The 54,843-nt window shown below is 66.2% G+C and carries 55 protein-coding genes, 2 tRNA genes and 1 pseudogene (2 of these 58 only partly in view); 25 read left to right on the top strand and 33 right to left on the bottom strand.

The annotated features are described in order from the left end of the window. The 5 genes in view from glgB to treY are tightly spaced (at most 12 nt apart) and all read left to right on the top strand, a layout consistent with a single transcriptional unit that may run on beyond the window. Positions 1–289, top strand: the end of a protein-coding gene (glgB, locus tag JAN5088_RS09030; RefSeq protein ID WP_055682507.1) for a 1,4-alpha-glucan branching protein GlgB. The gene continues 1,889 nt to the left of window position 1, outside the view; 289 of the gene's 2,178 nt are visible here — the last part of the coding sequence; its start codon lies beyond the left edge, outside the window; the stop codon is at positions 287–289. Between the two features lie 12 nt (positions 290–301). Beyond that, positions 302–2,410 carry a glycogen debranching protein GlgX gene (gene glgX, locus JAN5088_RS09025; protein WP_055682506.1) on the top strand — a complete coding sequence of 703 codons (2,109 nt, stop codon included), beginning with the start codon at positions 302–304 and terminating at the stop codon, positions 2,408–2,410. Then, the gene (gene treZ, locus JAN5088_RS09020) at positions 2,407–4,125 is read left to right on the top strand and encodes a malto-oligosyltrehalose trehalohydrolase (protein ID WP_055682505.1); all 1,719 of its coding nucleotides are present in this window, start codon (positions 2,407–2,409) and stop codon (positions 4,123–4,125) included. The genes glgX and treZ overlap by 4 nt, the downstream gene beginning before the upstream one ends. Further along, positions 4,122–5,807, top strand: a complete 1,686-nt coding sequence (gene malQ / locus JAN5088_RS09015) for a 4-alpha-glucanotransferase (RefSeq protein ID WP_055682504.1) — start codon at positions 4,122–4,124, stop codon at positions 5,805–5,807. Before treZ ends, malQ begins: the two co-directional genes overlap by 4 nt. Continuing rightward, positions 5,804–7,966, top strand: a complete 2,163-nt coding sequence (treY, locus tag JAN5088_RS09010) for a malto-oligosyltrehalose synthase (protein ID WP_055682503.1) — start codon at positions 5,804–5,806, stop codon at positions 7,964–7,966. The genes malQ and treY overlap by 4 nt, the downstream gene beginning before the upstream one ends. Here treY and JAN5088_RS09005 read toward each other — a convergent pair. Beyond that, positions 7,955–8,194 (bottom strand): hypothetical protein, encoded by a 240-nt coding sequence (locus tag JAN5088_RS09005; RefSeq protein ID WP_055682502.1) that lies wholly within the window; start codon positions 8,192–8,194, stop codon positions 7,955–7,957. The genes treY and JAN5088_RS09005 overlap by 12 nt on opposite strands. A 95-nt stretch (positions 8,195–8,289) precedes the next feature. Further along, positions 8,290–9,305: pseudogene (locus JAN5088_RS18280) on the bottom strand (IS3 family transposase); the annotation flags it as partial. Positions 9,306–9,380: 75 nt separating this feature from the next. On the opposite strand from JAN5088_RS18280, the gene JAN5088_RS19430 reads away from it, so the two are divergent. Further along, positions 9,381–9,527 (top strand): BglII/BstYI family type II restriction endonuclease, encoded by a 147-nt coding sequence (locus JAN5088_RS19430; protein WP_244888944.1) that lies wholly within the window; start codon positions 9,381–9,383, stop codon positions 9,525–9,527. Positions 9,528–9,583: 56 nt separating this feature from the next. Continuing rightward, positions 9,584–10,255 (top strand): hypothetical protein, encoded by a 672-nt coding sequence (locus JAN5088_RS09000; RefSeq protein WP_055682501.1) that lies wholly within the window; start codon positions 9,584–9,586, stop codon positions 10,253–10,255. Between the two features lie 6 nt (positions 10,256–10,261). On the opposite strand, the gene JAN5088_RS08995 is transcribed toward JAN5088_RS09000, so the two are convergent. Next, complete coding sequence (locus JAN5088_RS08995) at positions 10,262–12,079, bottom strand: ABC-F family ATP-binding cassette domain-containing protein (protein WP_055682500.1); 1,818 nt, start codon at positions 12,077–12,079, stop codon at positions 10,262–10,264. A 36-nt stretch (positions 12,080–12,115) separates the two neighbouring features. Beyond that, the gene (locus JAN5088_RS08990) at positions 12,116–12,787 is read right to left on the bottom strand and encodes a GNAT family N-acyltransferase (protein WP_055682499.1); all 672 of its coding nucleotides are present in this window, start codon (positions 12,785–12,787) and stop codon (positions 12,116–12,118) included. 86 nt (positions 12,788–12,873) lie between these two features. Here JAN5088_RS08990 and msrB point away from each other — a divergent pair, with 86 nt between their 5' ends. Further along, the gene (gene msrB / locus JAN5088_RS08985; RefSeq protein WP_055682498.1) at positions 12,874–13,275 is read left to right on the top strand and encodes a peptide-methionine (R)-S-oxide reductase MsrB; all 402 of its coding nucleotides are present in this window, start codon (positions 12,874–12,876) and stop codon (positions 13,273–13,275) included. Positions 13,276–13,364: 89 nt separating this feature from the next. Here the strand turns inward: msrB and JAN5088_RS08980 are convergent, their stop codons facing one another. Then, a complete protein-coding gene (locus JAN5088_RS08980) occupies positions 13,365–13,817 on the bottom strand; it encodes an outer membrane protein assembly factor BamE (RefSeq protein ID WP_055682497.1) in 453 nt (150 codons plus the stop codon). A gap of 119 nt (positions 13,818–13,936) precedes the next feature. Between JAN5088_RS08980 and JAN5088_RS08975 the strand changes: the two genes are divergently transcribed. From JAN5088_RS08975 to JAN5088_RS08940, 8 genes are all read left to right on the top strand, one after another. Further along, a complete protein-coding gene (locus tag JAN5088_RS08975; RefSeq protein WP_055682496.1) occupies positions 13,937–14,482 on the top strand; it encodes a YceD family protein in 546 nt (181 codons plus the stop codon). Between the two features lie 177 nt (positions 14,483–14,659). Next, a complete protein-coding gene (rpmF, locus tag JAN5088_RS08970; protein ID WP_055682495.1) occupies positions 14,660–14,863 on the top strand; it encodes a 50S ribosomal protein L32 in 204 nt (67 codons plus the stop codon). A gap of 37 nt (positions 14,864–14,900) precedes the next feature. Further along, complete coding sequence (plsX, locus tag JAN5088_RS08965; RefSeq protein WP_055682494.1) at positions 14,901–15,983, top strand: phosphate acyltransferase PlsX; 1,083 nt, start codon at positions 14,901–14,903, stop codon at positions 15,981–15,983. Continuing rightward, positions 15,980–16,951 (top strand): beta-ketoacyl-ACP synthase III, encoded by a 972-nt coding sequence (locus tag JAN5088_RS08960; RefSeq protein WP_055682493.1) that lies wholly within the window; start codon positions 15,980–15,982, stop codon positions 16,949–16,951. Before plsX ends, JAN5088_RS08960 begins: the two co-directional genes overlap by 4 nt. Before the next feature lie 171 nt (positions 16,952–17,122). Then, a complete protein-coding gene (gene ihfA, locus JAN5088_RS08955; RefSeq protein WP_055682492.1) occupies positions 17,123–17,431 on the top strand; it encodes an integration host factor subunit alpha in 309 nt (102 codons plus the stop codon). A 2-nt stretch (positions 17,432–17,433) separates the two neighbouring features. After that, positions 17,434–18,123 (top strand): MerR family transcriptional regulator, encoded by a 690-nt coding sequence (locus JAN5088_RS18275; RefSeq protein ID WP_074962648.1) that lies wholly within the window; start codon positions 17,434–17,436, stop codon positions 18,121–18,123. Positions 18,124–18,171: 48 nt separating this feature from the next. Further along, positions 18,172–18,248 (top strand) — tRNA-Pro (locus JAN5088_RS08945). Positions 18,249–18,321: 73 nt separating this feature from the next. After that, complete coding sequence (locus tag JAN5088_RS08940; RefSeq protein WP_055682491.1) at positions 18,322–19,392, top strand: 2'-deoxycytidine 5'-triphosphate deaminase; 1,071 nt, start codon at positions 18,322–18,324, stop codon at positions 19,390–19,392. A 7-nt stretch (positions 19,393–19,399) separates the two neighbouring features. Here the strand turns inward: JAN5088_RS08940 and JAN5088_RS08935 are convergent, their stop codons facing one another. The 8 genes from JAN5088_RS08935 to JAN5088_RS08900 form a co-directional block, all read right to left on the bottom strand. Then, positions 19,400–20,788, bottom strand: coding sequence for a mechanosensitive ion channel family protein (locus tag JAN5088_RS08935; protein WP_074962649.1), 1,389 nt, complete (start codon positions 20,786–20,788; stop codon positions 19,400–19,402). Continuing rightward, a complete protein-coding gene (locus JAN5088_RS08930) occupies positions 20,788–22,278 on the bottom strand; it encodes a phosphomannomutase/phosphoglucomutase (RefSeq protein WP_055682490.1) in 1,491 nt (496 codons plus the stop codon). The genes JAN5088_RS08935 and JAN5088_RS08930 overlap by 1 nt, the downstream gene beginning before the upstream one ends. 68 nt (positions 22,279–22,346) lie before the next feature. Beyond that, positions 22,347–23,909, bottom strand: a complete 1,563-nt coding sequence (locus JAN5088_RS08925; protein ID WP_082429910.1) for a KpsE/RkpR family capsule polysaccharide export protein — start codon at positions 23,907–23,909, stop codon at positions 22,347–22,349. Continuing rightward, positions 23,902–24,555, bottom strand: a complete 654-nt coding sequence (locus JAN5088_RS08920) for an ABC transporter ATP-binding protein (protein WP_055682489.1) — start codon at positions 24,553–24,555, stop codon at positions 23,902–23,904. Before JAN5088_RS08920 ends, JAN5088_RS08925 begins: the two co-directional genes overlap by 8 nt. A gap of 165 nt (positions 24,556–24,720) precedes the next feature. Further along, on the bottom strand, positions 24,721–26,019 hold the full coding sequence (locus JAN5088_RS08915; protein WP_055682488.1) for a Na+/H+ antiporter NhaA: 1,299 nt from the start codon (positions 26,017–26,019) through the stop codon (positions 24,721–24,723). A 127-nt stretch (positions 26,020–26,146) separates the two neighbouring features. After that, positions 26,147–26,497, bottom strand: coding sequence for a PRC-barrel domain-containing protein (locus tag JAN5088_RS08910; RefSeq protein ID WP_055682487.1), 351 nt, complete (start codon positions 26,495–26,497; stop codon positions 26,147–26,149). A 164-nt stretch (positions 26,498–26,661) separates the two neighbouring features. Then, positions 26,662–28,302 carry a chaperonin GroEL gene (gene groL / locus JAN5088_RS08905; protein ID WP_055682486.1) on the bottom strand — a complete coding sequence of 547 codons (1,641 nt, stop codon included), beginning with the start codon at positions 28,300–28,302 and terminating at the stop codon, positions 26,662–26,664. A gap of 54 nt (positions 28,303–28,356) precedes the next feature. Continuing rightward, complete coding sequence (locus tag JAN5088_RS08900; RefSeq protein ID WP_055682485.1) at positions 28,357–28,644, bottom strand: co-chaperone GroES; 288 nt, start codon at positions 28,642–28,644, stop codon at positions 28,357–28,359. 177 nt (positions 28,645–28,821) lie between these two features. Here JAN5088_RS08900 and JAN5088_RS08895 point away from each other — a divergent pair, with 177 nt between their 5' ends. Both JAN5088_RS08895 and JAN5088_RS08890 read left to right on the top strand, forming a co-directional pair. Continuing rightward, on the top strand, positions 28,822–29,412 hold the full coding sequence (locus JAN5088_RS08895; RefSeq protein WP_055682484.1) for a uracil-DNA glycosylase family protein: 591 nt from the start codon (positions 28,822–28,824) through the stop codon (positions 29,410–29,412). Further along, a complete protein-coding gene (locus JAN5088_RS08890; RefSeq protein WP_055682483.1) occupies positions 29,409–30,173 on the top strand; it encodes an SseB family protein in 765 nt (254 codons plus the stop codon). Before JAN5088_RS08895 ends, JAN5088_RS08890 begins: the two co-directional genes overlap by 4 nt. Here JAN5088_RS08890 and JAN5088_RS08885 read toward each other — a convergent pair. Genes JAN5088_RS08885 through JAN5088_RS08875 form a run of 3 tightly spaced genes read right to left on the bottom strand, consistent with a single transcriptional unit; the run spans position 30,170 to position 32,627 of the window. Further along, entirely contained in the window at positions 30,170–30,937 is a 768-nt protein-coding gene (locus JAN5088_RS08885; protein ID WP_055682482.1) for a LamB/YcsF family protein, read from the bottom strand. The two genes, JAN5088_RS08890 and JAN5088_RS08885, sit on opposite strands and share 4 nt — an antisense overlap. Continuing rightward, positions 30,934–31,902 carry a 5-oxoprolinase subunit C family protein gene (locus tag JAN5088_RS08880; protein WP_055682481.1) on the bottom strand — a complete coding sequence of 323 codons (969 nt, stop codon included), beginning with the start codon at positions 31,900–31,902 and terminating at the stop codon, positions 30,934–30,936. Before JAN5088_RS08880 ends, JAN5088_RS08885 begins: the two co-directional genes overlap by 4 nt. Next, positions 31,899–32,627, bottom strand: coding sequence for a 5-oxoprolinase subunit B family protein (locus JAN5088_RS08875; RefSeq protein ID WP_055682480.1), 729 nt, complete (start codon positions 32,625–32,627; stop codon positions 31,899–31,901). The genes JAN5088_RS08880 and JAN5088_RS08875 overlap by 4 nt, the downstream gene beginning before the upstream one ends. A 71-nt stretch (positions 32,628–32,698) precedes the next feature. Here JAN5088_RS08875 and JAN5088_RS08870 point away from each other — a divergent pair, with 71 nt between their 5' ends. The 3 genes from JAN5088_RS08870 to JAN5088_RS08860 all read left to right on the top strand — a co-directional run bounded on the left by JAN5088_RS08870 (position 32,699) and on the right by JAN5088_RS08860 (position 34,723). Next, entirely contained in the window at positions 32,699–33,199 is a 501-nt protein-coding gene (locus JAN5088_RS08870) for a DUF2478 domain-containing protein (protein WP_055682479.1), read from the top strand. A 74-nt stretch (positions 33,200–33,273) separates the two neighbouring features. After that, positions 33,274–33,984 (top strand): TVP38/TMEM64 family protein, encoded by a 711-nt coding sequence (locus JAN5088_RS08865; protein WP_074962651.1) that lies wholly within the window; start codon positions 33,274–33,276, stop codon positions 33,982–33,984. 55 nt (positions 33,985–34,039) lie between these two features. After that, complete coding sequence (locus JAN5088_RS08860) at positions 34,040–34,723, top strand: TVP38/TMEM64 family protein (RefSeq protein ID WP_055682477.1); 684 nt, start codon at positions 34,040–34,042, stop codon at positions 34,721–34,723. Positions 34,724–34,827: 104 nt separating this feature from the next. On the opposite strand, the gene JAN5088_RS08855 is transcribed toward JAN5088_RS08860, so the two are convergent. From JAN5088_RS08855 to JAN5088_RS08835, 5 genes are all read right to left on the bottom strand, one after another. After that, positions 34,828–35,190: a hypothetical protein gene (locus tag JAN5088_RS08855; protein ID WP_055682476.1), complete on the bottom strand. Its 363-nt coding sequence runs from the start codon at positions 35,188–35,190 to the stop codon at positions 34,828–34,830. A 138-nt stretch (positions 35,191–35,328) separates the two neighbouring features. After that, positions 35,329–38,670, bottom strand: coding sequence for a M10 family metallopeptidase C-terminal domain-containing protein (locus tag JAN5088_RS19545; protein ID WP_055682475.1), 3,342 nt, complete (start codon positions 38,668–38,670; stop codon positions 35,329–35,331). A gap of 563 nt (positions 38,671–39,233) precedes the next feature. Then, a tRNA-Gln gene (locus JAN5088_RS08845) sits at positions 39,234–39,308 on the bottom strand. 273 nt (positions 39,309–39,581) lie between these two features. Then, complete coding sequence (gene scpA, locus JAN5088_RS08840) at positions 39,582–41,717, bottom strand: methylmalonyl-CoA mutase (protein WP_055682474.1); 2,136 nt, start codon at positions 41,715–41,717, stop codon at positions 39,582–39,584. Continuing rightward, on the bottom strand, positions 41,674–42,786 hold the full coding sequence (locus tag JAN5088_RS08835; RefSeq protein ID WP_158448474.1) for a hypothetical protein: 1,113 nt from the start codon (positions 42,784–42,786) through the stop codon (positions 41,674–41,676). The genes scpA and JAN5088_RS08835 overlap by 44 nt, the downstream gene beginning before the upstream one ends. On the opposite strand from JAN5088_RS08835, the gene JAN5088_RS08830 reads away from it, so the two are divergent. Further along, the gene (locus tag JAN5088_RS08830) at positions 42,785–43,237 is read left to right on the top strand and encodes a DUF4174 domain-containing protein (protein ID WP_055682472.1); all 453 of its coding nucleotides are present in this window, start codon (positions 42,785–42,787) and stop codon (positions 43,235–43,237) included. The two genes, JAN5088_RS08835 and JAN5088_RS08830, sit on opposite strands and share 2 nt — an antisense overlap. Before the next feature lie 82 nt (positions 43,238–43,319). Here JAN5088_RS08830 and JAN5088_RS08825 read toward each other — a convergent pair whose 3' ends face one another. The 9 genes from JAN5088_RS08825 to JAN5088_RS08790 all read right to left on the bottom strand — a co-directional run bounded on the left by JAN5088_RS08825 (position 43,320) and on the right by JAN5088_RS08790 (position 50,299). Next, positions 43,320–43,958 carry a hypothetical protein gene (locus JAN5088_RS08825; RefSeq protein ID WP_055682471.1) on the bottom strand — a complete coding sequence of 213 codons (639 nt, stop codon included), beginning with the start codon at positions 43,956–43,958 and terminating at the stop codon, positions 43,320–43,322. A 1-nt stretch (position 43,959) separates the two neighbouring features. Further along, positions 43,960–45,969: an acetyl-CoA carboxylase biotin carboxylase subunit gene (locus JAN5088_RS08820; protein WP_055682470.1), complete on the bottom strand. Its 2,010-nt coding sequence runs from the start codon at positions 45,967–45,969 to the stop codon at positions 43,960–43,962. 108 nt (positions 45,970–46,077) lie between these two features. Then, on the bottom strand, positions 46,078–46,272 hold the full coding sequence (locus tag JAN5088_RS08815) for a YMGG-like glycine zipper-containing protein (protein ID WP_055682469.1): 195 nt from the start codon (positions 46,270–46,272) through the stop codon (positions 46,078–46,080). A gap of 90 nt (positions 46,273–46,362) precedes the next feature. Then, complete coding sequence (locus JAN5088_RS08810) at positions 46,363–46,572, bottom strand: hypothetical protein (protein WP_055682468.1); 210 nt, start codon at positions 46,570–46,572, stop codon at positions 46,363–46,365. Positions 46,573–46,882: 310 nt separating this feature from the next. Beyond that, on the bottom strand, positions 46,883–47,269 hold the full coding sequence (locus JAN5088_RS08805; protein ID WP_055682467.1) for a hypothetical protein: 387 nt from the start codon (positions 47,267–47,269) through the stop codon (positions 46,883–46,885). Positions 47,270–47,755: 486 nt separating this feature from the next. Beyond that, complete coding sequence (locus tag JAN5088_RS19420; protein WP_267885374.1) at positions 47,756–47,890, bottom strand: hypothetical protein; 135 nt, start codon at positions 47,888–47,890, stop codon at positions 47,756–47,758. 118 nt (positions 47,891–48,008) lie between these two features. Further along, positions 48,009–48,395 carry a DUF6497 family protein gene (locus JAN5088_RS08800; protein ID WP_055682466.1) on the bottom strand — a complete coding sequence of 129 codons (387 nt, stop codon included), beginning with the start codon at positions 48,393–48,395 and terminating at the stop codon, positions 48,009–48,011. A 14-nt stretch (positions 48,396–48,409) separates the two neighbouring features. Next, complete coding sequence (locus JAN5088_RS08795; protein WP_055682465.1) at positions 48,410–48,673, bottom strand: DUF7218 family protein; 264 nt, start codon at positions 48,671–48,673, stop codon at positions 48,410–48,412. Positions 48,674–48,766: 93 nt separating this feature from the next. Then, positions 48,767–50,299, bottom strand: coding sequence for an acyl-CoA carboxylase subunit beta (locus JAN5088_RS08790; RefSeq protein WP_055682464.1), 1,533 nt, complete (start codon positions 50,297–50,299; stop codon positions 48,767–48,769). A gap of 138 nt (positions 50,300–50,437) precedes the next feature. Between JAN5088_RS08790 and JAN5088_RS08785 the strand changes: the two genes are divergently transcribed. Then, a complete protein-coding gene (locus JAN5088_RS08785; RefSeq protein WP_055682463.1) occupies positions 50,438–51,022 on the top strand; it encodes a nucleotidyltransferase family protein in 585 nt (194 codons plus the stop codon). A gap of 19 nt (positions 51,023–51,041) precedes the next feature. On the opposite strand, the gene lipA is transcribed toward JAN5088_RS08785, so the two are convergent. Continuing rightward, a complete protein-coding gene (lipA, locus tag JAN5088_RS08780) occupies positions 51,042–51,998 on the bottom strand; it encodes a lipoyl synthase (protein ID WP_055682462.1) in 957 nt (318 codons plus the stop codon). Positions 51,999–52,227: 229 nt separating this feature from the next. On the opposite strand from lipA, the gene JAN5088_RS08775 reads away from it, so the two are divergent. Beyond that, positions 52,228–52,776: a peroxiredoxin gene (locus JAN5088_RS08775; RefSeq protein WP_055682461.1), complete on the top strand. Its 549-nt coding sequence runs from the start codon at positions 52,228–52,230 to the stop codon at positions 52,774–52,776. Between the two features lie 20 nt (positions 52,777–52,796). On the opposite strand, the gene speB is transcribed toward JAN5088_RS08775, so the two are convergent. Then, entirely contained in the window at positions 52,797–53,777 is a 981-nt protein-coding gene (speB, locus tag JAN5088_RS08770; protein ID WP_055682460.1) for an agmatinase, read from the bottom strand. A 102-nt stretch (positions 53,778–53,879) separates the two neighbouring features. On the opposite strand from speB, the gene JAN5088_RS08765 reads away from it, so the two are divergent. Beyond that, on the top strand, positions 53,880–54,380 hold the full coding sequence (locus JAN5088_RS08765) for a flavin reductase family protein (protein ID WP_055682459.1): 501 nt from the start codon (positions 53,880–53,882) through the stop codon (positions 54,378–54,380). A gap of 6 nt (positions 54,381–54,386) precedes the next feature. Here the strand turns inward: JAN5088_RS08765 and JAN5088_RS08760 are convergent, their stop codons facing one another. After that, positions 54,387–54,843, bottom strand: partial view of a squalene/phytoene synthase family protein gene (locus tag JAN5088_RS08760; protein WP_055682458.1) — the 3' portion only. The gene runs 305 nt beyond the window's last position; 457 of the gene's 762 nt are visible here — the last part of the coding sequence; its start codon lies off the right edge, out of view — the gene reads right to left on this strand; it ends in the stop codon at positions 54,387–54,389.

The following is a 54,843-nucleotide window of genomic DNA, read 5'->3' as shown; positions in this document are numbered from 1 at the left end:
CGACGCGGAAAACAACGTCTTCAGCTTTCTGCGGCTGGCGAACGATGCGCCCCCGGTCGCGGTGATCTGCAACATGGCGCCGGTGCAGCGCGACAACTTCCGCGTGGGCCTTCCGTCGCACGGGCCCTGGCGCGAGATCTTCAATTCCGACGCCATCGAATACGGCGGAACCGGATCGGGTAACGGTGGGTTCATCACCGCGGACGGACAGGGATGGCACGGCCAGCCGGTCTCGGCCGGGTTGGCACTGCCCCCGCTTGCAACCCTGATCCTGACGCCAGACATCTGAAACGGATAGATCATGCCATTCTCGGACTACCGTCTGGAACCCGGCTCAGGCGCCCGCCTCGGTGCGACCTGGGACGGGGCCGGAACCAACTTCGCCCTGTTCTCGGCCCATGCCGAAAAGGTCGAGCTTTGCCTGTTCAACGAAACCGGACGACGTGAGATCGCCCGCATTCCCCTGCCGGAATACACCCATCAGGTCTGGCACGGATATCTGCCCGACGTCCGGCCAGGCGCGTTCTATGGCTACCGCGTACACGGCCCCTACGCGCCCGAGGCGGGCCATCGGTTCAACCCCAACAAGCTTCTCCTCGACCCCTACGCGCGTGCCCATGCCGGAGAGCTGCGCTGGCACGACAGCCTGTTCGGCTACAAGGTCGGCTCCCGCAAGGCGGACCTGAGCTTCGACCGCCGGGACAGCGCCTTCGTGATGCCCAAATGCGTCGTCACGCCCGATGCGTCTTCCTGGGGCGAGGACGTCCGGCCCCAGACGCATTGGTCCAAGACCGTCATCTACGAGGCCCATGTGGCCGGCATGACGCTGGGCGCCGACCACATCGACGAGCCGCGACGCGGCACCTTCGAGGGGCTGGCACAGCCGGGCACCATCGAACATCTGAAGCGTCTTGGCGTCACGGCGATCGAGCTTCTGCCGATCCACGCTTTCCCCGACGACCGACACCTGCTCGACCGGGGGCTGGTCAACTGGTGGGGCTACAATACGATGGGGTTCTTCGCCCCGGCGACACGCTATCTCGTCAGCCACGCGGCGCTGGACGAGTTCCGGGTCATGGTGCGGCGGCTGCACGATGCGGGGATCGAGGTGATCCTCGACGTGGTCTACAACCACACGGCGGAGGGCAACCAGATGGGGCCCACCCTGTCGTTCCGGGGAATCGACAACGCCAGCTATTACCTGCTGGGCGACGACAAGCGGTACTACTACGACACGACCGGCACCGGGAATACGCTGGACGTGGATAACCGGCGCGTCCTGCAGATGGTGATGGATTCCCTGCGCTACTGGGTCGAGAACTGCCATGTCGACGGCTTCCGTTTCGATCTCGCCTCCACCCTTGGGCGGCGGCGCGATACCTTCGACCCCCATGCACCGTTCTTCGATGCCGTCCTGCAGGACCCTGTCCTGTCGCGCGTGAAGATGATCGCGGAGCCGTGGGACACCGGCAACGACGGCTATCAGATGGGCAACTTTCCCCCAGGCTGGGCCGAATGGAACGACACCTACCGCGATACCGTCCGGGCGTTCTGGAAGGGTGACGAGGGCATGGCCCCCGCAGTCGCCGACCGCCTGATGGCCAGCGCCTCGACCTTCGAGCATCGGGGCCGCCGCCCGTGGGCCAGCATCAACTTCATCACCGCGCACGACGGGTTCACCCTGGCCGATCTGGTGGCCTACAACGACAAGCACAACGAAGCCAACGGCGAGGACAACAACGACGGCCACGATCACAACGTCAGCTGGAACCACGGCGTCGAAGGGCCGACCGACGACCCCGACATCCTGGCGCTGCGCGACCGTCAGCGACGCAACCTGATGGCGACGCTGCTGCTCAGCCAAGGCACGCCCATGATCCTGATGGGCGACGAACACGGACGCAGCCAGGGCGGCAACAACAACACCTATTGTCAGCCGGGCGAGATGAACTGGCTCGACTGGTCGCGCCTGGACGACCCCTTCGTCGCCTTCGTGGCGGACCTGATCGCCCTGCGCAACAGCCGCCCCCTGTTGACGTCGGAGCGGTTCCTGCATGCCGAAGCGCACAACCCCGAAGGACGGTTCGCCACTTGGCGGCGCCGCGATGGTAGCGCGATGGACGCGGGCAACTGGGAAGACCCCGATCGTCGCCTCATGGCCCTTTTGCTTCAGGGCGATGCGGACCGGGCGCTGTTTCTCGCCTTCAACGCCGGTGAGGAGGAAGCGAGCTATGCCCTGCCGCCCGGGCGCTGGCACCGGCTGGTCGACACCGAGACGACGGACGTAACTCCGAACCGACCGGCAGACGTCGAAGGCGAGATCACCCTGCGCTCGCGCAGCCTGATCCTGCTGGAAGCTGACACCCCCGGTCCCGTCCGCTCCGAAAAATCCGCAGGAGGGGATGAATGATCCCGCAGCATGCATGGGGCCCGGTGACGAACGGCGACCGCACGACCTTTCGCCTCTGGGCGCCGGGAGTTGACGCGCTGACCCTCGTGCTGGGTGGGCGCGACCTGGCGATGGAGGCGGCGGGCGACGGCTGGTTCACCGCCACGGCCGAAGCGGGTGACGGCGCGGCATACGCCTTTCGCTTGCCCGACGGCCTGACGGTGCCCGACCCTGCCGCGCGCGCGCAGGTGGGCGATGTCCATGGGGCCAGTCGCGTCGTGGTGTCGGATCACGACTGGCGCCACGACGCACCGGAAACGCCGTGGGAAGCGGCGGTGATCTATGAATGCCACATCGGGACCTTCACATCCGAGGGCACGTACCGCGCCGCCATCGATCGGTTGCCGCATCTGGCCCGCCTGGGCGTGACGGCGATCGAACTCCTGCCGGTCGCGCAGTTCGGCGGCGACCGGGGGTGGGGCTATGACGGCGTGCTGCCCTACGCGCCGCATCCGGCCTACGGCACCCCCGATGACCTGCGCGCGCTGGTCGATGCAGCGCATGGGCATGGCCTCAAGGTACTGCTCGACGTGGTCTACAACCACTTCGGACCGGACGGGAATTACCTGAACGCCTATGCGCCCGACTTCTTCGACCCGGATCGCCAGACCCCCTGGGGCGCCGCCATCGACTATGCCATGCCGCAGGTCCGGCGGTTCTTCATCGACAACGCCCTTTACTGGCTGGACGAGTTCCGCTTCGACGGGCTGCGCTTCGATGCCATCGACCAGATCCGCGACCCGTCGGAGCCCGAGTTGCTGGTCGAGATGGCGCATGCAATCCGCGCCCGCCACCCGGACGCCTGGCTGACGACCGAGGACAACCGAAACGTCGTCCACCTGCACAGACCCGACGCGGCGGGCCGCCGGATGGACGGCGAATGGAACGACGACATGCACAACGCGGCCCACGTCGTCCTGACAGGCGAGACGGAAGGGTACTACGACACCTATGCCGACGATCCGGTCGGCCTTCTGGCGCGCGCGCTGGCGCATGGTTTCGCCACGGGCGGCGCGGGAGGAGAAGGGGTCGACTCGTCCGACCAGCCGCCCGCCGCCTTCATCGACTTCTTGCAGAACCACGACCAGACGGGGAACCGCGCGCAGGGCGACCGGCTGACCACGCTGGCGAACGCCGATGCCCTCGCTGCAATGCAGGCGATCCTTCTGCTGTCCCCGCATATCCCGATGATCTTCATGGGCGACGAATGGGCCGAGACCAATCCGTTCCTGTTCTTCGCCGGGTTCGAGGGCGACCTGGGCCGTGCCGTCACCGAAGGCCGACGAAAGGAGTTCGCAGGTTTCGCCAGCCACTCCGGCGACGACGTGCCCGACCCGATCGACCCGGCCACCTTCCGCGCGAGCCGCATCGACTGGGCGAAACTGGACACGTCCGAAGGCCGGCAGGCGTTCGACCGGATGCGCGACCTGCTGACCCTTCGGCGGAAACGGATCGTCCCATTGCTGGCGGGGACCGGGCCGGGGTGCGGCACGATCCTCGACGCGCCCGAAGGTTGCATCGCGGTCGACTGGCGCCTGAACGGCGCGACGCTGCATCTGCGCGCCAACATGGGCGCGGCGCCCGCAACCGTTCCGGATGCGCCGGGCGACCGGCTGCATCTGACGGGCGCGCGTGTCGGCGCGCCGCGGTCTGCCGCCTTCTGGTTGTCGACATGACGCTGCGCGAACGGGCCCGGAAACACGGCATTTCCACCGCCTATGACGGGCGCACCGTGCCGGAGGCGACACTGCGTCTGATCCTGGACGGATTGGGCAGCGCAAAGCCGGTCGCGCCCGCGACGATGGAGGTGCCGGGTGACGTGGCCTGCCATTTGCCCGAGGGGCGCGGGTGGGGCATCTTTTGCCAGCTTTATGAGCTGCGGTCCGCCCGGCAATGGGGTGTCGGTGACTTTGCCGACCTTGCGGCGCTGGCGACGGTCTGCGCGAAGGCGGGGGCCGATTTCCTCGGGATCAACCCGGTCCATGCGCTGTTCACGGCCGAGCCCGACCGCGCATCCCCGTTCTCGCCGTCGAACCGGCGGTTCCTGAACCCGCTCTACATCGCACCGGACCTGCTGGGCTGCGACCGGCCGTCCCTGCCGAGTGGTGATCTGGTGGACTATGCTGCCGTCGCGTCGGCAAAGCTCCGGGCGCTGCGGCAACGGTTCGACGCCGGGGTCGATGACGGGGCGCTCGACGCCTTCGTGGCGTCCGAGGGGCGGGATCTGCACCTCCATGCCTTGTTTGAGACGATCAGACATTTGGACTTGCCCCTGCCCGACGACCCCGAGGGGGCCGCCGCCCATGCCATCGCGCGCGACCGTCCGCAGGATGTCCGCTTCCACGCATGGCTTCAGCTGGTCGCGCGGCAGCAGCTTCACGCCGCACAGAAGGCAGCCAAGGGTGCAGGTATGGGCATAGGGCTCTACCTCGACCTGGCCGTGGGCGAGGCGCAGGACGGGTCGGCCACCTGGTCCGGCGCAGCGGCTGCCCTGCCCGGCCTCGACGTCGGTGCGCCGCCGGACATGTTCTCGGAGCAAGGGCAGAACTGGCATCTGGCAGCCCCCTCGCCCACCGATCTCGCGGCGCGCGATTTCGCCCCCTTCCGCGCCATGATCGCCGCGCAGTTGCGCGATGCCGGGGCCTTGCGGGTCGATCATGCGATGGCGCTCTGGCAGCTGTTCCTGATCCCTTCCGGCCGACCCGCCGCCGAGGGCGCGCACCTGCGCTATCCCATGCGCGACATGCTGCGCGTCCTGGCCGAGGAGTCGCAGGCCCGTCAGGCGGTCATCATCGGCGAAGACCTGGGCTTCGTGCCCGAAGGCTTCCGCGATGCGATGAACGAGGCCAATGTCCTGTCGTACCGGATCGTCTATTTCGAGCAGGACGACGTCGGATTCCATCCCGCGAAGTCCTATCCCGAAAAGGCGCTCGCCTGCCTGTCGACGCACGACCTGCCGGTGCTGGCGGCCTGGTGGCGGGGCGATGACATCGACGGTCGGCAGGAACATGGCCTGGTCTCGCCCGAGGCGACGCGCCAGCACCGTGCCCATCGCCGCAAGGAGCGTCGAATGCTGATCCGGGCGCTCGACGTCACGGCCGACGCCAAGGCCGAGACCCTGCCCGATGCGGTTCTCGATGGCGCCCATGCCTTCATCGGGGCGACGCCCTGTCTCTTGGCCGGCGTGCGGCTGGCCGATCTGATCGGCCCCGAAAGGCAGACCAACCGGCCCGGAACGACGGACGAATATCCCAACTGGCGGCCGCGCGGCAGCGTGCCGGTCGACGCCATCGCCGATCACCCCGTCTTCTCCCGCATCACCGCGCTAATGCGCGCCGCGCGCCCGAGGTCCGAATGAAGCTGCCCACCGCCACCTATCGCCTTCAATTTCGTAATGGGATGGATTTTGCGCGGGCCGCGACCCTCGTGCCGTATTGGCGGGATCTGGGCATTTCGCACCTCTATGCATCCCCGGTCTTCACCGCCGCCACCGGCTCGACCCATGGTTATGACGTGATCGATCCGAACGAGGTGGAGCCGCTGCTGGGCGGGCGCGCAGGGCTGGAAGGGCTTGCCAGCGCACTTCAGGCGCAAGGCATCGGCCTGATCCTGGACATCGTGCCGAACCATCTGGCGTTTTCGCCCGAAACGCCCTGGCTGGACGACGTCCTTCGGCAGGGCGAGGACAGCGCATATGCCCGTTATTTCGACATCGACTGGTCCGCCGGCCGCCTGCGTTTGCCGTGGTTGCCCGCGCCGTTCGAGGAGATGGTGGAACAGGGCAAGATCAGCATCGCGGGCGACCGGATACAGGCCGGCGATCTGACCCTGCCCCTGCGGCCCGGCAGCGCGACGGGCGACCCCCGCACGCCCCACGACGCGCAGGCATGGCGCCTCACGCATTGGCGGACCGAGGCGGCGGCGATCACCCATCGGCGGTTCTTCACCGTGACCGGCCTGATCGGGATGCGCGTGGAGGACGAGCAGGTGTTCGAGGACATGCACCGTCTGACCTTCGACCTGATCGACGCCGGCGTGGCGCAGGGCCTGCGCGTGGATCACGTCGATGGCTTGGCCGACCCCGGCACCTATCTGAACCGCCTGCGGACGCGCCTGCCGGACACACCCATCTGGATCGAGAAGATCCTGACCGGTGACGAGCCCCTGCCAGACTGGCCGGTTCAGGGAACCACCGGCTATGAGGCCGCGGTCGCGATTGCCCGCGTCCTAACCGACGGGACCGGGGTCGAGCGGATCAAGGCCGCCACCCAGCCGGACGCCGATTTCCGCGCCGAACTGGCCGCGGCCAAGGACCAGATCGTGACGACTGAACTGATGGCGGAGCTCGACGCCCTCACCGACCTGGCGATGGCCGCGGATGCGACGACGGAATGGGGTCGGGGCCATTGGCGGGACGCCATCGTCGCCTTTATCGGGGCCTTTCCCCGCTATCGCAGCTATGCCGCCGAAGCCGTCCCCGAGGCGGACGACGCCCTGATCCGGGACACGGCGGCGCGCGCGGCGAAGGGGCTGCGCCACCCCGGCGCCCTGCCCGACCTTGCCCGCCTTCTGACCGACCCGGACCGGCCTGCCCTGCGTGTGCGGATGCAGCAGGTGACCGGCGCGGCCATCGCGAAGGCGCAGGAGGATACGGCCTTCTATCGCTTCGTCCCCCTGTTGTCCGCGAATGAGGTGGGGTCCGAACCCGACGAGCCGTCGATGGACGTTCGCGCGTTCCACGCCGCGATGCAGGACCGTGCGAGGACACAGCCTGCCGGCCTGACCCTTCTGTCGAGCCACGACACCAAGCGGTCGGCGGATGCGAGGGCACGCCTGATCGCCCTGTCCCATGACCCCGGTGCCCTGCCCGGCATTCTGGACGCCGTGCCGGCGCTGCCCGACCCCTGGTCATGGTACCTGGCGCAATCGACCTGGGCCGGGGCGCCCGACGGCGACCTGCACGACCGCCTGCCGGCCCATCTGGAAAAGGCCATGCGAGAGGCGAAGCGGGACACGACCTGGACGGACCCCGACCCCGCCTTCGAGCAGCCCATCCTGGACGCCGCCGCCCATGTCATGCCGCCCGACCTGTCGGATCTGGCACGGCGGGCCGAAGGGATCGCGCTGGCGCAGGCGGCCCTGCAACTGACCGTGCCGGGGATTCCCGACATCTATCAGGGCACCGAAATCGGGAACTATCGCCTGACCGACCCCGACAACCGCGCCGAGGTAGACTTCGATCGGCTGGCCGACGGCGCCGTGACGGGCTTCGACCGGGTGAAGTTGTCGCTGACCCGCGCGCTTCTGCGTCTGCGCAGAGACGATCGCGACGCATTTGCGACGCCGTATCGGCCGGTGGATGCAGGGCCCGGTCAACTCTCGTTCGACCGCGGTCCCATACGTGTGACCGTGTCGACCGATGGGACCCCTTTGTCCGAAGCCCCGGCGATCTGGCCCCCCGCCGATCTGGAGCCACAATCCGTTCGGATCGAAAGGGTCGAGACATCACGCGGCTGATCTGAACACCGTTTCCTCCTGCAGTTCCAATGAAGGTCGGCTCCGGGCAAGGTCATGGCGTCGGATCAGATTATCCCGCGCGAAGTCAGGACGGCAGCCCTGCCTGTCCTGAGCGCATATAGTTTCGATCGGTTTGGTGGCATGCGCCAGTGTGTCCGAGATCATGCCGTATTCGGCCAGATCCAGGTGCAGAAGGTCACGGCGGCGGTCGGAGAAGTCGATTTCCATAAAGCTTTTCATCTGATGCGAACAAGCTTGGGCGTCCAATTCCGGCAACCTACGCCATGCGGTCCCTTGAGGTGTTCCTGGTTTCGTGGACGCCTGCCTTGTTCGGTATTTTGCTGCCGTGTCTTGAATTCGACGGGCGACAGCATCCCGTTCGTGTGTTTGCGCTTGGGGTTGTCGAATGTCTCGATGTACTCGAACACGTCCTGCCGCGCGGCCTCTGGGGTCGCGCAGGCCCATGGCCGGATCCGTTCCCGCTCGAGAAGCTGGAAGAAGCTTTCCGCGACTGCGCTGTCATGACAATTTCCGCGTCGGCTCATGCCGGGTTCGAGATCGTGCTGCGACAGGAATGTTCTCCAGTCGTGGCTCCAGAACTGCCTGCCCTGAACTGGGTGAACCAAGACGGTGTCCTTGGTCTTCCTGCGGCGGACGGCCGTGAGCACCGCCTGTCAGGGCGAGCTCCGCTGTCATCCGGGGTTGCATCCAACGCCCGGCAATGGTTCGCCAGCAAACCACGAGAGGGGACCTCGAACTGGCGGTCCAGCCTGTTTTCAGCAGCGACCGCCGGCTTGCCGCCCTGGCCTTCGCCGGCAACCGATCCGGGCTGCGATCCCCGCGTGGCTCGCAAGCCGTGCCACGCGGTTCGGCGAACACGCCTCGCCTTGGATCCCGTAGATCGTCATGCAGCTTGCGGTAGCCGTAGACCTTGCCGCTGTCAGGCCAGGCATCGCGGATCAGTGAAGTCTGCCGGGCATCTTCCCTAGCCTGCCCGCCGAACTCCTCGCGATGCGCCTGAACAACGGCGTACTTCATCGGAACTCTCGCGCGAAGTACGCGCTGGGCATCGTCCTCGGACCGATGGCGAACAAGCCTCGCCCTTTTTTCCGGGTATCGCGCTCCTCGATCGCCCGCGCCAGCTCGCGCTTCAGACGCCCGATCCCGGTATGCTTCCCACCATCGCCGGGTGACGTCGTCGCGAACTTCCTTTCCAGGCGGAGGGCGAGTATGGATCTACCCCGAGCCGCCCCGACACCCCGCTGGCCGGGCAACCTCGCTCGGTGATCCGCGCGACCACATCCCGCTCGAACTCATCGCTGTCACGGCTCGTCCCAATGTCGACCTCCCGACCTCAAAGTCAGGGGGTGAAGCGTCTGCAAATCTTGGGGCACATCAAATCGACAAGGATGGTGTGGAAGGCACGGAGGATGTCTACCGGACATTCGGGGCCTCGACGACGTGGATAGGCAAGCTTCTTTATCGTCTTGATGCTGGACCCAACGGTGGCTGTCCCGTACTGGAAATCGGGATCACGTCCGAATGCGTTGCGGACCGCTGAATGTCCGCTTTCGTGACGGAACCACCTGTGACTTTCCAAACTTCGCAGATTCACCCATGCGCTCCCTGCTCCTCATCCTCGCCCTGACCGCCTGCACCCGCCCCCTTACCCCGGCGGAGACCGCGCTGGTGGCGCCGATCCACGGGCCGACCCTCGACACCGCCTCCGTCCGCATCTCGCAGACGCCCATTGTCGGCATCTTCCCGATCACCTACGACGCCCGCCCCCGGACCACGTGTCGCGAACGGATTGCGCCGCCGCAGGCCGGGCGGATCACCGCACAGACAGCGGGCATCGCGCTGTTTGAGACGCTGCTGCTCAGCCCCCGCGCCTATGCCGACGATTATGCGGCGACCGACGAAGCGGGTGGGGCGCTCGATCTGGCGGGCGCGATGTTCATCGTCCACGAGATGACGCATGTCTGGCAATGGCAGAACCGGGACGTCACCGGGTACCATCCCGTCAAGGCGTTTTCGGAGCAGTTGGCGGTCGACGACCCCTACCTGCTGGACCCGGACGATCCGCGCGGCTTCCTCGACTTCGGCTATGAGCAACAGGCCAGCCTGGTGGAGGAATACCTCTGCTGCGCGACGCTCGATCCCCGCGGCAGCCGGACGGACCGGCTGAAGCATCTGCTGCGTCAGGTGATGCCCGTGGCAGAACCCGAAGCCTTCGCCCGCGCCGTCACCGTGCCATGGGGCGATGATCTGGATGACATCTGCGACTGACCCGCATCAGGCATCGGCCCGCTCGGCCAGCGACAGCCATTCCTCCTCGGCCTTGGACAGGCGGCCATGCCGCTCGATCAGCGCATTGGTCGCCTTCTGGAACTTCACCGGCTCACGCGTGAACAGGTCGGCGTCCGAGAGCAGGTCCTCCAGCTTGGCGATCTCCGCCTCCAGTCGTGCGATCTCGGCCGGCAGCGTCTCCAGCCGATGCCGCTCGGTATAGCTGAGGCCATTGGACGCACGCACAGGTGCCGGGTCCGCGGCGGGTTTCGTCGTGCCCTTCCCCGCGGCCTTTCGGGGCGTGTCGAAGGTCGAATGGCCCCGCTGGTTGCGATAGTCCGTCCAGCCACCCGGATAGACCTGCACCCGCGCGTCGCCCTCCATCGCGACGGTCTGGGTGGCGACGCGGTCCAGGAAATCGCGGTCGTGGCTGACCAGAAGAACGGTCCCGTCATAGTCGTCGAGCACGTCCTGCAACAGGTCCAGCGTCTCGATGTCCAGATCGTTCGTCGGCTCGTCCAGCACCAGCACGTTGGACGGCAGCGCCATGATCCGCGCCAGCAGCAGACGCGCCTTCTCGCCCCCCGACAGCGACTTGACCGGCGCTTTGAACTGCTTGTCGTCGAACAGGAAATCCTTGAGGTATCCGGCGACGTGGCGTGGCGTTCCACGCACCATCACCTGATCGCTGGCCCCCGACACCCCCAGTAGCGGGTCGAGCGTCAGGCTGTCCCACAGCGTCGCTTCGGGGTCGAGCTTGGCGCGCGCCTGATCGAAGACGGCGACCTCCAGGTTGGTCCCCGCCTTGACGGTGCCCGCATCCGGCTCGATCTCGCCCAGCAGCAGCTTCAGCACCGTCGTCTTGCCGACACCGTTGGGTCCGACGAAGGCGATCCGGTCGCCGCGCAGGACGCGCAGGTCAAAGTCGCGGACGATCTCACGCCCCTCGAACGATTTGGTCAGACCCGTGGCCTCGATCACCCGCTTGCCCGAAGCCTGCCCCGAGTCGAGCTCCAGCGCCGCCGTCCCGGCGCGTCGGATCTGCGCCGACCGTTCGGCGCGCAGGTCCTGAAGCGCCCGCACGCGCCCCTGGTTGCGCTTGCGCCGCGCGGAGATCCCCTCGACCGCCCAGCGGGCCTCCGACTTGATCTTGCGGTCCAGCTTGTGGCGCTGCTGATCCTCCTCCTCCCAGGTCTTGTCGCGCCATTCCTCGAAGGATTCGAAGCCCTTCTCCTGCCGCCGCACCATCCCCCGGTCGATCCACAACGTCGCCCGCGTCAGCGACCGCAGGAACGCGCGGTCGTGCGAGATCAGGACGAAGGCGGCGCGCGTGGATTTCAGCTCCGCTTCCAGCCAGGCGATGGCGTCGATGTCGAGATGGTTCGTCGGCTCGTCCAGCAACATCAGCTCCGGCGCCTCGGCCAGCAGCTTCGCCAGGGCGGCGCGGCGCCGCTCGCCGCCCGAAGCCGCATCGGGCGCAGCCTCCAGGTTCAGCTTCAGCCCCTCGGCTACCGCCTCGACGCGCCAAGCCTCCGACGGGTCGAGACCCGATCGCGCATAGTCGCCCAACGTGGCGTGCCCGGAGAGGTCCGGCTCCTGCTCCATGTACCCGGTGGCCGTGCCCGGCGACAGGGTCCGGGTTCCGCTGTCGGCCTCGACCAAGCCCGCCATGACCTTCATCAGGGTCGATTTGCCTGACCCGTTGCGCCCGACCAGTGCGACGCGGTCGCTAGGCTGGACGTTCAGCGAAAGGTCCGAAAATACCGGATTGCCCCCGAAAGTGAGGGAGATGTCCGACAGTTGGAGAAGGGGAGCGCGTGCCATGCCGCGCCGCCTATCCCCGCGCGCCGGCAGCGTCAATCACGCCGCATCGACCAGCCCCGCTAGAAGACGCACGCGGGCAGGCGGAATTGCGGCGACGGGCAGGCCGGTGAACACCTGCATCGTGCCCAGGTCGCGGTCCACGACCGCCCGGTCCGACACCACCGCCCCGAGCGACAGCCACGACCGCAGGAGCGGTGGCAACGGCCCTGGCGTGGAGGGCAGCGTCACTGCCTCGGCCACGCGGGCCACCGGGCGCCACGCCTCCGGTGCGAGCCGCCCCGCCAGGCGGCCCAGCCCGGCACCGTTGGCCGGAAAGGATGAGCAACCGTAAAGGATACCGGTCCGTTCTTCCCGAACGACGCGCGCCAGCATGGCGAGGATCAGGCGCGGCACGTCGGGATCGGTCGCACCGGGAGCGAAACAGACGCGTCCCACCTCGATGGCATCCGGAAAATGCGCTGCGAGTGATGTGAGGTTCCAGGTGGTGGCGGTGTAACCCGACAGGATCGCATGACCGTGCTGCACCGTGATCCGGGCACAGCCGCGCAGAGCCGTCCCGTCCTCGATCAGAAGGTGCCGGGCCCCGGCATCGAAGGCGTCATCGTCGGAGGCGCCCCGTCGGAACACCTTGGCCCGAAGGTCGAGCGCCGCGGCCGCGTCCGCAAGGGGCACGATGCGTGCACGCAGGCGGCCGCCGGTCATCTCCATCGCGTCTTTCCCTTGGCGCATGGGTGTCGCGCGCCTATGTCCAGCCTTGCACCGCACCGAAGGCGGTGTCCACGGAGGAGAGCGGAATGGACAAGGTCGAGAAATCCGACGCCGACTGGAAGGCTGAGCTGAGCCCCGAAGCCTACAAGGTGATGCGCAACCACGGCACCGAACGTGCCGGTACCCACGAGGATTTTCCCAAGGGGCCGGGCATCTACGTCTGCAAGGGCTGCGGCAACCCCGTCTTCGACCAGGCGACCAAGTTCGACAGCGGTACGGGATGGCCGTCGTTCTATCAGCCCTATGACGGGGTGGAGGGCGAACATGTCGGCGAATCGCAGGACAACAGCTGGTTCATGAAACGCACCGAGGTGCACTGCAACCGCTGCGACGGCCATTTGGGCCATGTCTTCCCTGACGGTCCGAAACCCACGGGTCTGCGGTACTGCATCAACGGCGTTGCGCTGGAGTTCGAGCCCGAAGGCTGAAGTCCGGTCCCGGTGACCGGGCCGTCACGCATGGAAAGACGGTAAGGCGCCCGGTCGCGCCTACCCCGTTCACACTACTGGGGTGCCGGTCATATCCCGTCGGCCAACGTCTCGCCCACGTTCACCCTGCCGAAGTTGCGGATCAGGTTCTGGATCAGGCCAAACTCGCGGATCGACGTCGCCGTGACGCGACGCGACAGGGTGACGACACGACCCCGCTCAAGACCGAAACGCTCGATGTTGGCGACCCTGTCCCCGGCGAAGCTGACGGCGACGAGCTCCCGCTTTTCGGTCTCGGGCGCAAACGGGCCCACGGTCTTGACCCGGCTCTGGACATAGTACCAGGCATCGTCCCGCTCGACCCCGTTGGTGGAGGGGCGGCCAATGCTGGTCGCCACTTGATCGCGCGTCGTGGACCCCACGCTCAGCGATTGCAGCGCCGCCTCGTCGGGAACGTATCCGTGGTTGCGATAGATCGCGGAACAGGCGGCAAGCCCCGCCAGCAATGCACCGATCAGCAGACCCTTGAATATCGTCGTCATCGCCTGCTCCCGCAAGATCGGACCCCCGTTGCCCGGAGGTGCCTTTCGGATTATGGCTTAACCGTCCCCGCCTGCCCCATCAAGGGCGGGCATTCCCGATCCCGGATCCGAAGCCTCCGATGAAGCCCGTTCTGTCCCACCCCGTCCGCCTCGCCGACCTGCCGCAGCGCAAATCGACCCATGTCCGCCTTGTCCCCGACGCGGGGCAACTCGAATCGCTGGCCGACAGGCTTGGCGTCGATCAGTTCCGCAAGGTGCGGATGGATCTGGAGCTTTCGCCCGGCCCCGGCCGGGACTGGACCCTGACGGGCACGCTGGGTGCGACGGTGGTGCAACCCTGCCGGGTCACGACCGATCCGGTGACGACCCGCATCGACGACACCGTCACCCGCCGCTATGCCGCCGACTACGACATCCCCCGTGAGGAGGAGGTCGAGATGCCGGAGGACGACAGCATCGAGCCGCTGCCCGCCCTGCTCGATCTGGGCGATGTCCTGGAGGAGGCGTTGGCCCTTGCCATTCCCGACTTTCCCCGCGCCGAAGGGGCCGAGGACATCGACCTGACCGCAACACCGGCAGGCGCGGAACCGCTGACCGACGACGCGGTGAAACCCTTTGCCGGTCTGGCCGAGCTTCGGGCCAAGATGGAACGCGACGAAGACTGACGACGCGAAGGCGTCTACTTGCATCCCGGCGGAATCGCTGTATGACGCCGCTTCCGACCCGAAAAAGGGGCCGGAAAGCGCTGGACCCCTGCCCGGAATGGCACTAGGGACCGCTGACAAGTTTCAATGTGACTCCGGGCCGCCGCGGGCGGGCCCCGAAAGACCCGAGGTACTGACATGGCCGTTCCCCAGAACAAGGTCACCAAGTCGCGCCGCAACATGCGCCGTGCGCATGATTTCCTGGTGCCCGGCAACCCGGCCGAATGCCCGAACTGCGGCGAACTCAAGCGTCCGCATCACGTTTGTGGCGCCTGCGGCCACTATGCCGACCGCGAAGTGATCGCCGCCGATGCGGTCGACCTCGACGACGACGTCGCCTGAACCCATCGGCTCGCACAGGACAACTCAGGGGGGTTCCATGTCGGACGACACCGGCGCGGCCCCCATCGCCCATCCGGATGCCGCGGGCGTCCTTTCGATCGACGCGATGGGGGGTGACCACGGGCCGGACGCCATCGTGGCCGGACTGGCACTGGCCGTAAAGACAAACCCCGCCATGCGCTTCATCGTGCACGGGGACGAGGCTGTGTTGTCGGCCGCAATCGCCAGACGACCCGGGTTGGCGGATCATTGCACGGTGCGCCATGCGCCCGACGTCGTGGCCATGACCGATAAACCCAGTCAGGTGATGCGGACGGGCAAGAATACCTCCATGTGGTCCGCAGTCGACGCTGTTCATTCCGGCGAGGCGACGGTCTGCGTCAGCTGCGGGAACACCGGCGCGCTGATGGGCGTATCCATGGTCTGCCTGCGCAAACTGCCGGGAATCAACCGCCCTGCCATCGCGATCCTCTGGCCATCGCGCAATCCGTCCGGTTTCAACGTGATGCTCGACGTGGGCGCCGACATCCGCGCCGACCCCGACGACCTCATCCAATATGCATTGATGGGCATGTCCTATGCTCGCAACGGCCTGGGGATCGATCGCCCGCGCGTGGGCCTGCTGAATGTCGGCACCGAAGAGAACAAAGGCCGGTCCGAACTGCGCGAGGCACACGACCGGATCGAGATGCTCGCCGCCGACAACGGCTTCGAATTCGTGGGCTTCGTCGAAGGCGGCGACATCCCCGGCGACCGCGTCGATGTCATCGTGACCGATGGGTTCACCGGCAATGTCGCGCTCAAGACCGGCGAAGGCACCGCCCTGTTCGTCCGCGACATGCTGGGAGAGGCGTTTCGCGCGACCCCCCTGTCCAAGATGGCGGCCCTGCTGGCGATGAGTTCGCTCAAGCGCCTGTCGAAACGCATCGACCCGCGCCGCGTGAACGGCGGTGTCTTTCTCGGCCTGAACGGCACCGTGGTGAAATCGCACGGCTCGGCTGACGAGACCGGCGTGGCCGCTGCCGTGGGCCTCGCGTGGAACCTGTCCAAATCGGGCTTCAGCGACCGCCTGCGGGCACGCGTGGCGGCGGCGACGGCCACGCTGGGGGACACGGAATGAAGCGCGCCGTCGTCAGGGGTGTAGGCCACTATCTCCCCGACCGCATCGTGCCGAATGAATGGTTCACGACCTTTCTCGACACATCCGACGAATGGATCGTCAGCCGATCCGGCATCGAACGTCGCCATTTCGCGGCCGAGGGGCAGACGACTTCGGATCTCGCCATCCGGGCATCGCGCGCGGCGCTCGACGATGCGGGGATGGAGGCCGGGCAGATCGACGCCATCGTCCTCGCCACCTCGACCCCCGACCTGACCTTCCCCGCGACGGCGACCATCGTGCAGGACGGCTTGGGCATGACCCGCGGCTTCGCCTTCGACATTCAGGCGGTCTGCGCGGGCTTCGTCTACGCGCTGGCCAATGCAAACGCTTTGATCCTCTCGGGCCAGGCCGAGCGCGTTCTGGTTATCGGGGCGGAGACCTTCAGCCGGATCATGGACTGGGACGACCGCGCCACCTGCGTCCTTTTCGGCGATGGCGCCGGCGCGCTGGTCCTTGAGGCGGCGGAGGGTGGGGGCACCACCGACGACCGTGGTATCCTCGCCACCGACCTTCGCAGCGACGGACGGTTCCGCGACATCCTCCAGGTATCGGGCGGGGTTTCGTCAACCGGGACGACCGGTCACCTGATGATGGCCGGCAAGGAAGTGTTCCGCCATGCGGTCGAGAAGCTGGCGCAGACCACCGTCGACGTGCTGGCGAAGGCGGGCGTCGAAACCTCGCAGGTGGACCGCGTCGTGCCCCACCAGGCCAACCTCCGCATCATCGCTGGAACCGCACGCAAGCTCGGACTGCCCATGGACAAGGTCGTGGTGACCGTTCAGGACCACGGCAACACCTCCGCCGCATCGATTCCCCTCGCAATGTCGGTGGCCAAGGCCCGTGGCCAGCTCAACCCCGGCGAACTGGTCGTGACCGAGGCGATTGGTGGGGGCCTCGCCTGGGGTTCCGTCGCCCTTCGCTGGTAGGCTAAGCCACTGGCGACCATACACCTTTCACGTCCGTTCGCTTTTGGCGGCGTTCCGCATGAAGATCGGGCCGCAAGTGTCTGACGTTGACTTGTTTTCGTCTTGACGCCAAACATTTCGGCAGCCGCGCAAAAAGATGCGGTCGATGGGAGCCAACGAGGGGACGACACGATGACCAAGACCTTGACACGAATGGACCTGAGCGAAGCGGTTTTCCGCAACGTCGGGCTGTCCCGCAACGAAAGTGCAGCATTGGTGACGCAGGTGCTGCAACATGTCTCCGACGCGCTGGTCGATGGCGAACAGGTGAAGGTATCGGGCTTCGGCACCTTTTCGACCCGCGACAAGACGGCCCGCGTCGGCCGTAACCCCAAGACGGGCGAGGAAGCCCCGATCCCGCCCCGCCGCGTCCTGACGTTCCGCCCTTCGCACCTGATGAAGGACCGCGTGGCGGCTGGCAACGCTGACAGGAAAGGCTGATTTTGGCAGGTCCACCGGAAAAGTCGGACGGCGCCTTCAGAACAATCCGCGAGGTCGCGGACTGGCTTGGTGTGCCGACTCATGTCCTTCGCTTCTGGGAGTCGAAGTTCGAGCAGATCGCTCCGGTGAAGGGCGCAGGCGGCCGCCGATACTACCGCCCGGAGGACATGAGGCTCCTGGGCGGCATCAAGGTGATGCTGCACGATCAGGGGCTGACGATCCGCGGCGTCAGCCAGAAGATCGACGACGACGGTCTCGACGCCGTCACCCGCCTGTCGCCCAATCTCGATGGGGACGACCCGACATCCGGACGTACCCGTCGGGTCATCCGGCCCGACGACAGCCGTCGAAAGGCCGATGAGCGCGTGGGTCCGTTCGAGCGCGAGCCCGACGAGGACACGCTGCCGCAACCGACGGACCCCGCGTCCGAGACGATGCAGCCGGATGCACCCGCCGACACGGAGCAGCTTGGCGATGCGCCGATCGACGCACCGCAGCCGGGCGTGGACCCCGCGGACACCGCCTACCGAACTGAACCACCGCCGCCGCAACCCGACGCGCCAAAGCCTGCCCTTGCGCCGCTGGCCGTCCTGCGTCCGGGCCACGGTCGCCAGTTGCGCCGCATCGTGCGACGGCTTCGCGGCCTCATCGACGACGTCGAGGCAGAGCTTTCCAGCGGTGGAAATTCGTGACCTTTCGGACTTGCGCGCCCCGGTGAAAGCCGTATGTAGGGCGCCAGTCGGGCTATGGCGCAGCCTGGTAGCGCGTCCGTCTGGGGGACGGAAGGTCGCAGGTTCGAGTCCTGCTAGCCCGACCAAATCGCAACGCCTCTCCCCTGTCGGGGCGGGGCGTTTCGCTTGTCAGGGGCACGGCCCGCGGGGGACCATCGCATGACCTATCCCAGGGGCGTTCTGGCGAGCCAGCAGATCGAAGCGTTGTTCGCGTCGGGCGCCATCGCGGCCCCGGGTCTCGCGCCGGGCCAGGTCCAGCCGGCCAGCCTCGACCTTCGGCTCGGGTCCGTTGCCTACCGCGTGCGCGCGTCCTTCCTCCCGGGCGCGGGGCGAGCCATGCTCGACCGATTGCCGGAATTCGGCATGCACCGGGTGGACCTGACGCAGGGGGCGGTACTGGAGAAAGGCTGCGTCTACCTCGTCCCGTTGCAGGAAAGTCTGAACTTGCCCAAGGGCTTGTCCGCCGTCGCAAACGCCAAGTCCTCGACCGGGCGGCTCGACCTCCTGACCCGCGCCGTGACCGATGGCGGGACGGAGTTCGACCGCATCCCCGAAGGCTACGAGGGCCCCCTCTATGCCGAGATCTGCCCGCGCAGCTTCTCGGTTCTGGCGCGTACGGGCATGCGCCTGAACCAGATCCGGTTCCGGGCCGGGACCGCCCTGCTGTCCGACGCCGAACTTCGCGCCCTCCACGACCGAATGCCCCTGGTCGACGGCACCCCGATGATCGACGACGGTCTGGGCTTTTCGGTCGACATGAACCCGGGTCCCGACGGGCTGGTCGGCTGGCGCGCCAAACCGCACACCGGCGTCATCGACCTCGATCGCGTGGGCCATTATCCTCCGGCCGAATTCTGGGAGGCTGTGCGGACCGACCGCCGGCACGTCATCCTCGACCCTGGTGCGTTCTACATCCTCGTCTCGCGCGAGGCGGTGACGATCCCGCCTACCCATGCGGCGGAAATGGCGCCCTACCTGGCGATGGTCGGAGAGTTCCGGGTGCATTACGCCGGCTTTTTCGACCCCGGCTTCGGACACGGCACCCCCGCCCGCGGCGTGCTGGAAGTGCGCTGCCACGAGGCGCCCTTCGTGCTGGAGGATGGACAGGTCGTCGGGCGACTGCTGTACGAGGCGATGTCGGAAACCCCGGCGCAACTCTACGGCCAGGGGATCGCATCGAATTATCAGGGTCAGGGGTTGAAGCTCTCCAAGCACTTCGCAGCGCCCTGACCTTCCGTCATTCCTGCGGCGCCCCATGGCTCAGCAGGTCTTCCTCACCCTCGCTCGCCCGCTCCTGATCCGCCATCCGCTCGATCGTGCGGTCCGGCATGACCGGCTCGGGTGTGGGCTTCGGCTTCGGTGCGGGCTCCGCGTCCATCTCGGTCAGGGTGATGGCCTTTGCCCGGTTCTCCTTGTCCGGCAGGTCAACCACCGGCAAGGCGCCACCCGACAGGTTGAGGCGATAGGACGGTTCCGGCAAACCGATGCCCGCCTGCGTCAGCGCGGCCATTACGACACGCAGTGCCTCGCCCCGCGCGGGAAGGAACGCCGCCTCCCGCTGGTTGAGCCAGGCGAAGAACTCCATCGTGATGGTGCTGTCGCCTGAATCCTTGATCCAGACCTGCGGGGGCGGATCGGCGAGCACGAACGCCAACCCGGCCAGCGTCTCGATCCCGATGCGCCTGGCCTCGGCCAGATCGTCGTTCGGATCGATGCCCAGTTCGAACCCGAACCGCCGGGTCGTGTTGCGGGTATAATTGATGATCTTGGCCTTGAAGACAAAGCTGTTGGGCAAGCGGACGTGGTTGCCGTCAGGGTCTAGCAGGATCGTCGCGCGGCTGGTCAGGCGGATGACGGTCCCGACGGAGCCTTCGATGTCCACCATGTCGTTGGGCCGGAACGGCTGTCGCACCGACAGCATGATCGAGGCGATGAAGTTCTCGACCGTGTCCTGCACCGCGAAGCCGACTGCGAGACCCAAGATGCCGGCCGCGCCGAACAGGCCGGTCAGCACCGCGGTCGCGTTCAGGATATCGAGCGCCGTGACAATGCCCGCGACCACGAAGACCAGGCGCAGGATCACGCGATAGATTTCCGCGATGAACGCATTCGGCGCCAGGCTTCCCCAAGGCCGTTCCCACCGGGCCAGCAGGACGCCGACAAGCATCACCAGCCCGCCCGCCAGCATCGCCACCACGATCAGGGGAAGATAATTGACGAATTGAACGAACCGCATCTTGGTCCGCTCGACGATGGGATCGAGCCGCCGCGCCACGTCGGTGTTCTCGACCACCGTATTGCGGACCGCGACCACCCCGTCGACCCGCGATGCCAGCGCATCCAGTTCGGGGATCGTCTCGCCGTCCAGGACCTCGCCGCCGAAGGTCACGATCCCCTCGCGGACATCCACGCTGACGCCCTCATATTCGTCGAGTTCTCCAATGATGCCGTCGATCCGCCGTTCGATCGCGGCATCCTCGGTCCCGTCCTGCGCGGTGGAGATCGCGCCGGAGGGTTGCGTCGGCGTCTCCTGCGCGGCGACGGGAAGGGTGAACGCGATCGCCAACGCGAGGAACAGGCCGCGGATCAGCGACCAGAGACGATCACGTCGCGCCGTTCGCGGCATCAGAACGTCTGGTCGTAGGCGCCGACGTTGTCCTCGACCCGAATGATCGCGTCGAGATCGTCGAAGATCGCGCGAAGCTCCTCGGCCGAGGCGGGACTTTCGCAGACCACGACAAGGTTCGGCGTGTTGGACGACGCCCGCACCAGACCCCAGCCACCGTTTTCCAGCATGACGCGCGCGCCGTTGACCGTCACCACATCGACGATTTTCTGCCCGCCAAGACTGCCCTGCCCCTTCATCGGAACGATCCGGTCGACGATGCGCTGAAGCGTCTCGTATTTCTCCTCATCCGGGCAAAAGGGCGACAGCGTGGGCGTGTTCCATACTTTCGGCAGCGCGCGCCGCAGATCGGACATGGACTTGTCGGGGTTGCGGTCCATCAGCTTGCAGATCTCCACCGCCACCCGCATCCCGCAGTCGTAGCCGCGCCCGATGGGTTCGGCGAGGAAGTAGTGCCCGGACTTCTCGAACCCGGCCAGCGCGCCCAGCTCGTGCACGCGGCGCTTCATGTGACTGTGGCCCGTCTTCCAGTAATCCGCCTTGGCACCGTTTTCTTGCAGCACCGGGTCGGACGCGAACAGGCCGGTGGATTTCACGTCGGCCACGAAGGTCGCGCCGGGATGCAGGGCTGACAGGTCGCGCGCCATGATGACGCCCATGATGTCGGCGAAGATCTCCTCGCCCTCATCGTCCACCACGCCGCACCGGTCGCCGTCGCCGTCGAAGCCAAGCGCCAGGTCCGCGCCCGATTCCTTCACCGAGGCCGCCATGTCGTGCAGCATCTCCATCGCCTCGGGGTTCGGGTTGTAGTGCGGGAAGGTATAATCGAGCCGATTGTGCGACGGCACCACCTCCACCCCGATCCGTCGGAGCACTTCGGGGGCGAAGGCCGAGGCCGTGCCATTGCCCGTGGCGCAGACGACCTTCAGCTTTCGGGTCATGCGGAAATCGCCCACCAGATCGTCGAGATAGGCCTCCATCACCCCGTCGACGCGTTCCCATTTACCGCCGTCGCGGGCCTCGCCCTCGTCGTTCAGGACGATGTCGCGCAGCTCGGCCATCTCGTCGGGGCCGTGGGTCAGCGGCCGTTCGAAGCCCATCTTGACGCCGGTCCAGCCGTTCGGGTTGTGGCTGGCCGTCACCATGGCGACGGCGGGTGCGTCGAGATGGAACTGTGCGAAATAGGCCATGGGCGACAGGGCCGGACCGATGTCCTGCACGTGCACGCCGGCCTGCACCAGACCCAGGATCAGCGCGTTCTTGATGGCCACGGAGTAGTCACGGTAATCGTTGCCGACGGCGATCCGCGGCTCGACCCCGCGACGGTGGATCTGCGTTCCCAGTCCCAGCCCGAGCGCCGTCACCCCCGGCAGGTTGATCCCCTCGGGGTATTTCCAGCGGGCATCGTACTCGCGGAAGCCCGTGGGCGCGATCATTGGGTCGCGCAGGAATTCCCAGGTGTTGGGGGTGACGTCGGCAATCGGCTTCATGGCAGTCCTCGGGAGGGAAACGGGTTGCGCAACAGCTAGCCGCATGGCCCGTCTTTGCAAACCCGAACTTAGCCCGACACCTGCTCCCGCAGGATGGCCGCCGTCAGCGACACCATCAGGTAAAGCCCCGCAAAGATCAGGAATGCCAGCACCGTGTTTTCGAAGGCGCGGGGGTATGTCGGCTCGTCCGGGGCGATGGGCGGAACGGGCGTGGACAGGTAGCGCACCTGGCGGTTCGCCTCGATCCGCGCGAGCTCCAGCTGCTGCGCGGCCTGTTGCAGCAGCAGGCGCCGCGTCACCAGATCGCCCTGGGCCACCTGAAGCTCGGCCGTCACGCGGGCAAGGCTCGCATCGTCGGTCGCGCTTTCGGTCAAGCCGGAGCGCAACCGCGCAAGCTCATCCTCCAGCCGGGCGATGTTCGATCGCGCGACCTGAACCCGGGTCTCGTTCGGCCGCCGATTGGCGAGCAACTGGTCCAGCCGCAGGCGCTCGGCCCGCAGTTCGGTCTCGATGGCGCCGATCTGGGCATAGCTGTTGGACAGCTCCGCCTCGGCCGATACGACGCCCAACTGTTCCTGCAGCGCGACGACCCGGCCCTGCGCTTCCTGCATGCGGACCTCGGCGGCGGCAAAGCTGTCTTCGGCGCCCGCCATCTGGTCGGTCCGGAGGCGCGCGGTCAGTTGGTCCACCTGCTCCTCGGCATAGCCGATCAGCGCCTTGCTGAACGCTTCCGATACGGCGGGCTCGGGGGCGACAACCTCCATCTTCACCACGCCTTCGGTCGGGTCGTAGCCGATATTCACCATCCGCTGGTAGAGCTTGTAGGCCGCCTGGTCCGTCGCGCCGGGTTCGAGGCGCTGCAATGGGTCGATCCCCTCGGCCGAGAACTCTTCGGTGAAACCCAGGTCCGCGTCGAGCCGTGCCAGCGCATCGCGCGACAGAAGGTAGGATTGGACAGATATGCTGTCCTGTTGCGTGGCGAGGCCGGTACCGGAGAACAGACCACCGAGCCCCCCTGCCCCTGCGGCCCCGTCGGCCTGCTGGATGATGAACTCGGACTTGGTCGCATACATCGGGGTGGCGATAGTGTAATAATAAATCCCTGCAAGGATCGTCGGCAGCCCGACGAAGAACGCCAGCCGCACCGTCAGCAGGACGAGCCGCCGGCGCCTGCGACGGGCGATGTCGCGCTGGATGCGGACGATCTCGCTGGCCCGGGTTGCCGCGTCTATGGCGCCGGGTGCGGGTTGGGCGGGCACGGGGGCCTGCCGGCGAACGGCGGGAACCTGGTCGTCACCGCCTGCGTCGTCGCGTCTGGCCGGCATCTTTCGGCCGGGGATCAGTTGCAGCATGTTCGCCCGCTCGAACGGGTCGATGCCGCGGGACCGCAACGCGGCCACGGCCTCCTGATCCGAGGACACCTTTATGCCATGTTTCTGGGCGATCCGCCGGGCCATGCGAAGCTGCCGGCCGGTCGGCACGGAATCGAACGTGGCGTCCGGCAAGGTGTTGGCGACGGGCGCCGGCGCGGCGTCCGCGGACGGTGCCGCGCCGTCGACGGCCGGTGCCGAAGTCTCGCGCGGATGGAACCCGGCGTCTGCGCGGATGCGGAACTTGACGGCTCTAGGCATCGTATTCGTACAGCCTCCGCGCTTCTTCCAGCGTATCGAATTGGTGCAGCGCGCCATCGCGCAGGACGGCCGCCGACGTGGCAAAGCGTTCCAGGACCTGCGGCTGATGACTGACGATGACGACCGTCGCCTCGGCCAGACGGTCCTTCAGGATCGACCCGGCCTTGCGATTGAACTCCGCATCGGTGGTCGAAGGCATCCCCTCATCGATGAGGTAAATGTCGAACTCCAGCGCCAGCATCAGCGCGAAGCTGAACCGCGCCTTCATCCCCTGGCTGTAGGTGCCGACGGGCATGTCGAAATATTCCTCGATTCCGCAGAGATAACGGCAGAACGCCTCGACGTAGTCGGGGTCGAGACCGTAGAGCGTTGCGATGTAACGCGCATTCTCCGTCGCCGTATTCTTCGAGATGACGCCGCCCATGAACCCGAGCGGAAAGCTGACGCGGGAGGTGCGGTGCACTTCGCCCTCATCCGGTTTCTCCAGTCCCGCCATCATGTTGATGATGGTCGTCTTGCCCGTGCCGTTCGGGGCCAGGATCCCGACCGACCGCCCCGGCTCGACCCGGAAAGACGCGCGGTGAAGGATCACCTTGCGCTGCTTTCCCGTCCAGAAAGACTTGGAGACGTTATCGAATTCGATCATCGGACCAACGGCCCCCGGAGTGTTGCGCCTGAAGTCTGATCAGTATCGGACAGGCCTGCCGATTTCGATAGAGGCCCAATCCGGCGACAATATGGTGATACGCGCCCGCTCATATGGACCGGGCGCGAAGAACCGGGCGAATGGGCGGCATCCCGCCCGCGCGCATCATCCGTCCTGCTTCTGCACCCGTGTCAACTTGCCTGCCAGGATGCTCAGCACCGCGGCGAAGAAACTGAGCAAGGCACCCATCTTGGCGGCATCCTGTACCGGGCCCGGATCGAAGGCGACCGAGGCCACGAACAGCGACACGGTGAAGCCGATGGCCGCAACGCAACCGATCACGAACAGGTCGATCGTCCGCATCCCCTCCGGCAACCCGAGCTTGAGCGTATGCGCGCCGATGTAGCCGAACAGAAGGATCCCCAGCGGCTTGCCGATGATGAGACCGGCGAGAACCAGCCAGGTCGGCTCAGAGATAGCAGAGAAGGCCACACCGGCGTTCATCAGCCCGAACAGGAACAGGACGACCTCGACCGGGTGCTTCAGCAAATGCTCGGCGTGGTTCAGAAGATCGGTCAGGTATTGCTCCGCCTCGGCGAAGATGCCGAAGGCGCGGTCCGCATGTGGGAGGGTCGGCACGATGGGAAGCAGGCCGAGCGCGGGATGCAGCCCGGACTGGGCGAATCCGAACCACGACAGGGCCCCGGCCACCAGATAGGGCCAGAACGACAGCTTATCGCGCACCCAGGTCGAATTGGGGCGCAACTGGTTGTGACGGTCCAACCTGCGCGGCAGTCGGTTGAACAGCAGGAACACGGCGATCGCGGCCCCCGCCGACAGCAGCAGCCAGACCGGCGCAAGCTCCCCCGAAGGATAGAAGATCGCCAGGATGATGAGGCCGGCCGCATCGTCCGCGATGGCAAGCAGCAGCAGGAACCGGACGGCAGGATGCCCCGCGCCGAACACGATGCGCCCGACGAGATACGAGAACGCGATATCCGTCGCCGTCGGGATGGCCCAGCCGTTCGCCACTTCTCCGAACTTCGCCGGCCCGAGCAGAAGGGCAAGACCGAGATAGACGCCTATGGGTCCGAGCATGCCGCCCAACGTCGCGAACAGGGGCGTTGCGGCCTTGCGGCCCCGCAGGCTGCCTTGATCGAGGATGACCGCCTCCCAAACTTCCTTGCCCGCGATGGCGAAGAAGAAGGCCATGAGGATATCGTTCACGAGGTAATGCGCCGTCAGCACCTTGGCCGTCTCGGCATGGCCATAAAGCGCGGCATCCTCGCCCAGGATTTCCTCCCAATGGTGCAGGTCGGCCCCGATCCAGTCGTTGAACCAGAGCGGATAATCCACGAACATGTGGTAGCTGTGCAGGTCGGTATTCGCCCAGATCAGCGCGATCAGCGCGCCCGTTATCAGAAGGAGCGAATAATTTGCGACGAAGTTCCAGACCCGATACATGCGCTCTCCCCAGCCTTGCCTGCGGGCAGTAGCTAGCGGAGGGGGGACGGTCGGGCAAGGCGAACCATGGCATCGCATCGAATGGCGAGAGCGCCGCACGTGACGGCGCTCCCGAAATCGGCGCGCATCAGATCCAGTAGGGCGTCACTCCATAGGTCTGATAGGTCCGCGTCTCCCAGTCCCTGTCGCGATCCCAGCCTTCCTGCGCAGCAGGCGCATCGTTCAGCTGTGCCTCGGTGATCGAGGTGCGGAAGCCGCCCAGCCCGGTATCGTAGGTCAGCGTTTCCCACGGCACGGGGCGCTCGTCCCCGCCGATGCCCAGGATGCCGCCGAAGTTCATTACGGCATAGGCCACCTTGCCCGAAGTCTTGTCGATCATCACCCGGTCGATGGTCCCGACCTTCGAATCGTCCGCGCCGTAGACGGCGGTGCCGGACACTTCGTTGGCGGCCACGAGACTCTTGTCACCATGTGTCATGTCAGTCCTCCTCTGGAACGTGCGGTAACAATGCAACGTCTTTGCCCCAGGGAACCGTTCCCGAACGAGCCACGAGGAGGCACGCTGGTCCAGAACGTGACAAGGGGCCCCGAAGGGCCCCCTGCGCTGCGACTGGCGCAATCCGTTCGAAGAACGAACGTTGCTTACATCATGCCGCCCATGCCGCCCATGTCGGGCATGCCGCCACCGCTGGCGCCCTCTTTCGCGGGCTTGTCGGCGACCATGGCTTCGGTCGTGATCAGCAGGCCGGCGATCGAGGCCGCGTCCTGCAGCGCGTGACGCACCACCTTGGCCGGGTCGATGACGCCGAACTTGAACATGTCGCCATATTCCTCGGTCTGCGCGTTGAACCCGAACTTGGGATCGTCGCTCTCGCGGATCTTGCCCGCGACGACCGAACCGTCCACGCCGGAGTTTTCGGCGATCTGGCGCAGCGGCGCCTCCAGCGCCTTGCGAACGATGGTGATACCCACGTTCTGGTCGCTGTTGTCGCCGGTCAGACCTTCAAGGGTCTTGCCTGCCTGAACCAGGGCCACGCCACCGCCGACGACGATGCCTTCCTGAACGGCCGCACGGGTCGCGTTCAGCGCGTCGTCGACGCGGTCCTTGCGCTCCTTGACCTCGACTTCGGTCATGCCGCCGACGCGGATGACCGCGACGCCGCCCGCAAGCTTGGCAACCCGCTCCTGCAGCTTCTCACGGTCGTAGTCCGAGGTGGTCTCCTCGATCTGACCGCGGATCTGGCTGACACGCGCCTCGATCTCGGCCTTCTCGCCGGCCCCGTCCACGATGGTCGTCGTGTCCTTGGTGATCGACACCCGCTTAGCAGACCCCAGCATGTCCATGCCGACGTTCTCGAGCTTCATGCCCAGGTCTTCCGAGATGACCTGCCCGCCGGTCAGGATCGCGATGTCCTGCAGCATGGCCTTCCGACGGTCGCCGAAGCCCGGCGCCTTGACGGCCGAGATCTTCAGACCGCCGCGCAGCTTGTTGACGACCAGCGTGGCCAGGGCCTCGCCCTCGACGTCCTCGGCGATGATCAGCAGCGGCTTCTGCGACTGGATCACCTGCTCGAGCAGGGGAACCATCGGCTGCAGCGACGAGAGTTTCTTCTCGTGCAGCAGGATGATGCAGTCCTCCAGCTCAGCCGTCATCTTCTCGGGGTTGGTCACGAAGTAGGGCGACAGATAGCCGCGATCGAACTGCATGCCCTCGACCACATCGGTCTCGGTCTCCAGTCCCTTGTTCTCCTCGACGGTGATGACACCCTCGTTGCCGACCTTCTGCATCGCGTCCGCGATCTGACGACCGATTTCGGCTTCGCCGTTGGCCGAGATGGTGCCGACCTGGGCCACTTCGGCGCTGTCGGACACGTCGCGGGCGGCGGCCTTGATGGCTTCGACGACCTTGGCGGTCGCGAGGTCGATGCCACGCTTGAGATCCATCGGGTTCATGCCGGCGGCTACCGACTTCATGCCTTCGCGCACGATGGCCTGGGCCAGCACGGTGGCGGTGGTGGTGCCGTCGCCGGCCTCGTCATTGGTGCGCTGGGCAACTTCCTTGACCATCTGCGCGCCCATGTTCTCGAACTTGTCTTCCAGTTCGATTTCCTTGGCGACAGACACACCGTCCTTGGTGATCCGGGGGGCGCCGAACGACTTGTCCAGAACCACGTTCCGGCCCTTGGGGCCCAGCGTGACCTTGACGGCGTCGGCGAGGATGTTGACGCCCTTGAGCATCCGATTGCGGGCGTCGGTACCGAATTTCACGTCCTTGGCGGCCATGTTATTCTCCTGATATTGTAATGCGTTGAAAGGCGAACTTCAGGTGATCTTCGCTCAGGCGATGATCCCCAGGACGTCCGACTCCTTCATGATCAGCAGCTCTTCGCCGTCGATCGTGACCTCGGTGCCCGACCACTTGCCGAACAGGATCTTGTCGCCGGCCTTGACCGAAGGGGCGATCAGCTCGCCAGAGTCCTTGCGGGCCCCCTCGCCCACGGACACGATCTCGCCCTCGGCAGGCTTTTCCTTGGCGGTATCGGGGATGATCAGGCCGCCCTTGGTCTTCTCGTCGGACTCCGTGCGGCGGACCAGAACGCGGTCATGCAGCGGTTTGAAAGCCATGTGATAGCCTCTTCGCAGAAATGTTACGGTTCCATTGGCACTCACCTTCGGGGAGTGCCAACTGCGCCGCTAGCTAGGCTCGCCTCACGCGGCTGTCAACGGGGAAGAACGCCGATGGATGCGTGGCCCGTTCACACCGCCCCTTGCGCATGGCCGGCCGCTTCCTAGCTGGGCTGCATGTCCGACACCACCCCGATCCCCGACCGCATCGCTGCCTGCCGTCTCTGCGCCGACCGCTTCGCCGCAACGGAGACGGCCCATGCTCCCGCCCCCGTCGTTTGGTTCCGCCCCGGCGCCCGCGTGATTGTGGCGAGCCAGGCGCCGGGGATGCGTGCCCACAACTCCGGCAAACCCTTCGACGATCCGTCCGGCGTCCGCCTGCGCGAGTGGATGGGAGTGAACGACGAGACCTTCTGGAACCGCGACAAGGTCGCCATCGTGCCGATGGGGTTCTGCTTTCCCGGATACGACCGTGCCGGCGGCGACATCCCGCCGCCCCGCCTCTGCGCCGCGACCTGGCGCGAGGCGGCCCTGGCACATGTCGGCCCTGTCCGGGTGACGCTGCTCATCGGCGGCTACGCGCAGGACTGGCATCTGGGTCGCGGCCGCGTGACGGACCGGGTGCGCGACTGGGAAAGCCTGGCGCCCGGCATCTTCTGCTTGCCGCATCCGTCGTGGCGCAATACCGCTTGGCTGAAGAAACATCCGTGGTTCGCCACCGACACCCTGCCCGCGCTCCGCGCCGCCATCCGCGAGGCTCTGACATGACGCCTGAAACCCCGCTCGACCGCGCGCACCTCTCGGCTGAGACCCTGGGCACCGATGCCGCTCGATTGGGGTTCTTCGAACGGCTGGCCGAGGCCGAACTCCACCTCCTGCTCGAGACGGAGGACAGGGAGACCGTAACCCCTCGCCTCGTCGAGGTCGACGGAGAGCGCTATGCGCTTGCCTTCGATCTGCCCGAACGCCTGACCGCCTTCGCGGGCGCGGCACCCACTGCCACGCTTTCAGGCCGCAGGCTGGCGGCCCTGCTGATGGGCGAGGGTCTGGGCCTCGCCCTCAACCTCGAAGACGCGCCCTCCGCCCAACTGCTGGAGCCCGCATCCATCGCCTGGCTCGACCGGACCCTGGCGCATACGCCAGAGGAGACGGAAGCCCGCATTTCCGAAGTCACGCCGCCGGGCGACCTGCCCGACGCCCTGCTTACCGGGCTGGATGCCAAGCTGCGGCTCGCGTCAGGGCTGGCGCGTTGCGCCTATCTGGCGAGCGTGCGTTATGACGACGGATCGCGTGGACACATCCTGGGGTTCGTCGATCCGGTGCCCGGCGCCGAGACCGACATCGCCCGCGCGGTGTCCGAGGCGCTGGTGTTCTCGGGCCTTGAAGCCGGGCAGCTCGATGTGACCTTCCTGCGCGCGGATCAGACGCTCGCGGCGACACTTTCGCGCCACGGCCTCCGCATCGACCTGCCGCAACCCGAGGCCCCGCGTCCGGTCCGCGACCCCGACGCGCCGCCACGCCTGCGCTAGCCCCGCCGCCCCTCCATGGGCGCCAGCGACACGCCGTCCGCTTCCAGCGCCGTGCGCACTGCGCGGCCGATCGCCGCTGCCTCCGGTCCATCACCATGCAGGCAAATCGAATCGCAGGCCGCCGGAATGCGCCGCCCGCCGTTCGACAGGATCGCCCCCTCGCGCACGAAACGGACCATGCGCGCAGCCGCTTCCTCCGGGTCGTGGATCATGGCACCGGGCTGGCCGCGCGGCACGAGCGTCGCGTCGTCTGCATACCCCCGGTCGGCGAATATCTCGCCCGCCCATCGCGCGCGCAGATCGCGCGCGACCGCCTCCTGCGCCGTTCCGGCCAGGACCAGCAGGATGACCTCCGGGTCGACCCGCAGCGCCGCACCATAGGCCGCGCGCGCAAGCTCTCCATCTTCCGACGCCATGTTGGACAGCGCGCCGTGCAGTTTGAAATGTCGCACCTCAGCGCCCAACGATGCTGCCATTCCACGCGCGGCTCCTAATTGCCAGATCACAAGATTTTCAATGCTTTCCAGAGCGAAGTTCATGCGGCGGCGTCCGAACCCCTGAAGGTCGGGAAAGCCCGGATGCGCGCCGATGCCCACGGCTCGGTCACGCGCCATCGCCATGGTCCGCGCCATCACGTCCCAGTCGCCGGCGTGGGCGCCGCAGGCCACGTTGGCCGAGGTGACGACGTCGAGCAACGCAGCGTCGTCTCCCATCGTCCAGTCGCCGAAGCCTTCGCCCATGTCCGCGTTCAAATCGACCTTCATCCGTCCTCCCGTGCCGAAACGACCCCACCCACCAGTTGCAGCGACAGAAGGTCCGGCACCTCCGCCGGATCGCGCGTCAGCGGCTCGACCGTCGGCTGGCCGGGCCTTGCCGCCTGCGCCTCCGCCAGCGTGACGAAGCGGAACCGCACCTTCGCGCCCGGCACTGCCTGCAATGCGCGCGGCAAATCGGCTGCGATCACCGACCCGATCCGCGGATACCCCCCCGTCGTCTGGCATTCGGGCCCCAGGATATAGGGAACGCCGTCACCCGTCATCTGCACATCTCCAGGCAGGATGAAATCGGACAGCAGGCCTAACTGCCCCTCCGTTGCGAACTCCTGCCCGTCGCTCGTCAAACGCACGCCTTGCCGGTTGCCACGCGCGTCGCGGCGGAACATGGCGTTCTCGAACCGCTCAATCGCGTCGCGCGAAAACATGCGCGTCTGTGGCGTAGGAAGCAGTCGCAGCAGCCCGCCGCCCATTCGGTCCGCGGCCGCGACACGCCGCGCGGCGCCGGCGAAGGCTGCGCAGGGCAGACTGTCCCCCGGCGCAAGCGGCTCTCCGATCCCCGCGATCAGATGCGCGGACCGACTGCCCAGCACCTCCGGCATCGTCAGTCCGCCACCGACATGGACGTAGGAATAGACGCCCTCTCCGGTCGGCCGCAGGTCCAGCACCGTACCGGTCGGAAGCGGGTGGCAGGCGTTCCATGCCAGCGCGCGCCCGTCCGCCGCGGCTCGCATCGGCGCCCCGGTCAGCGCGACGGTCGTGTTCACGTGCAGCTTGAGGCGCAACGGCGCGCCCGGTGTCTCGATTCCCGCGCCCGCATGGCCCAGCAGGGCGCGCGCTTCCTCCAACGCGCGCCGGTCGGCCGCACCGCCCTCTGCCAGCCCATCGGCCAACCAGCCGGGCCGGCCGCCATCCTGCACCGTGACAAGCGGACCGCAGGCCAGAACCTCGATCACGTCAGATCCTCGACCGTCGCGCCGCCGTGGCGGTCCGCATCCGCCGCTGCGCGGTCTTGCATTTCAGCGGAGGTGACTGCCTCGAATACCACCTCGTCGCCGGGCGAGAGCGCGACGGGCCGCGCGCGCGAAGGGTCGAAGCAGCCGAACATTGTGCGCCCCACCTGCCGCCAGCCCGTCGGCGCCGCGGTCCCGAACAGTACAAGCTGGCGCACCGCAACCACCAGCGCGCCCTCCGGCACCTTCGGTGTCAGCCCCGACTGGCGCGGCAAGTCCCACACGTCAGGCAAGATGCCCAGATATGGCATCCCCGGCGCGAACCCCAGGGCCAGCACCCGCACCCGTGCCGAGGACAGCGCCTCCACGGCCTCTGCCTCTGACACCCCGGCCATCGCTGCGGCCTCGGTCAGCTGGGGGCCGTCGTCGCCGCCATAGCTGCAGGGAATGCGCCAGAAGCGTCGCGGCGGCAACGCGACGCGCGCCCAGTCACAGGCGGCCAGCCTTTCGCGCAGCAGATCGTCCAGATTGCCCCCATCGCCTTCGTACCGTACGAGGACCGAACCCAGCGACGAGGCCGTCTCGACAACACCCTCCGGGCGGTTCTCCTCCAGCGAGGCGCGGAAGGCGAGGCAAGTGCGGTTGGCCGCATCGTCCAGACGCGGCGCGAACCGCACCAGCAGCGCGGCTTCGCCCAGCGGCTCGATCCGGGGGAAGGTCTCGTCCATGTCCCTGCGTCGCGCGCAGCCCCCGCCGCGTCAAGGCTTGCACGCCGCCCGGCGCCGTGGAACGAAGCGGCATGCGTATCGCCTATACCATGACCGAGGGGCGCGGAGAGCTCGACCCCCTGCTCCACGATCTGGCCCAGGCCGCCATCGCGCGGGGCCTGCGGGTCGCGGGCATCGTTCAGGTCAACAGCGATCGACCCGGCTGCGCGCGGTGCGACATGGATGCGGTCGTCCTGCCCGATGGGCCCGTCATTCGCATCAGCCAGTCTCTCGGCCGCGAAGCGCGGGGCTGCCGTCTGGATGCCGAAGGGCTGGAGACCGCCGTCGCCGCGACTCAGGCGCGGCTGGCAGACGGGGTGGACCTGCTGATCGTCAACAAGTTCGGCAAGCAGGAAGCGGCGGGCCGCGGCTTCCGCCCGGTCATCGCGGCCGCGCTGGAAAGCGGTGCCGACGTGCTGCTCGGCGTCAATGGCATCAACCTCGATGCGCTGCGCGATTTCACGGGCGACGCGGCGGTCGCGCTGCCGCCCGACCCGGATGCCCTGCTGGCCTGGATGCCGGTGCGCGCCTGATTGTCACGTTCACCTGGTTACGATGTCGTGCACTCTTGCGGCCCCCCCGTGCCTCACACTAGGTGACGCCGGGTATGACATCCACTGCACCCCCCGACTCGATCAGGACTTGGCACCTGTGGCTCTGGCCCCTGCTGCTGGTGGCCATCGCATTCGCCATGTGGCTTCTGCCATGGGGCGATTGGGTGCCGATGCTGCGCGACTGGGTCGACTCGCACGGGCCGCTGGGCGTGGTGGTGTTTCTTGTCGCCTATGTCGTCGTGGTGATCCTTCCGCTGCCCGCGGCGGCCATGTCGGTCGTCGGTGGTCTGGCTTTCGGCTGGTGGGGCTTTCCGCTGTCGATGCTGGGCAGCATCCTCGGCGCCGTGCCGCCCTATCTGGTCGGCCGCTACTGGCTGCGCGACCCGATGATGCGGCGGATGGCGGGGCCCCGGATGCACGCCGCCGATCGGGCCATCGGTCAGAACGCGATGGTCTTCGTTGGGCTGCTGCGGCTGACGCCGATCCTGCCGTTCACCGCGCAGAACTGGCTTTTGGGGCTCACGTCGGTACGCCTTGCTCCCTATGTCGTGGCCTCGACGCTGGGTCTCGCACCGGGCACGCTGGCCATGGTCTGGATCGGCGAGATGGGTGGCCTCGCCACAGTCGGCACCAGCCGGGTGCAGCTTGCGCTCGCCGGGTTCGGGCTGTTGGGATTCGGCCTTCTCGTTCTCTGGCTCGCGCGTTTTGCCACGACCGAATTGCGCCGCGCGGGGTTTCATGGCGCTGCGGTCACGGACAAGTGATTCCGCGAATGGCGTCCTGTCGGGTTTGCTGGCCCGACCCGCGCAGGAGCCTTCGATGACCGAGACCCGGCCCGACTTGATCCGCTGGGCCCTGATCGCTGCGGCCATCGTCGCACTGATCGCGGCCTATGCGTTGCTTCCGGTGCAGGACTGGGCCGAGGCGTTCCGACGCTGGCTCGGCGGGCTGGGCGCGGCGGGCTGGGTCGCCTTCATCGTCATCTACGCTGTGGCGACGCTTTGCCTCGTACCGGGGTCGCTGCTGACCATCGCGGGGGGCCTCGCCTTCGGCCTGTGGGCCTTTCCGCTGGTGCTGGTCGGCGCCACGCTCGGGGCGGGGATTTCGTTCCTCGCGGGGCGCTATCTGGTACGCGATCGCGTGGCCGACCGGATCGACCGCAACGACCGCCTGCGCGCCATCGACGGTGCCATCGCCGACGACGGGTGGAAGGTGGTCGGTCTGCTGCGCCTGTCGCCCGCGATCCCCTTCTCGCTGCAGAACTGGGCGCTGGGCGCCACGCGGGTCGCGTTCTGGCCCTATCTGCTGGCCACCTTCTTCGGCATCATGCCGGGCACGCTGCTCTATGTCTGGATCGCGTCTCTTGGAGCGGGCGGTGGCGACGGAGGGCCGCTACGGTGGGTCTTCTTCGCCGTTGGCATCGCGGCCACGCTGGCCGTGACCGTGCTGGTCGGTCGCAAGGCCCGGGCCAAGCTTGCCGAAAAAGGGCTGAGTGAGGCCTGAGGAAGCGTCATTTTGCGGCAGCGTCCGCGCAAGGGGCAACCCTGCTCTACTCCTCGATCACAGTTCCCCGCGCCAGGACACGCAGCTCCCCGCGGAACCTCTCGTCAATACATGACGGTATGGAGCATGATCCGGACGGGTGCGCCCAACTCGAACACGGTGCTTCCTCGGGCGATCAGCCAGCCGTCATTGCGTTCCAGGCGCGCGACGACTTCCCTGACACCCGACACATCGGTGTCGACGGTCAGCAGGAATTCGATGGCCTTCGCGTTGCCGTCGCTGCGCAGGCGTGTGGACAAGGCATCCGGGTCCGCTGGATCGGAACTGGACGGATCGTCGAAATATACTTCGATCTCTCCTTCGGGGATGTTCATGCCGCCCTCGAATGCGACGCTACCGGGGACGACCGTCGGTTGCGTGGCACCCCTGCCGGGAATCGTGGCGAGGGCCATGACGCCGAGCGTCATAATCACCTTCCGGCGTCCGGTGGCATGCCTCATTTCAGGCTCGCTTTCGTTCTCGCGGACCGTGGCAACTCCCGATCAACGGAGGGACGGTCGCCGTGGAAGGAGGGGGCGCCCTGGGGACGCCCCCGCCGGTCGTCTCTAGATGATGATGAAGTGGTCCGCGGAGAGGTCCAGATTTGCGCTCAGGCGCGCGAATTGGATCGCCTCCATCTCTCCCGTGCCATCCTCGTCGTAGCATAGGCTTCCGCTGCCGGTGTCATAGATGATGCGGTCGTTCGCATCGAAAGCCTCACCGAACGGGGATGCATGGAATGCGTCGAACGAAAGGACACCTTCGTCCCCCAGAGCCCCAAAGACGAGATTGTCGAGCAGGATCAGATCGTCGTCGACGTCGAAATCCGTGATCCGGTCGATGTTGTCCGCCTCGAGCGCGGTGGAGAAGCGGAACGAATCCTCTCCGAACCCGCCGATGAGCTTGTCCGCTCCGAGGCCGCCGTCGAGCAGGTCGTTGCCGCGCCCACCCCGCAGGACGTCGGAGCCCGCTTCGCCGGGTTCCGCCGGCTCGGGCGGGAAGTCGACCGAGACGTGCATCTCGTAGGTCGACCCCTCCGGCACGGCATCCGTCCAGCCGCTGCCCGGCGCATCCGGCGTCCAGCTGCCCTCCACGATGTAGTAGGTTCCGGTTTCCTCGACGACGAAGGCGATGCTCGAATCCCTGTTCGTGGCAGATCCGGGATCCCCGCCGCCGTCGTCGTTCTCGGCAACGACGTTGCCTTCGCTGTCGAGAAGCCGGAGATAGCTGTCGTGGACGTCGGGGTCGGCGATGCCGTCGATGTCGATGGTGATCGACGTGCCCGCCGCCAGCTCGATGCTGTAGTACGCGCCCTCGCCGTTTCCGGTCGCGTTGACGGTCGTGTGAAGCACGGTCGTCGAGTCGAAGATGTCCGGATTTTCGTCCAGCGAGAAGTTGTCGGAGATGTCGAAGGCCGTTGCGATCGAATTGTTCGCGGCATCCTCCCCGAGTGTGGCCGTGCCCGTACCGAGCCCGGGCCGCGGCAGCGGCTCCCCCTGATAGGCGAAATCGCCCAGCAGGATATCGTCACCCCCACCCCCATGGAGCCAGTCGTCGCCGCCTTGCCCGGTCAGCACGTTCGCGGCGCCGTCGCCCCTGAGGCCGTCATCGAACCCGGTCCCGGCAAGGTTCTCGATCGAGACATAGGTATCGCCGGCAAGATCGCCGCGCCGTATGTCCGCAAGCATTCCAACCGTGCCATTCGAGTAGTCGGCGGTATCGCTGCCGGCTCCGCCGTCGAGCAGGTCGCCTCCGCCGCCGCCGGTCAGGACGTCATTTCCGGAGCCACCGTAGAGCTCGTTCGACTCCTCCGTCCCGATCAGCCGATCGTCGAAGCGCGAACCCACGACGTTCTCGAAACCGACGAGGATGTCATTGCGGATGACGGTCCCGCGTCCGACGATCTGTACCGGGCCATCGGCATCGCCACCGCTGGCCGTGCCGCCCACGAGATCGACCGTCACGCCGTCACTGCTGCCGGAATAGTCTACGGTGTCGATATCGTCGCCGCCATCGAGGTAATCCTGGCCGCTGCCGCCGATGATCGTGTCGTTTCCACCCTCGCCATAGAGGATGTCACCGTCCGCGCCACCGTCGAGGATGTCGTCCCCGTCCCGCCCGTTGAAGACGTCGCCGCCTCCCCGACCCCAGAAGTGGTTCGCATCCGCCGTCCCTATGAAGCGGTCGATGCGGTCGTCGGAGCCGACCAGGTTCTCGATGCTGTAGAAGGTGTCGCCGGATGCGGTTCCGCCGCTGGCGACGTTCGTCTCGAGGTTGACGAGAAGCTGGAACGGGCTTTCACGACTGAAGTCCGCGGTATCGACGCCATTGCCGCCCCGGAAGATGTCGATGCCGTCCTGGCCGTAGAGAACATCGTCGCCGTCGCCCCCGTCGAGCAGGTCGTTGCCCTGTCCGCCGAAGATGGTGTCGTTGCCGTCACCGCCATAGAGCGCGTCGTCGCCGTCGTCGCTTTCCGTTTGATCTTCCAGGTCGGCGACATCGATCGTGTTGTTGATGTCCCGACTGGCCAGCGAGTCGGTGCCGCCGATGATGAGGTCGTCGCCCCCCCGGCCGAAAATGGTGTTGCTGCCGGCCCCGCCGTCGATCCGTTCGTTCATGTCGTCGCCGATGATGATGCTGGTCAGCGTATTGTCACCGACGATGGGCGGGGTTCCTTCGCTAATCACGTCAGGCGGCGGCGTCGTGCGGTCGATATAGATGATGTTTTCGACGTTCTCGATCTCGCCTAGGTCGAGGTCTGCGGACAGCACGATGACGGTATCGTTTCCACCGTCCGCTTCTTCGCGCACGATGTCGTCGATGGAGTCGACATAGTAGATGTCGTCGCCGCCGTAACCGGCCATCCGGTCACCGCCACCCCGCCCGTCGAGCACATTGGCCCCGTCGTTGCCGATCAGAATATCGTCATGGGCACTGCCGATACCGTTTTCGATGTAGTATTCCGTGTCGTCGGCATTGTGCCCGGCAAAGATCGACACGTTGTTGCTATGGCCGTTCACGCTCGAAAACTGCCCCGCGCGCAGGTCGAGGATCGTGCCCGCGGTGGAGCCCGAGAAATTGATCGTGTCGCTACCCCCGGTGTCGTGGATCACGAACCCGATGTCCCGCTGCAGGCCGGTGGAGGTCAGCTCGTACCCATATTCCGTGCTGTCGAAGCCATAGACGTTGTCTCCCGTCATCAAGTCGATGGTCTCGTAGGTCCGCACCCCGTCCTCATCCACGGTCGAAAAGAAGCGGCGGATCACCGCTTCGATGTCGGCCATGAGCGGCGTCGATGCCGACCACCGCGTGTCCTCGCCCACGTCGATGCCGTCGAAATAGGACATGACGCTGTATTGCTGACGGTCGTAGATCCAGGTTGCGTTGTTCAGATAGTTGATCTGCACGCCCCCGGGGCCGCTGTAGTTGTAAAGACCGGGATGGTTGAGGCCGAACTCATGCCCGAATTCATGGACGAAGGAGTCGAACACGTAGCCGCCGATTTCCGTGAGATCGGGTTCGGTGTCGTGGAACCGCTGGCCGATGCTGACGTAGCGATTACTCGAAAACGCGCTGCCATCGCTGGGTTCCCCCAGTTCGGGGCTTACCACCCGTATCCAGTCGGTTTCGGGATCCCAGGCCGTGTCATCGACGATCTCGAATTCCAACGGCGTAACGGAGGACCACATCTGCAGGGCACCCACCGCGGCCGCCTGATAGTCGGGATGATTGCCCAGCTCCTCGACGTTGATCCTCAGCGGCTCCGCCGCGATTTCCGGCGTCAGACTGCGACGCAGCGAACCGGTATAGTCGATGAAGGCCTCGTAATCATCGCTTTTGCCGAAAGGATTGTCCGGCGTCTGGTCATTGATCCACCATGCACCAATAGTCGAAGCTGAAGACGGCATCTTCGGGGTTCCCTATACTGATTGCGATCGCCGGGCATGCCGCCTGACGATCAAGATGGTCCCGACAACTGCAATTCGTTGCCGGCGTTGATTGGCAAACCCCTTCACCGTGATCGAGGATGCGGCAGAATCTGCGACCTGTCCACAATCCAATTGAAGGTCCTCATCCCCCGTTACCCGATGGATAGAGAGCCGCATTCGATGCCCGAGCATATGTTCTCGACAATCGATGCTACCGCATAAGATCAAGTTTCAAAGGGCTTGAGCCTGAAGTAAGCGCCGCCGAACGTTAAATGACATCCGCTCGTTTTTCTTGGGACGACGAAATATTCCCTCGGTATCGAACGATGCCAAAGGGAATGACGTCACGTCAAATGATCTACGTAACGCGTTAGCCAATACCGACCGATCCTTGGTGCCGGTTACGGGCCGCGGCATTCGTTCGGATGGACCGAGTGATGACGATGGTGTGCGCGGTACCGAGCAAAGATCCGGAGGATCGACAGACCTGCGTCGATATTATCCTGCGAGGCGACAGGAAAACCGGCGTCGATCAGGAATTCTGGCTGGGGTGGTAGGATTCGAACCTACGATACACGGTACCAAAAACCGATGCCTTACCGCTTGGCTACACCCCAACGTGCGGCGGGAGATAATGGAGGCGGCTTGGGGTCGCAAGGGAAAATTTACGCCGGTCAACACGGAAACACCGGGGCAGCCAGGGGGCAGGACGACCAACAGGATCATCCTATGAAAACGGAAGGCTGGCCGTCGGCGGGCAGCGGTGGCGTCGCTCGCCGCTCCGCACGGAACGCCACCAGCGTGGCCGCCGACAGGAGGATAATGGCGCGACATTTCAGCACCGGCCAGGTGTCCGCCCTCCCGTCGACTTCGGCCGATCGACGCTGCGCTCAGGTCCGCGACTGTTTGATCAGCGAGAGAATGTCCGTCGCAGCCTTCGGAATGTTCGTGCCAGGGCCGAAAATCGCGGCAACGCCGGCTTGCCGGAGGAACTCATAATCCTGTTGCGGGATCACGCCGCCGCAGATCACGATGATTTCGCCCGCGTCGGCGTCGCGCAGCGCCTGAATCAGGCGGGGAGCCAGGGTGCGGTGGCCGGCGGCTTGGCTGCTGATGCCGACGACATGGACATCGTTGTCGACGGCATCCTGCGCGGCTTCCTCCGGGGTCTGGAACAAGGGGCCCACGTCGACGTCGAACCCGATGTCGGCGAAGGCGGTGGCGATGACCTTGGCACCGCGGTCGTGGCCGTCCTGGCCCATCTTGACGACGAGCATCCGGGGCCGGCGCCCCTCCTCGACCGCGAAATCCTCGACGTCCTTCTGGATGGCGGCGAAGCCCTCGTCGCCCTCATAGGCCGCGCCGTAGACACCGGCGAGTGTCTTCACCTCGGCCCGATGGCGACCGAAGACCTTTTCCATCGCCATGCTGATTTCCCCCACGGAGGCGCGGTGGCGCGCGGCCTCGACCGCGGCCTCCAGAAGGTTGCCACCTTGCTCCGCGCGCCGCGTCAGTTCAGCCAGCGCCGCGTCGCAGTCTGCTTGATCGCGGGTCGCGCGGATGCGCGCCAGCCGGGCCACCTGCCCTTCGCGCACCTTGTCGTTGTCGATGTTCAGGATGTCGATCTCATCCTCGGTCTCACGCCGGTACTTGTTGACTCCGACGATCACGTCTTCGCCCCGGTCGATCTTGGCCTGTCGGGTCGCGGCCGATTCCTCGATCCGCAGCTTGGGCATGCCGGAGGCAACGGCCTTTGTCATCCCGCCCATCTCCTCGACCTCCTCGATCAGCTTCCAGGCGGCTTCGGCCAGATCGTGCGTCAGCTTCTCGACATAATACGACCCCGCCAGCGGATCGACGACGTTGGTGATCCCCGTTTCCTCCTGCAGGATGAGCTGGGTGTTGCGAGCAATACGGGACGAATTCTCGGTCGGCAGCGCGATGGCCTCGTCGAAGGAGTTGGTATGCAGCGACTGCGTGCCGCCCAGCACGGCGGCCATCGCCTCATAGGCGGTACGGACGACATTGTTGTAGGGGTCCTGTTCCTGAAGGCTGACGCCGCTGGTTTGGCAATGGGTCCGAAGCATGGATGACTTGGGGTTCTTCGGCTCGAACTCGGCCATGATGCGGTGCCACAGCAGGCGTGCGGCACGCAGCTTGGCCGCCTCCATGAAAAAGTTCATCCCGATGGCGAAGAAGAACGAGAGGCGCCCGGCGAAACGGTCCACGTCCATGCCGCGTGCAATGGCCGTGCGGACGTATTCGCGTCCGTCTGCCAGGGTGAAGGCCAGTTCCTGGACCAGGTCGGCGCCGGCCTCCTGCATATGATAGCCGCTGATCGAGATCGAGTTGAACTTCGGCATCTCGTCGGCCGTATATTCGATGATGTCCGCGATGATCCGCATCGAGGGTTCGGGCGGATAGACATAGGTGTTGCGGACCATGAACTCCTTGAGGATGTCGTTCTGGATGGTGCCGGACAGGTCGGCGCGGGCCACGCCCTGCTCCTCGCCCGCAACGATGAAATTTGCGAGGATCGGAATGACGGCGCCGTTCATCGTCATGGACACGCTGACCTTTTCGAGCGGGATGCCGTCGAACAGGATCTTCATGTCCTCCACCGAATCGATGGCGACCCCGGCCTTGCCCACATCGCCCGGCACCCGGGGATGGTCGCTGTCGTATCCGCGGTGGGTGGCCAGGTCGAAGGCCACAGACACCCCTTGCTGGCCTGCCGCCAATGCGCGGCGATAGAAGGCATTGGATTCCTCCGCGGTCGAGAACCCTGCGTACTGCCGGATCGTCCAGGGTCGGCCGGCATACATCGTCGCCTTCACGCCGCGCGTGTAGGGCGCCTCGCCCGGCAGGCTGCCGAGGTGATCAACACCGTCCAGGTCTTCGGCCGTATAGACCGGCTGCACGTCGATCCCTTCGAGCGTTCGCCAGACCAGGGCGTCGGGCGAGCGGCCACGAAGCTCTGCTTCAGCCAGTCGGGTCCATCTGCTGCGGTCGTCGTCCTTGGCCATCTCGTCGTCTCCTGTCGCGGAACGGACCTTGCGGCGGTGCCTCGGGCCCGAGGGTGATACGGCCATCGGCGCCGTCGCGCAGCCAGGCCAGATCGTCTTGGTACCGCGCGCGCAGGGCAGCGCGGTCGCGGGTCGTGAAGGGTGAATAGTGCCCCGCCATCTGCGGCAATGTCATCAGGCATCCGTCGTCACGAAGGCGGGATTGCAGAACGGCCAGCGGCGGGGACGCATTGAGATGGGGGACCGACTTGCCGCACGGCTTGTGGCCCGTCAGGTCGGCGAAGGCGCGCGCGGGGTCGACGGCCATGTCTTCGAAAGTCCAGACGGTCAGGCGGGCCCGCGACATCGCGTCGGCCACGTCGAGTATGACCTGCCGCCAGCCGTAGTGGGCGGCAACGATGGCATCGACAGTCATCCGGTCCGGCGGAGCAAATCCGCGGGTGATCAGAAAGGCGAAAACGCTGGCCCACCACGCATCGGGTGCGCGGATCGCCAGAACGACGCGATCGATGCCGGGCACTGCGCGGTCAAGCCGCCGCAAACGCGCGCCGGCTGTCGGATACGGTTGGGCGAGCAACAGGTTTTCGCGCAGGCCACCCAGCAGGTTCTCGTCCGAGATCACCAACCGCCCGATGCCCGAGGCCGACAGATCCGCACGCGATATCGCGATGCGCCCCGCAGCGCGATGCAGGTGCGGATCGTCGCCGCCAGAAAAGCGAGCGGGGTCGCCCATCACGCCCGCCAGCAGACCGGTGCGAGTTCGCCGCGGCCCCCAGATCGCCACACCACGCCGATCCAGGTGTGCGACGTTCCGGTCGAGCAACCGTTGCAGGCTGGTCGTTCCCGTCCGGTGGGCGCCCAGATGCAGGGTGACAGGCGGGCGCGGGGACTGCTGCGGCATGGGATCAGAACCTCGGGAGATGGCAGATGCACCACATCCTGCCCGCCCATGTCCTGCCGTGGTGTTAAGGGCCGTATTCGCCACGAAATGACGCGATGCGGCGCGAACACCCTTCGTCCTCGGGTCCGCGACCCCTATATCTGGGAAAAGAGGACGGACCACGGACATGCGCCACATCATATTGCTGCTTTTCGCGATGACCGGGGCTTTCGCAGCCCAAGCCGCCGACGTGCTGCCGGTTCCCGAACGCTGGGCGGCCGACCCCACGCAGGTTTTCGAGGCGTCGGAGGTCGATCTGCGCGAGTTGCAATGGCTTGCCCGTCCCGTCATCGTCTTCGCCAACTCTCCGCGCGATCCGTCCTTCGTCGAACAGATGGAAAAGCTGCTGTCCGAGGTCGATCGATTGGTCGAACGTGACGTGATCCTCATTGCCGATACCGACCCCGATGCGCGGACCGAGGTGCGCCAGCGGCTGCGCCCCCGCGGCTTCATGCTGGCGCTGATCGGCAAGGACGGAGAGATCAACCTGCGCAAGCCTCTGCCCTGGACGGTGCGGGAGCTTTCGCGCACCATCGACAAGATGCCCGTCCGCCAGCGTGAGATGCAGGAACGGCGGTAGTTGCTTGTGACGCGCGGCACCCCCATATTGAGTGTGACGCCAATGGAAAGGCAGATCATGGAACGTGACGAAGACATCCCGCTCACCCCGTTTCCCGGTCTTCCGGGTCGCTCGGGTCCGCGTCCGGGGTATTGACCCGGACATAGCCGAGATCGGACAGCAGACGGTCCGCCGCCCGTGGTCCGTGCGCGGAATAGGTATCAATCAGGCGCAGCACGTTCTGCCCGAGTGCAAAGGCCCGTGCGCGCATCTCGATCCAGTCGCTGTAGATCGCGATCCGGCGGATCGGTCCCGATTCCGCGTACCCCTCGCCCCTCATGTCGTCGGCCAGCGCAGCGATCGCATCTACCTGTGAATAGAAGGCGACGACCACGTCGATGGTCTGGCGCGGAAGAACCTCGATGTCCTGCACCAGAGCCGCGAACACGCGGTCGTGGCGTTCGCGGGGGATGAAGGGGACGTAATCCGGTTCGGCCTCCATCCGCCTCAGAACCCTGTCGCTGTCTTCCGTTGCCTCCCCTTCGTCCCAATAGGCCGACAGCGCGTTCCGAATTTCGGCGAACAGCGCCTTGTGATAGTCGCGCAGACGCTCCGCCCGCAGGCGCCGGGCATCGCGGCGATCGCGCCAGCCGTTCCAGAGCCAGCCCGCCGCCACGACGCTGCCCGCGATCAGGGCCTGCCAGATGCGGGCGTCGATGCCGAGGAACGTGCCGGCGTCCATCTCACTCGAATTCCAGGATCACGTCGTCCACGGCCAGGCTGTCGCCGGCTCCGGCGTTGACCTTCGAGACCTTTCCCTTCTTCTCGGCACGAAGGATGTTCTCCATCTTCATCGCTTCGACGACCGCAAGGGCCTGCCCTTCATGAACCTCGTCGCCTTCGGCCACGTCGATGCGGACAACGAGGCCCGGCATCGGGCACAGCAGCAGCTTCGACGTGTCGGGCGGGGTCTTCTCGGGCATCAGCGCGGCAAGTTCCGCCTGCCGCGGGGTACGGACGTGGACGATCAGATCGGCGCCGCGCGTCCGGATACGGAACCCGCCCGAGATCTTGCCGACCTTCATCACCACCACCTCGCCGCCAACCGAGACGCGGGCCAGCTTCTTGCCCGGCGTCCAGTCGGATTCGACGCGCAGCACCTCATCCCCGATGGTCACGTCGGCGCCATGGCGATCGGCCTCGATCGTGACCTCGAACCGGGTGTCGCCGCCCGCGCCGCCGAAAGTCACGACCCAATCGGCGCCGACCTTGCGTTCGTGGTTGTCCATCCGGCCCGATACCCGCGTGCGCCTGATCTCGGCCACACGGTGCATGGCGGCGCAGGCTGCCGCGATCCGCTTCAGGTGATCGGTCGGCAGGTCAACGCCGTGGAAGCCGTCGGGATATTCCTCGGCGATGAACGCGGTAGTGATATCGCCAGCGACGAATTTCGGATGGTCCATGACGGCGCTGAGGAACGGCAGGTTATGCCCGATCCCCTCCACCTCGAACCCATCGAGCGCGTCGCGCATCCCCTGGATCGCGCTGGCCCGGTCCGGTCCCCATGTACACAATTTGGCGATCATCGGGTCGTAGAACATGCTGATCTCGCCGCCCTCGAAGACGCCGGTGTCGTTTCGCACCGACAGCGTCTCGCCTGCCACCTCCTCCGGCGGGCGATACCGGGTCAGGCGCCCGATGGAGGGCAGGAAACCGCGATAGGGGTCTTCCGCATATAGGCGGCTTTCGATGGCCCAGCCGTTCAGCCGGACATCCTCCTGCGTGATCGGCAGCTTCTGGCCATCGGCGACGCGGATCATCTGTTCCACCAGATCGACTCCGGTGATGAGCTCGGTCACGGGATGCTCGACCTGAAGCCGGGTGTTCATTTCCAGGAAATAGAAATTGCGATCGCCGTCGACGATGAACTCGACCGTGCCTGCGCTGGCGTAGCCCACGGCATGCGCAAGGGCCAGGGACTGCTCGCCCATGGCTCGCCGCGTCTCGGGGTCGAGGAACGGCGACGGAGCCTCCTCGATCACCTTCTGGTTACGACGCTGGATGGAACACTCGCGCTCGCCCAGATAGACCCCGTTGCCATGCTGGTCGCAGAGAATCTGGATCTCGATGTGACGGGGCTGCGTCACGAATTTCTCGATGAACATACGGTCGTCGCCGAAACTGGCCGCTGCCTCGTTCTTCGACGCCTGAAAGCCCTCGCGCACCTCCGACTCGTCCCATGCGATCCGCATGCCCTTGCCGCCACCGCCTGCGCTCGCCTTGAGCATGACGGGATAGCCGATCTGTCCCGAAATCCGGATCGCCTCATCCGCATCCTCGATCAGGCCCATGTGGCCCGGCACGGTCGAGACACCCGCTTCGGCCGCGATCTTCTTCGACGTGATCTTGTCGCCCATCGCCTCGATTGCGCGGACCGGCGGGCCGATGAAGGCCACGCCCTCGGCCTTCAGGGCCTCGGCGAACTTCGGGTTCTCGGACAAGAAGCCATAGCCGGGGTGGACGGCCTCCGCGCCGGTCTGCCGGACAGCATCCAGGATGCGGTCGATGACGATGTAGGACTGGTTCGCGGGCGACGGACCGATATGCACAGCCTCATCCGCCATCTGAACGTGCAAAGCGCTGCGATCGGCGTCGGAATAGACGGCGACGGTCGCGATGCCCATGCGGCGTGCGGTCTTGATGACGCGGCAGGCGATCTCGCCCCGGTTGGCGATCAGGATCTTCTTGAACATGGCCCTTCCCTCTCCGGTCTGACGCCAGATACGCATGAAAAAGGGCCGCCCGGTCGACCGACCGGACAGCCCGAATGTCCGAGGCGCGCCCTGATGCGGGCGCGACCCTCAGAAGTCGTTGGACAGCGCGCCGCCAGCGGCGCCGATTGCGGCACCGGTGACGCACTTGCCGTCATCGATGATCTCGCCGACGGCACAGCCGACGACACCGCCGACGGCGGCACGCTCGAAATCGCTGCCGGTATTGCAGGCCGACAGAAGGGCGACGACCGCGAGCGCGGGAATGAGGATTGTGCGGGACATGAGATTTCTCCGTTTTTCTCAATTGTTGTCAACGCCGCCGGTTGTGCGGTGGTTCCTGTGTGGCGGCGTGTCGGGAACGGGCAGACGCTGTCAGCGCGCCCAGTTCGAGACGTCGTCGGCCAGCGCACCGGCCGCAGCGCCGACGATGACACCGCCGGCCACGTTGCCGTCAAGTGCCGCTGCGCCGAGGCCGCCGAGAACGGCGCCGCCGGCTGCACGCTCGACATCGGTACCGACGCAGGCGGACAGCGCCAGCGCGACGGCCCCGAGGCCGGCCAGCCTGGGAAGGATACGGGACATATGATTGCTCCTGCTCGTTTTATTATTGTCTTTTGGGTAATTTCGCCCCCCGTCGAACGGGACGGGGCCCGAAGGGCGGACCTTGCATGAGATCCGGGCGGCAGGTCGACCCGAAGGCTGCTCCACCGCCCGGGAGGGGAAGGGGTACGGTTCCACTCGCGCCCGGTCCGGTCGTCCCGAAAAAAGAACGGAAAGACCCGGCGCAACCGGAGCCTGCGACGGGACGGACGACCGGAATAGCCTGAAACGGCCGGCCACCGACGATCGGCGCCAGACCGCGCATCGGCTAGGGTCTTCGGCGGTATCACGCTCAAAAGTCGTCCTCGTCTTCCCAAGCATCCACGTTTTCGCCGTCGGAAAAAAGTTCGGGGAACGACGCTTCGGCCTGCGCAAGGTCAACGCGCAATCGCGCATCGTAGCTTCGGGGGTCAAAGGGATCATCCATAGGCAGGACTTCGCGCCCGAACAGCCAGGACAACCGCCCGGCGTCGAGGTTGCCACGCTCGAACGGCTCCTCTCCGAAATGCTCGATCAGAGCCTGCAGGAAGCCACGGTCAGCGGCTCTGTCGGGCGGCCGCCGGTCCTTGAACCGTTCGCGCCGAATGATCGGCGTGACGCCCCGCGGGTTGGCGCGGCGGACAGTAAACTGGAAATCCGTCCCGGGAAGCCGGCCCGGAAAGCCGCGATGCTTCATCATGTCCTGTCCCCCGGAGCAGCCGACCGCGATGCCAAGGCGCGGCGGTCTCTATGCGCCATAAGGGGATCAAACCGTGAGAACCTAGTCCAAGGCAGGCTTTGACCTGACGAAGATGATTGCCTTGGGTCTCGTGTCACTCGCAAAACGGCCCGTCGGCGCGGATAACGCGGCAAAAACGATGGCGGCCATGAAAAAGATATAGACGTCACGTGTCCGACACCGTTCGCAGAGCACGGCCCTCCATCGTGAGCCGTCGAACACGGACAATGAGGGAACGAATTTCGATACATGCGCCGCCGAATTCTGCCGGTTTGCCGCCGCCCTTGTGCCACTACCTCGCCATTGGCGACAATCCGCAAATCTCCCGGCATATCGTCGCCCATCACTGCGGAATCAAAAACGGCCGGATCCGCGCAAGCGCAAGGGTCCGGCCGTGGAACATCGAGATCGTCGCGGCCGAGGAATGCCCGGCCGGCGTCGCAATGGTCAGTACTTGGTCGAGACGGGCTCGGGCTGAACCGGCACGTAAACGACGTCCTGGTCGTTCTGGGTCTTGCCGGCGCAAGCGCCGAGAGCTGCAGTGACGCCGAGGATGGCGACGACTTTGATGATGTTCTGCATTTATTTCTCCTGTCGAATTGCGGGGGTAGTCGGCAGAGTCGGTGCACGTCCCCTCCCCCGAAACCCTTGGGGCGCGCCGATGGTTCCTGCAAGCCCAATGATCGCAGAATTTCTTCCATCAGAAATCCTCGGGCGAACATTTGCCGTCAGTAATGGCGTAAATTCCAAAATACTGTGTCGCTTCGGCATCAGCCTCACCGCGCGCGACAGCACGATCCATGATCGTCACGACATAGGTCTCCGCACGTGCAGCCGGTAACAGGGCCAGCGGCACGGCATGCGTCGCACAGAGCCAGTCGATGTCCGCCATGGCTGCGGCCGCATCAATGGAACCGGTGTCCCGCGCGATGCCCGGTGCGATGAACCTTAGGACCGCCTGCGTGGTGCCGCCTTCGACGCGTTCCCAGACGATTTCCCACAGGATTATCGCCTGCCCGGAGGGGATGGCACCCTGCGCCACGGCGGAAAACGCGAAGGTGAGGGACAGAAGCGCGCCGCCTGCCATCCGCCGGAACCATGTCAGTGGTTGCGAAGCGCGTCGATCAGCTGGTCCTTGGTCATGTCGGACCGACCCTCGATATCGAGTTCCTGTGCCTGGTCGTAGAGATCGTCCTTCGTCCACTCCTCGTAGGGTGGGGCTTTTCCACCTTTCTTCGAAGGATGCATGTCCGGGTTCGCCTGCGCATTGGCGATCCGGGCCGCCTTTTCCTTCGATGCGCCCTGATCGCGCAAGGCTTCGTAGGTATCCGCGTCCTTGATGCTGTTGCTGCTTTCCTTGGCCATGGCGTCCTCCTTTCGGGATGAACAATAACAGCGACGCGCAGGTTCCTGTTATGGCATTCGTCCGTCCCGGCCCGGGTCTTGCACCGCCAGCGTTCACAGCGGAATCGTGTTGTGCTTACGCCAGGGCCGTTCCTGCCGCTTGCTGCGCAGCGAGGCAAAGGCGCGGGCGATCCGCTTGCGCGTCATTCGGGGTTGGATCACCTCGTCAATGAAACCCTTCTCCGCGGCCACGAAAGGGTTTGCGAAGCGATCTTCATAGTCCTTGGTGCGCGCCGCGATCTTCTCCGGCTCGCCCAGCTCGGACCGATACAGGATCTCGACCGCGCCCTTCGCGCCCATCACGGCAATCTCGGCCGTGGGCCAGGCATAGTTGAAATCGCCTTTAAGGTGCTTGGACGCCATCACGTCATAGGCGCCGCCATAGGCCTTGCGCGTGATGAGCGTGACCTTCGGCACCGTGGCCTCGCCATAGGCGAAGAGCAGCTTGGCGCCATGCACGATCACGCCGCCGAACTCTTGGGCCGTGCCGGGCAGGAAGCCGGGAACATCCACCAGCGTCAGCAGCGGAATCTCGAAGGCGTCGCAGAACCGAACGAACCGCGCCGCCTTGCGCGAGGAGTCGATGTCGAGACATCCGGCGAGCACCATCGGCTGATTGGCAACGACGCCCACGGTTCGTCCCTCGATCCGGATGAAGCCGGTCAGGATGTTGCGGGCGAAGTCGGGCTGCAACTCGAAGAAATCGCCCTCGTCGGCGAGCTTCGTGATCAGCTCGGCCATGTCGTAAGGGCTGTTGGGATTGTCCGGGATCAGCGTGTCGAGGCTGTCGTCCACTCGACCCGGATCGTCGAAGAACGGCCGGACCGGGGGCTTCTCGCGGTTCGACAGCGGCAGAAAGTCGATCAGGCGGCGTGTCTCGGCCAAGGCCACGACGTCGTTCTCGAAGGCGAGGTCCGCCACGCCGGATTTCTTCGTATGCGTCGCCGCGCCGCCCAGCTCCTCGGCGGTGACGACCTCGTTCGTGACGGTCTTCACTACGTCAGGCCCGGTCACGAACATGTAGCTCGAGTCGCGCACCATGAAGATGAAGTCGGTCATCGCCGGCGAATAGACCGCGCCGCCTGCGCAGGGCCCCATGATGACGCTAATCTGGGGAATGACACCGGACGCGTCGATGTTGCGTTGGAACACCTCGGCATAGCCCGCGAGCGAGGCGACACCTTCCTGGATGCGCGCACCGCCGGAATCGTTCAGGCCGATCACCGGCGCGCCGTTCTGGAGCGCCATATCCTGGATCTTGCAGATCTTCTGGGCATGGGTTTCCGACAGGCTGCCGCCGAAGACGGTGAAATCCTGACTGAAGACATAGACGAGGCGTCCGTTCACCGTGCCCCATCCCGTTACCACGCCGTCGCCCGCCGGGCGGTCGTCCGCCATGCCGAAGTCGGTGGCGCGGTGGGCCACGAACATGTCGAACTCCTCAAAGCTGTCCTCGTCCAGCAGAAGCTCGATCCGCTCCCGTGCCGTCAGCTTGCCCTTCTGGTGCTGGGCCGCGATGCGGCGTTCGCCACCGCCCTGCCGCGCCTGTTCGCGCCGGATCTCCAGCTGTCCGAGAATGTCCTTCATGGCCGCTCCTCCCGTCCGTTCCCTCTGGATTAGACGCTGCGGCGCGGCGCGGGAAGGGTCTTGTCGGGATTTGTTCTCTGCCCGCGGCCACCGGCCCGCGGCCGTTGCCCGCGGATCACCGCGGGACTAGGGTTCGGCATGCGCCCGCCGCCCGCCATCCTGATCCTTGCCGCTGGCGCCTCCCGGCGGATGCGCGGCGATGACAAGCTTCTGCAGGAGATCGACGGCACACCCCTGATCCTCCGCGCGGTCCGGGCCGCCTGCGCCGCGGCGGCCGAGGTCATCGTGACCCTGCCGGCAAACGACAGGTCGCGACGGGCGTGGCTTGGCGACACCCCCGCCCTTCTCGTCGACGTCGCGGATCGCGCGATGTCCGCCTCGATCCGTTCAGGGGTCGCGGTTTGCGGCGCCGATGCCTTGATGATCCATCTCGCCGACATGCCAGAGATAGGGACTGAGGAAATGGCAAGGATGGTCGAGGCCTGGCAGCGATCGGATGCTGCGACGATGCAGGCCACGGCGGAGGATGGGTCGCAGGGCCAGCCTGTCATCTTCCACCGCTCGCTGTTCCCCAGGTTGTCCGCCCTGACGGGCGATACCGGGGCACGATCAGTTCTGGAACGTCATCCGCCCCAGCACGTCGCGCTGCCCGGACGCCGCGCCCTGACCGACCTCGACACGCCTGAAGACTGGGCCAGATGGCGCGTCGCACGTCAGACCTGACGGACGGTGCGCGTCTGGGTCAGGCCTGGCCCAACCGCTGCAACCGCGCCGCGCGCAGACGCGCGAAATCGTCGCCCGCGTGATAGCTGGACCGGGTGAGCGGCGTAGCGGACACCATCAGAAACCCCTTGCCATAGGCGGCCTTCTCGTAGCCGGCAAATTCCTCGGGGGTCACGAAGCGGTCGACGGCGTGATGCTTGGGCGTCGGTTGCAGGTACTGGCCGATGGTCAGGAAATCGATGTCAGCGGCGCGCATGTCCTCCATGACCTGCATCACGGCCTGCCGGTCCTCGCCCAGGCCGACCATGATGCCCGACTTGGTGAACATCGACGGATCAAGCTCCTTCACCCGCTGCAACAACCGCAGCGAGTGGAAGTAGCGCGCGCCGGGGCGGACTTCGGGATAGAGGCCGGGGACGGTTTCCAGGTTGTGGTTGAACACGTCCGGCCGCGCGGCGACCACGACCTCCAGCGCCTCGGGGGCGCAGCGGATGAAGTCGGGCGTCAGGATTTCGATGGTGGTATCCGGGGCCCGCTTGCGGATGGCGCGGATGGTCTGGGCGAAATGCTCCGCCCCGCCGTCCTCCACGTCGTCGCGGTCCACGCTGGTGATGACGACGTGCTTCAGTCCCAGCTTCTGCACCGCATCGGCCACGCGCCCCGGCTCGAACACGTCGAGCGCCTCGGGCGGCTTGCCGGTGGCGATGTTGCAGAAGGTGCAGGCGCGGGTGCAGACCTCGCCCATGATCATCATGGTGGCGTGGCCCTGCGACCAGCATTCGCCGACGTTGGGGCAGCCGGCCTCCTCGCAGACTGTGACGAGCCTATGCTCCCGCATGATGCTGGCGGTCGCCTTGTAACCCTCGCCCGCCGGTGCTTTCACGCGGATCCACGCGGGCTTCTTAGGCTGCGGATTGTCGGGCCGGCGCGCCTTTTCGGGGTGCCGCTCGGCGGGGATCTTCAGATCGCGGGGCATCCGGGTGGCCTCCTTCTCCGGTCATTCACCTGATATGCTGCACCGGGTGCCATGTCGAGAGCGGCTCTGACGCACCCCCGATGGATTGCCGTGCCAGACCAACGGTTTCCCTCGACGCATGACGGGTCTTCGGAATCTGCAATGCCGCAGTGCGGCGAAAACACTATCTGAAGGGTTGAACGATGCGAGCCGGACAATGCGGCTGCGCGACCAGACTACAGGAGACGACATGCGAACCGGCATTCCCCTTCCCCAGATCACGTTCCACACCCGCGTCCGCGACGCGCAGATCGGCGGGGACAATCCGTTCCGCTGGGAGGACCGGACGACCGCCGACTACTTCGGTGGCAAGCGTGTTGTCCTGTTCTCCCTGCCGGGCGCCTTCACGCCCACCTGCTCGACCTTCCAGCTCCCCACGTTCGAGCGTCTGGCCGACGAATTCCGCGCCGAGGGCATCGACGCGATCTATTGCCTGTCGGTGAACGACGCCTTTGTTATGAACCAGTGGGCCAAGGCACAGGGCCTCTCGGCTGTCGACGTCATCCCCGACGGATCGGGCGAGTTCACGCGGATGATGGGCATGCTGGTCGCCAAGGACAACCTGGGCTTCGGACCCCGGTCGTGGCGCTATGCGGCCGTGGTCAACGACGGCGTGATCGAAGCCTGGTTCGAGGAGCCGGGCCGCTGCGACAACTGCGCCGACGATCCCTACGGCGAGACCAAACCCGAAGCCATCCTGGACTGGCTTCGTGCAGAAAGCGCTGAAAAGGCCGCCTGACACGGCCGGGCCGTGGGCACCTATGCCCGCGGTCCGGGCCCCTTGCGCCGCGTCCATCCCCAAAGACACATCAGTTCCATGACGACATGCGCGCCCGCGATCGCTGTGGCCCCGGTCGTGTCGTATTGCGGCGACACTTCCACCACGTCGCCGCCGACAAGGTCGATCCCGGCCAGGTCGCGCAGGATCGCCGCCGCCTGCCCGCTCGACAGCCCACCCCAGACCGGCGTGCCGGTTCCCGGGGCGAAGGCGGGATCCAGGCAGTCGATGTCGAACGTCAGATAGCACTTCCTGTCACCGACGACGTCCTTGATCCGCTGTGCCACCTCGCCCGGCACGGCCTCATGCACGGCGCGCGCGTCAATGGTCGTGACACCCATGGTATCGGGGTTCACCGTGCGGATGCCGATCTGGACGCTGGTTTCCGGGTCGATCACGCCGGTCTTCACCGCCTTGTAGAACATCGTGCCGTGGTCGATCCGGTCCATGTCGTCGTCGGGCCAGGTGTCGCTGTGCGCGTCGAAGTGGATCAGGCTGAGAGGGCCATGTTTCTCGGCATGGGCCTGCAGGACCGGAAAGCTGACGTAGTGGTCGCCGCCCATGGCGATGCAGCCCGCGCCCTGTTCCAGGATCCCGCGGATGTGGTCACGCAACGCACCCGGAAAATCCGCGACGCGCGCATAGTCGAACCCGCAGTCGCCGTAGTCTGCCACGGCCAGCTCCTCCAGCGGGGAATAGCCCCAGCCATAGGGCGGATCGAAAGGTTGCAAAGCGCTCGCCTCCCGGATGGCGCGGGGGCCGAAGCGCGCGCCCGGGCGGTGCGTCACCGCCTGATCGAAGGGCACGCCGGTGATGGCCAGATCGAAGCCGCTCAGGTCGCGGGTGTATTTGCGGCGAAAGGCCGAGGTCGCGCCGCCAAAGGCGTTCTCGAAGCTCAGCCCGCGCGGATCGTCCCGCCGGAACGCATTGTCCACCTGATCGCGCGCGTCCTGAAGGGCCATGCCGGGTCTCCGTCCTGTCGCCGAAGTCTGACCACGCCCCGGCGGAAAGCGAAAGCCCCCGATACCGCTCGACTCCGGGCCGGCATGCTATAGGTGACGGTCATGCCCGATACCAAGCTCCGCCAGGATTTCGTCCACGCCATGTCCCGCGCCGCGGCGACGGTCAGCGTCGTGACCACCGATGGCCCCGCGGGGCGTGCAGGTCTGACGGTTTCGGCGATGACCAGCGTGTCCGCCGATGGCGAGACCCCGACGATGCTCGTCTGCATCAACAAGGGCGCATCGGCGGCGGAGCCGATCCTGCGGAACGGGTGCTTCGCCGTGAACGTGCTGGAAGCAGGCCAGCAGGAAGTGGCCGACATTTTCGCCAGCCGCATCGACGCGCCGGGCGGCGACAAGTTCGCCGCCGCCCCTTGGGACGTTCTGGCGACGGGGGCGCCCGTGCTGCGGGCGCTGGCCGGTTTCGATTGCGAGGTGCAGTCCGCCGATCTCGTCGGCACCCATCACGTCATCATCGGCGCCGTCCGCGCCGTGCGCGTGGATGAGGAAGGCACGCCGCTGATCTATGGCATGCGGTCCTATCTGCGGGCCGAAAAGGCCTGACGGCCCTCAGACCCTGCCCGTCAGCACGCGCCAGCCAAGCCGAAGACGACTGGCGGCAGGGTTGACTGCGGGCGGTGCGCCGGGATCGCTGACCAAGGCGCGAAGTTCCGCGTCCGTATCGCTGAGGACGAGGAACACCGGACGGGCCTGCCGGGGCGGTGGCGACGCCCTGAACCGTTGCAGCGCCGCCCGGCCACGGGCAGCCAGGTCGCGCACGACTTCGGCCGGATCGCCGGGCGGCAGGGGCTGGCGCCCCTTCTCCACCAGATCGGGCCCGGCGCGAAGCCATGCGACGATGCCCTGCGCGACGCCCGCATCGCGCACCGCGGCTTCGTCCGCTGCGCCCGCCATCCGCGCCCCCGTCCAGAGCAGCGTTCCCGCCGTTCGATCGAGATACCGCATCAGGTCATCCCGATCGGCGAACCGAGGCCCCTCGATGTCCGCGCGCCGTGCGTCGATCAGG

Source organism: Jannaschia rubra (genome assembly GCF_001403735.1).
Lineage (GTDB): Bacteria > Pseudomonadota > Alphaproteobacteria > Rhodobacterales > Rhodobacteraceae > Jannaschia > Jannaschia rubra.
The sequence above is the reverse complement of the archived record's forward strand: the minus strand, read 5'-3'. Positions and strand labels throughout refer to the sequence as shown.

Excerpts from the sequence above, each read along its gene's own strand:
- glgX (WP_055682506.1), top strand. The coding sequence starts at position 302 with ATGCCATTCTCGGACTACCGTCTGGAACCCGGCTCAGGCGCCCGCCTC.
- treZ (WP_055682505.1), top strand. The coding sequence starts at position 2,407 with ATGATCCCGCAGCATGCATGGGGCCCGGTGACGAACGGCGACCGCACG.
- malQ (WP_055682504.1), top strand. The coding sequence starts at position 4,122 with ATGACGCTGCGCGAACGGGCCCGGAAACACGGCATTTCCACCGCCTAT.
- treY (WP_055682503.1), top strand. The coding sequence starts at position 5,804 with ATGAAGCTGCCCACCGCCACCTATCGCCTTCAATTTCGTAATGGGATG.
- JAN5088_RS09005 (WP_055682502.1), bottom strand. The coding sequence starts at position 8,194 with ATGGAAATCGACTTCTCCGACCGCCGCCGTGACCTTCTGCACCTGGAT.
- JAN5088_RS09000 (WP_055682501.1), top strand. The coding sequence starts at position 9,584 with ATGCGCTCCCTGCTCCTCATCCTCGCCCTGACCGCCTGCACCCGCCCC.
- JAN5088_RS08995 (WP_055682500.1), bottom strand. The coding sequence starts at position 12,079 with ATGGCACGCGCTCCCCTTCTCCAACTGTCGGACATCTCCCTCACTTTC.
- JAN5088_RS08990 (WP_055682499.1), bottom strand. The coding sequence starts at position 12,787 with ATGGAGATGACCGGCGGCCGCCTGCGTGCACGCATCGTGCCCCTTGCG.
- msrB (WP_055682498.1), top strand. The coding sequence starts at position 12,874 with ATGGACAAGGTCGAGAAATCCGACGCCGACTGGAAGGCTGAGCTGAGC.
- JAN5088_RS08980 (WP_055682497.1), bottom strand. The coding sequence starts at position 13,817 with ATGACGACGATATTCAAGGGTCTGCTGATCGGTGCATTGCTGGCGGGG.
- JAN5088_RS08975 (WP_055682496.1), top strand. The coding sequence starts at position 13,937 with ATGAAGCCCGTTCTGTCCCACCCCGTCCGCCTCGCCGACCTGCCGCAG.
- rpmF (WP_055682495.1), top strand. The coding sequence starts at position 14,660 with ATGGCCGTTCCCCAGAACAAGGTCACCAAGTCGCGCCGCAACATGCGC.
- plsX (WP_055682494.1), top strand. The coding sequence starts at position 14,901 with ATGTCGGACGACACCGGCGCGGCCCCCATCGCCCATCCGGATGCCGCG.
- JAN5088_RS08960 (WP_055682493.1), top strand. The coding sequence starts at position 15,980 with ATGAAGCGCGCCGTCGTCAGGGGTGTAGGCCACTATCTCCCCGACCGC.
- ihfA (WP_055682492.1), top strand. The coding sequence starts at position 17,123 with ATGACCAAGACCTTGACACGAATGGACCTGAGCGAAGCGGTTTTCCGC.
- JAN5088_RS08940 (WP_055682491.1), top strand. The coding sequence starts at position 18,322 with ATGACCTATCCCAGGGGCGTTCTGGCGAGCCAGCAGATCGAAGCGTTG.
- JAN5088_RS08935 (WP_074962649.1), bottom strand. The coding sequence starts at position 20,788 with ATGCCGCGAACGGCGCGACGTGATCGTCTCTGGTCGCTGATCCGCGGC.
- JAN5088_RS08930 (WP_055682490.1), bottom strand. The coding sequence starts at position 22,278 with ATGAAGCCGATTGCCGACGTCACCCCCAACACCTGGGAATTCCTGCGC.
- JAN5088_RS08925 (WP_082429910.1), bottom strand. The coding sequence starts at position 23,909 with ATGCCTAGAGCCGTCAAGTTCCGCATCCGCGCAGACGCCGGGTTCCAT.
- JAN5088_RS08920 (WP_055682489.1), bottom strand. The coding sequence starts at position 24,555 with ATGATCGAATTCGATAACGTCTCCAAGTCTTTCTGGACGGGAAAGCAG.
- JAN5088_RS08915 (WP_055682488.1), bottom strand. The coding sequence starts at position 26,019 with ATGTATCGGGTCTGGAACTTCGTCGCAAATTATTCGCTCCTTCTGATA.
- JAN5088_RS08910 (WP_055682487.1), bottom strand. The coding sequence starts at position 26,497 with ATGACACATGGTGACAAGAGTCTCGTGGCCGCCAACGAAGTGTCCGGC.
- groL (WP_055682486.1), bottom strand. The coding sequence starts at position 28,302 with ATGGCCGCCAAGGACGTGAAATTCGGTACCGACGCCCGCAATCGGATG.
- JAN5088_RS08900 (WP_055682485.1), bottom strand. The coding sequence starts at position 28,644 with ATGGCTTTCAAACCGCTGCATGACCGCGTTCTGGTCCGCCGCACGGAG.
- JAN5088_RS08895 (WP_055682484.1), top strand. The coding sequence starts at position 28,822 with ATGTCCGACACCACCCCGATCCCCGACCGCATCGCTGCCTGCCGTCTC.
- JAN5088_RS08890 (WP_055682483.1), top strand. The coding sequence starts at position 29,409 with ATGACGCCTGAAACCCCGCTCGACCGCGCGCACCTCTCGGCTGAGACC.
- JAN5088_RS08885 (WP_055682482.1), bottom strand. The coding sequence starts at position 30,937 with ATGAAGGTCGATTTGAACGCGGACATGGGCGAAGGCTTCGGCGACTGG.
- JAN5088_RS08875 (WP_055682480.1), bottom strand. The coding sequence starts at position 32,627 with ATGGACGAGACCTTCCCCCGGATCGAGCCGCTGGGCGAAGCCGCGCTG.
- JAN5088_RS08870 (WP_055682479.1), top strand. The coding sequence starts at position 32,699 with ATGCGTATCGCCTATACCATGACCGAGGGGCGCGGAGAGCTCGACCCC.
- JAN5088_RS08865 (WP_074962651.1), top strand. The coding sequence starts at position 33,274 with ATGACATCCACTGCACCCCCCGACTCGATCAGGACTTGGCACCTGTGG.
- JAN5088_RS08860 (WP_055682477.1), top strand. The coding sequence starts at position 34,040 with ATGACCGAGACCCGGCCCGACTTGATCCGCTGGGCCCTGATCGCTGCG.
- JAN5088_RS08855 (WP_055682476.1), bottom strand. The coding sequence starts at position 35,190 with ATGACGCTCGGCGTCATGGCCCTCGCCACGATTCCCGGCAGGGGTGCC.
- JAN5088_RS19545 (WP_055682475.1), bottom strand. The coding sequence starts at position 38,670 with ATGCCGTCTTCAGCTTCGACTATTGGTGCATGGTGGATCAATGACCAG.
- scpA (WP_055682474.1), bottom strand. The coding sequence starts at position 41,717 with ATGGCCAAGGACGACGACCGCAGCAGATGGACCCGACTGGCTGAAGCA.
- JAN5088_RS08830 (WP_055682472.1), top strand. The coding sequence starts at position 42,785 with ATGCGCCACATCATATTGCTGCTTTTCGCGATGACCGGGGCTTTCGCA.
- JAN5088_RS08835 (WP_158448474.1), bottom strand. The coding sequence starts at position 42,786 with ATGTCCGTGGTCCGTCCTCTTTTCCCAGATATAGGGGTCGCGGACCCG.
- JAN5088_RS08825 (WP_055682471.1), bottom strand. The coding sequence starts at position 43,958 with ATGGACGCCGGCACGTTCCTCGGCATCGACGCCCGCATCTGGCAGGCC.
- JAN5088_RS08820 (WP_055682470.1), bottom strand. The coding sequence starts at position 45,969 with ATGTTCAAGAAGATCCTGATCGCCAACCGGGGCGAGATCGCCTGCCGC.
- JAN5088_RS08815 (WP_055682469.1), bottom strand. The coding sequence starts at position 46,272 with ATGTCCCGCACAATCCTCATTCCCGCGCTCGCGGTCGTCGCCCTTCTG.
- JAN5088_RS08810 (WP_055682468.1), bottom strand. The coding sequence starts at position 46,572 with ATGTCCCGTATCCTTCCCAGGCTGGCCGGCCTCGGGGCCGTCGCGCTG.
- JAN5088_RS08805 (WP_055682467.1), bottom strand. The coding sequence starts at position 47,269 with ATGATGAAGCATCGCGGCTTTCCGGGCCGGCTTCCCGGGACGGATTTC.
- JAN5088_RS19420 (WP_267885374.1), bottom strand. The coding sequence starts at position 47,890 with ATGCAGAACATCATCAAAGTCGTCGCCATCCTCGGCGTCACTGCAGCT.
- JAN5088_RS08800 (WP_055682466.1), bottom strand. The coding sequence starts at position 48,395 with ATGGCAGGCGGCGCGCTTCTGTCCCTCACCTTCGCGTTTTCCGCCGTG.
- JAN5088_RS08795 (WP_055682465.1), bottom strand. The coding sequence starts at position 48,673 with ATGGCCAAGGAAAGCAGCAACAGCATCAAGGACGCGGATACCTACGAA.
- JAN5088_RS08790 (WP_055682464.1), bottom strand. The coding sequence starts at position 50,299 with ATGAAGGACATTCTCGGACAGCTGGAGATCCGGCGCGAACAGGCGCGG.
- JAN5088_RS08785 (WP_055682463.1), top strand. The coding sequence starts at position 50,438 with ATGCGCCCGCCGCCCGCCATCCTGATCCTTGCCGCTGGCGCCTCCCGG.
- lipA (WP_055682462.1), bottom strand. The coding sequence starts at position 51,998 with ATGCCCCGCGATCTGAAGATCCCCGCCGAGCGGCACCCCGAAAAGGCG.
- JAN5088_RS08775 (WP_055682461.1), top strand. The coding sequence starts at position 52,228 with ATGCGAACCGGCATTCCCCTTCCCCAGATCACGTTCCACACCCGCGTC.
- speB (WP_055682460.1), bottom strand. The coding sequence starts at position 53,777 with ATGGCCCTTCAGGACGCGCGCGATCAGGTGGACAATGCGTTCCGGCGG.
- JAN5088_RS08765 (WP_055682459.1), top strand. The coding sequence starts at position 53,880 with ATGCCCGATACCAAGCTCCGCCAGGATTTCGTCCACGCCATGTCCCGC.